Source organism: Silanimonas sp., assembly GCF_027530345.1.
Classification (GTDB): domain Bacteria; phylum Pseudomonadota; class Gammaproteobacteria; order Xanthomonadales; family Xanthomonadaceae; genus Silanimonas.
Window position 1 is genome coordinate 1 of sequence record NZ_JAPZQK010000016.1, and the last position, 55,437, is coordinate 55,437.

Consider the following 55,437-nt stretch of genomic DNA (forward strand, 5'->3'; position numbering starts at 1 on the left):
ATCCGCGAAGCGTCGAAGAGCTGGAAGATGATCCACCACTGGAAGCCAGCGCTGCAGAGCTTCCAGTTGATGTTCGGCGAAGAGCGCGTGCCGCTGGCCGCGCTGTGACAATCCCGGTTACACAGTTCGTTTGACAGACCCGTAGTGCTTAGCACGAGCAAGACGTACGGGGCTCGCCGAATCTCTAGGCTTGGGCACGATTTAGCTCGGTGCAGGATAACGGCGGGCTTTGGTGAGGCCTTCCAGCTACGTTCCCCAAATCAGTCATCGCCACCTCACCATCAACACCGCGATATCGTCGCTCTGCTCCGCGCCACCGGCATGCGTCCGGATCGCCGCGACCATCGCCTCATTCCTCGCCGCCATCGTTCCGTCTGAGTCCGCGAACGCCGCCTCCATCGCGGCCTGACCCCAAGGCTGCCCACGCGGGTCCATCGCTTCGTTCACGCCATCGGTGAACAGGAACAGCACGTCGCCGTGCTGCAGCGCGAGCTCGGCGCTGCGGTAGTCGAGGCCTTCCATCACGCCCAGCGCCACGCCGTCGGCGCCGTCGAGGGCGCTCAGGGTGTCGGCGCTCGCGCGCAGCGGTGGGTTGTGGCCGGCATTGCTGTAGCGCAGGCGGCCGTCGCGGGTGTCGAGGATGCCGAGGAACACAGTGACGAACATGCCGGCGTCGTTGTCGGCGGCCAGCTCCTCGTTGGCGCGGCGCAGGATCTCGTCGGGGCCGTCGATCAACAGCGCGGCGGCCTTCACCAGCGTCTTTGCCTTGGCCATGAACAGCGCGGCGGGCATGGCCTTGCCGGACACATCCGCCATCACCAGCGCGAGGCGGTGGGCGTCGAGCCAGAAGAAGTCGTAGAAGTCGCCGCCCACTTCCTTGGCCGGCAGCAGCTGTGCGTGCACCTCGACTGGCGTGGTGCCGGGCTTCGGGAACGCTTGCGGCACCATGCTCATCTGGATGGAGGCCGCGAGCTTCAGGGCTTCGTCGAGCTTCTGTTTCTCGACGTACACCTCGGTGAGCCGTGCGCGGTCGAAGGCCATCAGCACCAGGCCGCCGAGCGCTTCGAGCAGCACTTCATCATCGCGGTCGAAGCCCTCGTCGCCGAGCTTGTTCACCACTTCCAGCACGCCCACGGCTTGGCCGTCGCCGCGGCGGATAGGCAGGGCCAGCAGGTTGCGCGTTTGCAGGGCGGTGCCTTCGTCGGGGCGGCTGCTGAAGGCGGTGTCTTTCCTGCAATCCGGCACGTTCTGCAGCTGGCCCTCGCGCAGCGCGCGCTGGGCGATGCCTTCGCCGGGGGCGAACGCGGGCACGCTGCGGGCGTCGAGGCCCTGCGCCACGCTGTAGCGCAGCGCGCCGGTGGCGGGCTCGTGCAGCAGCAGGCCGCTGCGCTCCACGCCCATCACTTCGGTGGTCTGCGCCACGATCACCGGCAGGAGTTCGTCGAGGCGCACGCCGGTGGAGAGCGCGCGCGAGACGGCCAGCAGCGCGTTCACCGTGCGCAGCTGGCGCGCGAGTTCGCGCGCGGTGCGGTCGTTGCGGCGGCTGGCCCAGACGGCCAACCCCACGACGAAGGCCACCACCCAGCCCACGCCGAGGGCGAGCAGCGCGGCGCGTTGCACCGGGGCGAGCCGGGCTTCGTACTGGGTGAGGCGCAGGTCGATGCCGAGCGCGGCGACGGTGCGGCCTTCGCCATTCTTCAGCGGCTCGAAGGCGCTGATGAAACTGCCCCACTCGTCGGTGTAGGGCTGCGAGACCACGCTGCGGCCTTCGCGCAGGGCGGTGAAGAGATCGGCCGGCGGGTCCTCGAACACCTCCATGATCTGCACCCAGTCCGGCGCCACCGTGGTGTCGCCCGGGCGCGGGGTGGAGCCGTCGAGCACGAAATGCAGCACGCCCTCGCGCTCCACCACCGTCCAGGCGAAGGCCACTTCCGGGTCGGCGGCGAGCACGGCGCGCAGCGGCGCGATGGCCTGCTGGTACTCGGGTGACCGGTGCTGCGCGGGCGAGGTGAAATCGCCGTGCCCGCCCACATCGATGGATTGCACCGCGATGCGCGCGGTGCGCTGCAGGCCGGCGTGGATCTCGCCGATCATCGCGGCCTGCGTGCGCCAGAACAGCAGGGCCACCAGTGCGCTGAAACCAAGGCCCACCAGCAGGACGCCGAGGCTGCCCGCCGCCCAGGGCGGCAGGCGCTGCACCCCCCGCCCGCTGATGCGACGCGTGGCCTCGGCGTTCGCCATCAGCGCAGCTGCGCGAGCGCGGCGTCGCGGTCGGCGACGAGGGTGAGGATGCGGCTGAAGCCGGCGATGTCGAACACTTCGCGCACGGCCGGGGCGAGGCCGCAGAGCACGAGGGCACCGCCGCCCTTCTGCAGCTTCTTCGCCAGCATCAGGAACACGCGCAGCCCGGCCGAGCTGACGTAGTCGACGCCGGCGAGGTCGACGGCGACGCGGGCGTCCAGCCCGACGCGCTCGCTGCAGTGGCGGTCGAAGACCGTCGAGGTGTTGGTGTCGAGGCGGCCGCTGAGCTGCAGCAGGCGCACGCCGGCGTGGTCGGTGTCTTCGATGTCGAGCATGTCGTGGTCAGCCGGTGGTGGCGGGGGCGTCGGAAAGCGGGTGGGCGAGGCGCAGGTGGTTGCGCGTGCCGTCGTGGTGCCAATGCACTTCGTCGATGAGTTCACGCACCAGCAGCAGGCCGAGGCCGCCGGGTTCGCGTTCGTCGAGGGCGAGCGTGGTGTCGGGCGCGGCCTGCGCCAGCGGGTCGAAAGGCGGGCCCGCATCGACGATCTCGGCTTCCAGCCGGCCGGCGTCGGCGCGCAGTTGCACCAGCAGCAGCTCGGGCGAAGCGGCCCCGTGCGAGATCGCGTTGGTCAGCAGTTCGTCGAAAGCGATCTGGAAGCGTGTGGCCACCGCCGGCGGCACGTCCGCGGCCTCGCACCATGCGGCGAAGTCATCGGCAAAGCCGCTGAGGGCATCGCGCTGGCGGGGAAGGCGGAACGTGCTCACGCGGGGACGGAGGGCGCCGTGCGGGGACGGCGCAATGTGACACACCCCGGGCCCCGCGTCAGGGGCTTCAGTCCACGTAGCTGCGGACGATCGACAACAGGCCGTCCACCTGGTCGTCCAGCGAGCGGGCCGCGGCGGCGGCTTCCTCGACCAGCGCGGCGTTCTGCTGCGTGGCCTTGTCCATCTGCATGACGGTGATGCCCACTTGCTCGATGCCGCTGGCCTGCTCGGTGGTGGCCGAGGCGATGTCCTGCATCAGGGCGGAGACGGTCTGCACCTGGCGCACGATCCCCGCCATCACCTCGCCGGCGTGGCGGGCGCGGTTGGCGCCTTCATGCACCGAGGTGTTGGCCTTCTCGATGAGCCCCTTGATCTCCTTCGCCGCCACCGCGGAGCGCTGGGCGAGGGCGCGCACTTCGGTGGCCACCACCGCGAAGCCGCGGCCCTGCTCGCCGGCGCGGGCCGCCTCCACCGCGGCGTTGAGCGCGAGGATGTTGGTCTGGAAGGCGATGCCGTCGATCAACCCGATGATGTCGGCGATTTTGCGGCTGGAGGTCTCGATCTCGGCCATCGAGCCCATCACGTCGTGGACGACGTGGTCGGCGCCGTTGGCTTCGTTGGCCACGGCGATGGCCCGCTGCCTGGCCTCCGTGGCGGCAGCGGCGTTCGCCTTCACCGTGGAGGTGAGTTCCTCCATGGCCGCTGCGGTCTCCTCGAGGTTCGCGGCCTGCGCTTCGGTGCGCTTGGCCAAGTCCTCGTTGCCGGTGGCGATCTCGGAGGACGCTGCGTGGATCAGCATCGAGAACGCCTTGATCTCGCCCATCATGTCGTTGATGGCCGGGGTGATGTCGGTGGCGAACTTCACCACCTTGTAGGGCTTCCCGTCGGGCCCGGACAGCACGTTGTAGCTTGCCTCCAGCCAGAGCGAGCGGCCGCCGCGGCCAACCCGGCGGAAGCGTCCGACCTTGGCTTCGCCACGCGCGAGCGAAGGCCAGAAGTCGCGGTACGCGGCGCCGTCGCGCTCCGCGGGCCGCAGGAACATCCGATGGTGCTGGCCGACGATCTCGTCAAGCCGGTAGCCGGTGGCGGACAGGAAATTCGCGTTGGCCTTGAGGATGGTGCCGTCCAGGTCGAACTCGATGATGGCCTGGGCGCGGTCGACCGCCGCCATCTGGTTGCCGAACTCAACGTCCTGGCGCTTCTGGGCGGTGATGTCGGTGGCGAACTTCACCACCTTGAAGGGGCGGCCCGACGGGTCTTTCACCGTGTTGTACGTGGCCTCGAGCCACACCTCGCGGCCGCCTTTGCCGAACCGCCGGTACTGGCCCTGGTCGGCGTGGCCCTCGCGCAGGCGCGCCCAGAACGCCGCGTAGGACGACGAGGACACGTCGGCAGGCGCGACGAACAGCCGGTGATGCTGGCCGACGATCTCGGCGAGGGCGTAGCCGGTGGCCGCGAGGAACGCGGCGTTGGCATGGAGGATGCGGCCATCGAGGTCGAATTCGATCATCGCCATCGCGCGATCGATGGCGTCGAGCTTCGCCTTGGCCTCGGCCTCGGCGAGGCGCTGCGCGGTGATGTCGGTGGCGAACTTCACCACCTTGGCCGTGCGACCCTGCGCGTCGAGCACCGGGTTGTAGCTGGCTTGGATCCATACCGCCGTGCCGCATTTGTGGCGGCGCTGGTACTGCCCGGTGGAAAAGCGGCCCGATGCGAGGCCGCTCCAGAAGTCCTTGTAGGCCGGCGAGGTCGCCTCTTCCGGCTTCAGGAACATCCGGTGGTGCTGCCCGCGGATTTCGTCGAGGCGATAGCCGAGGGCATCGAGGAACAGATCGTTGGCGTCGAGGATGGTGCCGTCCGGCGTGAACTCGATGACCGCCGACGAGCGTCGCATCGCGGCGACCGTCGCTTCGAGTTGCTGCACCTTCGGATCAGGGTGGCCCAGCGTGTCGAGCAGGCGGTGCGGCCAATCGTGCGGTTTGCCAAGGGACATGGGTGCCTCCATCGGGACGTGATGTCGCTGGAAGTAGGCTAGGTGAGGCGTGGGCCGCGGATGTGCACGTCGCGTCGCAGTTGACCGGGTTCACCAATTCCACAAATCGGGAAAAACCCTCAGTCGCGCATCGCCCGCCACGCCGGGAGGATGTGCTCCGCACTCAGCGGTGCCACGGGCACGGGGAAGGGGGCCTGCGGCGCGACCCACGCCAGCTCGGCGATCTCGGCCGAAGCGACGGGGATGCCCTCGATGCGCACGGCGTAGGCCTCGCCGCGCACGCGCCGTCCGGGCTCGTTCACGGCATCGGCTTCGAATTCGCCAAGGCGCGCGGCGCTGCCTTCGACCAGCGTGACGCCGAGTTCTTCCTGCAGCTCGCGGGCGAGGGTGCTGAGTGCCGCTTCGCCGGCTTCGCGCTTGCCACCGGGCTGGATGAAGGTGGAGGAGCCCTGCTTGCGCACCAGCAGCACGCGGCCGGCGTCATCACTGATGACGGCGGCGACGGTGCGGATCAGGGGCGGTGTGGTGGGCATGGGCGGATGATCGTGCATCAGCACCCGGCCGTTCGCATCACGTTCCGGATGGCTTCGGTAAGGTGCTGATCGAGCGAGAAAAAAGGAGCGCCCATGCCACACGACGTGACCCTCATCATCATGCTGGCCGCGGCCTTCGGCGGCGCGCTGGTACTCGGGTGGCTGGCGCACCGCTTGCGGCTGCCGGCCATCGTCGGCTTCCTTGCCGCGGGCGTGCTGATCGGTCCGGCAACGCCGGGCTACGTGGCCGACATGGCGCTGGCCAGCCAGCTCGCCGAGATCGGCGTGATGCTGCTGATGTTCGGCGTCGGCCTGCATTTCTCGCTCGACGACCTGGTGAAGGTGCGCGGCATCGCGCTGCCGGGCGCGCTGCTGCAGATGGCGGCGGCGCTGGCGATGGGCTTCGGCTTGGCCCACTGGTGGGGCTGGCCCTGGGGCGCAGGCCTGGTGTTTGGCATGACGCTCTCGGTGGCCTCGACGGTGGTGCTGCTCAAGGCGCTGGAGGCGCGCGGCCTGCTCGAAAGCAGCGACGGCAAGATCGCCGTGGGCTGGCTGGTGGTCGAAGACCTCGTGATGGTGCTGGTGCTGGTGCTGCTGCCGGTGCTGGCCCCGCTGATGTTGCCCGAGGGTGCGGGTGCGGCCGTTTCCGGCAAGGCGCTGGGTGCGGCCATCGGCCTCACGCTGCTGAAGGTGACGGCGTTCTTCGTGGTGATGCTGGTGATCGGCCGGCGCATCTATCCGAAGCTGCTGTGGGCCGTCGCCAAGACCGGGAACCGCGAGCTGTTCACGCTGGCCGTCGTCAGCTCGGCCATCGGCATCGCCGTTGGTGCTGCGGCGCTGTTCGACGTCAGTTTCGCGCTCGGCGCGTTCTTCGCCGGGATGATGATGCGCGAGTCGGACTTCAGCCATCGCGCGGCGGAGGAATCGTTGCCGCTGCGCGACGCGTTCGCGGTGCTGTTCTTCGTTTCGGTGGGCATGCTGTTCGACCCCGCCGTGCTGGTGGAGGAGCCATTGCGCGTGCTGGCGGTGGTGGGCGTGGTGGTGGTGGGCAAGACGATCGCGGCGATCGCCGTGGTGCGCGCGCTGCGCTACCCGTGGCGCACGGCCTTGACGGTCGGCGGCAGCCTCGCGCAGATCGGCGAGTTCAGCTTCATCCTCGCTGGGCTCGGCTTGGCGCTGGGACTGCTCGGCCAGGAGGCGATGAGCCTCGTCGTCGCCGGCGCGGTGGTGTCGATCGCGATCAATCCGCTGCTCTTCGCAGCGGTCGAACCGCTGAAGAAGCGCCTCGAGGCGAAGGGCGCCGCACAGGCCGTGCCGCAGGACCTCTCCGACCCCTTGGCGGTGTTGCCCGATGCGGTCGACGCCGAGCGCTTGCGCGACCATGCGGTGCTGGTGGGCTACGGCCGCGTGGGCCGCGTGCTCGCCGAGCAGCTCACGGCGCGTGGCCTGCCGTTCGTGGTGGTGGAGACGCAGCGCGACCTCGTCGAGGGACTGCGTGGACGCGGCCAGCCTGCGGTACTGGGTGATGCGCAGCTTCCCGAGGTGCTGGTGCAGGCGCATCTCCACCATGCCCGCCTGCTGGTGGTCGCCGCGTCGGACCTGCTGGCGGTGCGCGGGATCGCGACCACGGCGAAGGCCCTGCGTCCGGGCATCCGCATCCTCCTCCGCACGCACAGCGCCGACGAAGCCGAGCTGTTGGCCGGCGCGAGTCTCGGCGAGGTGTTCTACGCCGAGCGTGAGCTGGCCATCGGTCTCGCGGACCGGGTCAGCGAAGTGTTCAAGGACGGCGCCGCGCCCTCAGCCGGGCACTGAGCCGGCGTCGCGCGGCGTCGCGGCCGCGAGGGCCTCCGCCAGCCGCACGTGGAGGCCGCCGGCACGACGCACCGGGCGGTCGAGGCAGGCGTCGATCACCGCGTCGTCGGCGTGCAGGGTGAGCATCCGCTTGGCGCGCGATGCGGCGGTGTAGAGCAGCTCGCGCGAGAGCACGCGGTGCTCGGGGTCCGGCGGCAGCAGCACGGCCACCTCGGCGTACTCCGAGCCCTGGCTCTTGTGCACGGTGAGCGCGAAGCCGAGATCGAAGGCAGGCAGGGCGCCGATCGGCAGGGCGCGCGCCGGCGCGATGCCGCCTTCGTCGATGCGTTCGAACCACACGCGCAGTCGCCCGTCGGCGTCGGCGAGGCAGAGGCCGACGTCGCCATTGAAGAGGCCGGTGTCGGTGTCGTTGCGGGTGACCAGCACGCGGCGGCCGGGATACCACTCGCCTTGCGCGTTCGCGCCCGCGTGGCGACGCAGCGCGGCATCGAGGCGCTGGTTGGCTTCGACACTGCCGAAGGCACCGTCGCGCACGGCGCACAGCCACTGCCGCGCCTTCAGCCCGCGTAGGGCTGCTGCGGCGAGCGTGGCCGCCTGCGCGGGATCGGCCGGCAGCACCGGCATGGCGCCATCGCCGAGCAGGGCCTCGGCCCAGTCCCGCAGGGCCGCCTGAACCGCCGCGGGCGTCGTGGTGTCGCGCACGCGCACCGCGCCTTCGCTGCGGTCGATGGCCTCCGCGAGCGCGCCGCCGTCGCCTTCGCGCAGCGCTGCGTTCACCGCCGCGAGCGCCGCTTCGGCACGGAAGCTGTGGCGCAGCCGCACGAGCGGTGAGGCGTCCCGCGCCTCGAAGGCCTGCACGAGGTCCTGCAGCGCCGAGCCCGGCCCCACGGGGCTGAGCTGGTCGGCATCGCCCACCAGCCACAGCGCCGCGTGCGGCGGCAGGGCGTCGAGCAGGGCGTGCAGGGTTTCGAGATCGAGCATCGAGGCTTCGTCGACGACCACGAGATCGGCCTCGATGGGGCGGCCGCGATGGCGGCCGAAAGCCTGCGCGTGCGGCTGGTAGTCGAGCAGGCGATGCACGGTGAGCGCCACCGGCGCCACCGGCAGGCCCTCGCCCTCGCGCAGGGATTCCGCCAGACGCTGCGCCGCCTTGCCGGTGGGCGCGGCCACGCGCACGGCGAGCGGCGTGTCCTGCAGGCGCTGTCGCGCCATCAACATGCGCCGCACGGTGGTGGTCTTGCCGGTGCCGGGCCCGCCGGTGAGCACGAACAGCCGCGTGCCGAGGCAGCGCCGCACCGCCTCGCGCTGCGGCGTGGTTTCGGGCGTCGCAGGGCCACCGAACAGCACGTCCAGCGTGGCCTCGTCGATCGCGGTGGCGAACGCGGGCAGCGTGGCCTGCACGGCCGGGGCGACGGCCGCAGCGATGGCGGTTTCCGCCTGCCAAAAGCGACGCAGGTAGACGCGGGCGTTCCCGTCGCGGACGAAGGGCGTGTCGGCCTCGGCCGGGCCCAACCACGCACCGAGCAGAGCGTCGAGGGCGTCGTGATCAAGCGTCGGGGCGCCCAGGCGCAGCGCATCCTCGACGGCGAGCGCGCTGTGGCCTTCGCCGGTCGCAGCGCTCAATGCGCCACCCAAGCGAGCGAGGTCTTCCGAGCCGCCGTGGCTGAGCACCCAGCGGTGCAGCAGGCGGTCGATGGGTCGCCACGCCTCGGGCAGGCCGGTGGCGGAGCGGGCCATCAGCGGATGCGGCTGCGTCGTCATGCCGCCGCTCCGGCGAAGAGGCGGTCGGCGCCGAGGACCAGCGGCTCCGCGAAGTGTTGCGACCACAGGCCGAGCCCGGGTGCGAGGCCGGCGGCGCGCACGAACAGGTAGATCGCCGGCCCCATGTGGGTGGCGTAGGCGTAGCGGTCGCGAAGGCGCTGGCGCATGTAGCGATGCACGGCGAGCGTGTAGAGGAAGGCCTGGAAGCGGTAGTGGTGCGCGTCCATCGCCGCCACGAGGGCGGTGGGCGTGTAGTCGGCGAGCGTGGGCAACGCGTTGGTCTTGTAGTCGAGCACGTGGAAGCGGCCGTCGTGTTCGAACACGAGGTCGATGGCGCCGACCATCGCGCCGCGCAACCGCTCGATCGGGCCCTCGGGAATCAGCGCGGTTTCGCCGTGCGCGACGGCGAGGCGACGCAGGTCCGCCATCGAGGCCTGGTCGATGTGGAACTGGAAGGCGAGCTCAAGCGCCTGCTGCATGGGCGTGAGCGCGCCAAGCGTGCAGGGCACGGCGCTGCCGGTGGGCAGCGGCACCGCGAGGCAGCGGTCGAGCATGGCGGCGACGCGCGGCACCGCCGTGCTGAGCGGGCTGCCGTCCGACGTGCGCACCGCGTGCTGCTCCAACGCGCGCTGCGCGCCGGCGAGGTCGGCGGCGAAGCCCCGGCCGGGCTCGCGGGCTTCGAACAGGTCGTGCACGGCTTGGCCGAAGCCGGTGCCGCGCACGGTCGCGAGGGCCTGCCAGGTGGCGAGGGCGTCGTCGTCGAAGGCGGGCGTCGGCGCGGGCGCGGTGTCGTGCGGCGTGTCGGTCTCGGGCACGGCGCTGCGCTCGTCGTCCGCGGCGCTCGCTTCGACGTGGCGCCGTTCACCGTGCCCGCTCAGGTTGGAGAAGCTGTAGCGGCCGGGCAGGGCGAAGCCGGCGGGTGCGGATGGTGTCGATTCGGCCGCCGTGCCGACCGCCTCGCGGGCGACGTAGGGTGAATCGGGCGGCAGCGGCCAATGCGGACGCCACGCGATGCCGGGGCCCTTGCGCTCGGCCTCGGGCCAACGCGACAGCAGCGCGTCCAGCGCGGAGCAGTCGGGGTCGACTTTCGCTGGCGGGGCGTTCTTCTTCTTGCCCTGCCGCTGCGACGGTCGATCCGGCGGCAGCGTGAACACGTGGCAGGCGTGCTCGGCGCGGGTGAGCGCGACGTACAGCAGGCGGAAGCGCTCGTCCTGCAGCGCCTCCCTCGCGTCGCGGAGCGCCGAGGCCTCGAACACCGCGGCGCGGCGGCCGTCAGCGTCCTGCGAGGCGATGGCCGGCCCTTTCGGCGGACGATGCTCATGTGCCCACAGCGTGGGCAGCAGCACTACCGGGAATTCGAGGCCCTTGCTGGCGTGCAGGGTCATTAGCCGCACGCGCTTCGCATCGGACTCGAGGCGCAGGCTGCGCTCGCCGCCCGCAATCGCTTCCTCGTCCTCGCGCTGCGCCCGCATCCAATCCAGCAGCGCATCGGGCGAATGGCCCGCTTCCGCTTCCTGCTGCAGCAATTCGCCCAGATGGCGAAGGTCGGTGAGGGCGCGCTCGCCGTCCTTCTCGTCGCGGTTCGCCAGCACGGGCAAGGCGAGTTCGATCAGCGCCTGCACCACGGCCAGCACGCCGGCGCGCGACCAGCGCTGCCGAAGCGCGATGAAGCGCTCGCGCCAGGCGTCGAGCCCGCCGCTCGCTTCGAGTACGGGCAACGCTGGCGGCGTCAGGCCGAACAGCGGCGTGAGCAGGGCGGCACGCAGGGCGCCGGCGTCGCCCGGATGGCGGACGGCATACAGGGCGAGCAACAGGTCGCGCGCCCACTCGGAATCGAACACCGTCTGCCGGCCTTGCCCCGCGCAGGGCACGCCGTGGCGCTGCAGCGCGCGGCGTAGGGCCGAGACCTCGGCGTTCGACACCAGCAGCACGGCGAGGTCGCCCGGCTGTAGCGGACGGTCGCCCAAGCGATGGCGGCCGGAGGCGAGCAGATCGACCACGAGTGCGGCGCAGGCGTCGATCGCCTTCGGGCGCATCACGCTGTTGGGCAGGGCGAGATCGAGACGGTGGAACACCAGCGGCGCCGCGATGGGCTGGCCGTTCTCGAGCAGCGGCTTGGCGTCGGCGCGGCCGGCGGCGCGCACCGGCGCGTAGGTGATCGGCGTCGCGCCGGTGCCGAGGCGCGCGCGTGCGCCGTCGAACAGCGTGTTGCAGGCGGTGACGTAGGTGGTGGACGAACGCTGGTTGGTGTCGAGCGTCAGCGTGGCATCGGCATCACGGCAGGCCGCGAGATAGGCGGCGATGTCGCCGCCGCGGAAGCTGTAGATGGCCTGCTTCGGGTCGCCCACCATCGCCAGCAGCCCGCGCTTCGCGCCAGTGCTATCGCGGTAGAGGCGGTCGAGCAGGGCGTACTGCGCGCCGTCGGTGTCCTGGAACTCGTCGACCAGCGCGATGGGCCAGCGCGCGAACACCGCGTCGGGCAGGGGCGAACCGTCCTCGCGCATCGCGCCGCTGACCTGCTCGATCAGGCGGTCGAAGCCCATCTCGCCGATCTCGAGGCTGCGGGCCTTCTGCATCGCGCGCAGCTCCGGCCACCACCACGCCCAGAACGCGCGCTCGGGGCTGGTGGCCTGCTCGATCGCGGTGGCGAAGGTGCGCATGGCCGCGCGGAAGTCGGGGTCGAGCAGGATCGCGCGTGCGGGTTCCAGTACGTTCTTCGCTGGTTCAACGAGACCTCGCAGAACCTCAGGCGCTTTCGGAAGCACAGGCGCGCCATCGATAAAGGCGAGCAGCGCACAAGCTTCGTCGTGCGGCACTGATTTGGCGCCCTTGTAGTTTCCCTCCCAGATCGCCAGTGCGCGCAACTGCGCGTCGAGCCACGGCGTCACACTAGCGCGCAGGGCCCCATGCGTCGGCGCCGGCGTCACCACCACGCCGGGCTGCAGCAGCGCGGCAATGGCTTTCGTCAGCCCGTCGAGGGTGCTGCAGCCCTTGGGCAGCGTGCGCGCAAGCCCCGGCGGCTCGCCCGCACCGATGCGGCGCAGCAGGTCGCGGGCCATCGCCTCGAGCACGCCTCGCCCATCGCCGAGCGCCAGTGGCTGGAAGCCCTGCCGGCTCTCCAGTGGATGCGTCGAGAGGATGCGGTGGCAGAGGCCGTGCAAGGTGCCGATCGGCGCGCGGTCGAGCTGCGCGAGCGCCGCCAGCAGGTGCGTGCGGTCGGCCTCGCGCTGGCTCGGCGCGCTGGCCCAGCGTTGGCGCACCCAGGCCCGCACTGGATCTTCTGCGCTGACGCCACCGGTGGGCGCGGCCAACGGCGCCCGCGACCAGCGCAGCGCTTCTTCGACACGCTGGCGCAGGCGCGCACCGAGCTCCTGCGCGGCGGCCTCGGTGAAGGTGCTCACCACGATCTGTTCGGGCAGGGGGCGCGGGCGGCCGTCGGCGTCGTCGAGCAGCAGGCGCAGGTAAAGCGCGGCCATGGTCCAGGTCTTGCCGGTGCCGGCGCTGGCGTCGATCTGCAGTCGGCCCTGCAAGGGCGCATTGGTCCAATCGAGGGCGACGCTCATTGGGCGTCCTCCTTAGCGCCGGTCGCGCCGGCGTCCTTGGGAAGGCACGCCACGAGCGCGCGGGCATCGTCGCGGAATCGGTCGAGGGACTCGCTGCCGGGATGCAGGCGCCAGTCGCGACCGAGCAGGCCGGCGTAGCCCGGCGCGTAATCGCGCTCACCGGTGCTGAAGTCGGCGCCTTCCCAGACCTTGACGATGGCTTCGTCGTCATCGGCGTCGGCGTTCGCTGCCGCCCAGCTGGTGCCCGGGCTGTAGCGACGCTCTCCGGCCAGCACGGCGGCGCGGTAATCGACGAGGGCCTGCACCTGCGAAGTGCGCTGGGTGGCGTCGCCGGCCGCCAAGGCCTCACCCCAAGGCGCGAGGCCTTTCGCCGTCACCAGCGCGACGCACACGGGGGCGTCGGTGCTGGCACGCAATGCGGCCCAGCGCAGGAAGGCGGGCACGCGCAGGCCGAAGTGCAGGTCGTTCGGGCCCTTGCCGGGCGCGGCATCAAGGAGCCAGAGCGTGCCGTCCGTGGCCTCGTGCACGGCCACCTGGCCGCGCAGCTCGCCGTTCTGCAGCGCGAGGCGCACGGGACGCGATTGCGCGGGCGGCAGCGGCCAGGGCAGGGGGCCTTCGCTGGGGCGCAAGGCGGCGAGGGCCTTCTGCGCCTTCTCGGCCTCCTTCTCCCACGCCGCTTCGCCCAGTGCGCCGGGCGGCAGGCGGCCGTCGAGCCGCCAGGCTTCCGGCGGCTGTTCGCCGATCGTGGTCGTGCCCTTCGCGAGCGCGTCCAGCAGCATCCGTTTCGCCCAAGCCTCGCGCGGGTCGCTGCGCGGCAGCAGGGGCTCGTTCTCGTCGAGACGCTCGTCGTCGAGGGCGTCGAGACGCACGCCATACACGTGTTGGAGCACCTGCTGGGCGGGTTGCTGGAAGAACCGGCAGAGCGTGTCGAGATCGGGCGCCGACGTCGGCAGCGTCGCGGCCGCGGGGGGTGCGTCATCCGTCGTCGATGGGGTCTCGCTCGCGAGCGCCGCGACCAGCGCCGCCGGCTGCAGCGGCGCGCGGCGCTGCCAGGGCCACAGTCCGCTGTCCGTGTCGAACAGGGTGTGCGCTTCGTCGTCGGTAGATGCATCCCCGAAGCGCGCCAAAGTGTCGAGCAGTTCGGCCAGCGGTGCGGCCGGGTTGCGCGGCCGACCGTCGTTCGCGCCGATGCCGACGTGGCTCAGGTGCAGGCGCTCGCGTGCCGCCATGACGGTTTCGAGGAAGAGGTAGCGGTCGTCGCTGGCGAGGTCGCGGTCGCCGCGCTGCGGCTTCAGGCGGCGCAGGTCGAGCCCGCCGTCCTCGACGTGGCGCGGCAGCGCGCCTTCGTCCAACCCCAGCACCGCAACCACGCGGAAGGGGATGGCGCGCTGCGGCACCATGCCGCAGAAGGTGATGCCGCCGATCAGGAAGCGCTGCCGTTCGGGCACCGCTTCCAGTTTCGCCAGCAGGGCCTCGCGCACCGCGGCCCAGCGCAGCGGCGCGACGAGTCCGGCATCGCGCCATTCCTCGCGCAAGGCGACGACGAGGCCCTTCGCGGTGTCGAGCGCTTCGCGGCCTTCGGCGTCGAGTGCGGGCGCGCCGAGCAGCGCCTCGAAGCGCCGTTGCAGCGCCGCCGCCCAGTCGTCGCCGCCCTGCGCGGTGCGCCCCAGCGCCACCCACTCGCGCAACTCCAGCAGCAGGGCGTGGGCCCGGCCCAGCGCCTCGGCCACGCCCGCGTCCACGCCGTCCACGGGTAGCACGGGCTGGTCGTCCGGCAGCGTGCGCACGCCGGGTTCGCGCCCGCCGTACACATGCCCGGCCATCGCGCGGTCGAGGCCCCAGGCGAGGCTGTGCGTGTCGTCGTCCGGCGCGCCGAAGCGCGCGCGATCGGCGCCGTCCAAGCCCCAGGCGACGCGGGCGCGTTCGAGCGCATGGCGCAGCGTGTCGCGGTGGCCGCCGTCGAGGCCGAAGCGCATCGCCATGGCATCGATGTCGAGCAGGTCGAGCACGCCCTGCGCCGTCATCCGGTGCGTGGGCAGGGCCAGGGCCATGTCGAGCGCGCGGTAGATCGGGTGCGTGGCCGAGAGCGGAATGTCGGCCAGGTGGTAGGGCCAGGGCCCGTCGCGACGGCCGGGCTCGCCGAACACCGCAGGAATCAGCGCGCGGTAGCGCTCGATGCGCGGCGAGACCACTACCACCTCGGCGGGCTGCAAGCCCTTGATGTCGGCGAACGCGGCGCACAGGGCGTCGTGCAGGACTTCCAGCTCGCGCAGCGGCGTGGCGCAGGCGTGGATGCGCAGGCTGGCGTCGGTGCGGGCCTCCTCGCGCGGCAGCCCCGGCGGGGGCGCGAGCGCCGCCATGTCGTTCAACAGCACGCTGCGCTGCAGACGCTGCAGCAGGGCACGCGGTGCGGGATCGTCGGCGCGCTCTTCCCAGTCATTCCCGCTGCGCTCTTCCAGCGCCAACTCGGCGCTTTCGAGCTCCAGCAGGAAGTGCTGGCCCAGCCGCCCCCACGCCGCCAGGAGCGGATGGTCGAGGGCGAGGAATTCACTTTCGCCGCGGTCGTCGCGGTTGAGCGCGCGCTGCATGGCCTCGCGGCCCGAGGGCAGGCCCACCCAGTGCTCGCGGCAGGGGTCGGCCACGTGGAAGACCACCGGACGGTGCCGCGCCAGGGCGCTCAGCACGTCCAACTCCAGCGGCGGCAGATGGTTGAGGCCGAACACGTGCAGCGGTCCGTCGTCGAGCCCCGCGGGCGGCGGGCCTTCGCGCAAGCGCCGGGCCAGCGCGACGAGGCGTTCGCCGCGATGGCGGGAGGCCGGGCCGCGGCGCAGCGCGCGCCACGCGCCCCGCAGCAGGGCATCGCCGGCGACGGCTTCGCGGGCTTCGTCCCAGCGGCGCAGCCAGCCTTCGCGGTAGACCATCAGCGGCGACAGCGCGGCGGCGAGACGATCAGCCAGCGCGAAGGCCTCGCGGCCGTCATCGTCGCCGGCCAGGGCGGCCACCACGCGCGGGTCGTCCAGCTGCGGCAACAGCGGCAGCAGGCGCCAGCGCAAGACCTCGCGCTGCCAGGCGCGGATGCCGAGCAGCGGCTCGCCGAGCACCCGCCGCGCGAGTCCATCCAGCCACGGGCTGGGCAGCACGATGTCGAGGTGGGCGACGATGCCGTCGCGGCGCTTTCGGGCCAGACCATCGCGCAGCCAATGGCGCAGGCCCGGATGCCCCACCAGCACGGTCTGCGGCGCCAGCAATGACGCGGGCGGCAGGTGCGAAAGCAGGGCCTCGAGGGGATCGAGCAGGGCTTCCAGCCGACTGGCCCGGAACAGCCAGAGGCCGCGTTCCGGGTCGATGGTCCATTCGTTGCGCATAGGGCCGAACGATACCCGATGGGATTCGCAGGGCCTGAGACGTCGGCGCGCCTACTTCACGTGGCCGAGGGCGAGATTGGCTTGCTGGAGCAGCAGCGCGAACAGCGTGCGCGCGTCGTGATCGATGGCATCGCCGCTGACGGCGCGGTCGGCATGCAGCAGGCCGAGCACGCGGCCGTCGACCACCAGCGGCCCGAGCAGGGCTTCGCGGGCACCGAGGCGAGGCAGCCAGCGGCCGGTGTCGGGGGCCGTTGCGGTGAGGTGCTGCACGCGCGGCCGGGTCAGCAGGTCGAGCAGGTGGCCGCAGTCGCGCAGGGCCACCGGGAACGGGGCGGCGAACGCTTGGCGCTGCGCGGCCAGCGCTGAGCGAAGGCGCAGCTCGCTGCGGTCCGGCGAGAGCAGGGCGAACAGCACGCGGTCGAAGCCGGCGGCGCGCTGCAGGCCTTCCATCACCATCGACAACGCGACGCCCGGGTCCGCGCGGCCACTGGCCTGCAGCTCGGCGAGGTCGCGCAGAACGTCCAGCCCGAGCGCGGCATCGGCGCGGGCCGGCGCGGCCGGCGCGTCGTGTCCGGGCTCGTCGAGGCGCCGCGGCACCGGCAACAGGGCGCGTACCGCGGGATCGAACAACTCGTCGACGAGGGTGTCGCCCTGTTTGGCCTGGGCGGCCACTTGATCGCGCAACACCGCGGCATCGAGGTCGAAGGCCTTGGCGGCCTCCGCGAGCGCGTGGTCGAAGTCCTCGCGGCGTCCGCCCGGCTCGAGGGCATCCACCCAGCGCCGCGCGAGGCCGGCGGCGAGCCGGCCCGGCGTGTCGGCATCGCCCACTAGCAGGGGCGAGAGGCGAAGCTCGGCGTTCAGCACCAGCGAGAGGTCGTCGAGATCGAGGTCGATGTCGGTCCGTACGCGCTGCGCGGCCTGGAGCGGCGACTGCGCCGCATCCTGCCGCCACTCGGGCAGCCACTGCGGCACGACGCTCCAGAAGGCGAGGTGGCCGATGTCCTGCAGCAGCGCGGCGATGAACACCTCCTCCGGCGCGTCGATGCCCGCCAACTCGGCGAGCGCGCGGGCCTGCACCGCGGTGCGCAGCGCGCGCGCCGCCTCGGCCGCGGCCTGCGCGCAGCCGGCGTGCCGGCCGCCGAGCACATCGAGCACGGCGATGCCGAGCGCGATCTCGCGCACCACGTCGAAGCCGAGCAGGGCGACCGCGCGGCTCACGGTGCGGATGCGCTGGCCGTGCGGGTTGTGCAGCCGGCTGGAGGCGAGCCGCAGCACGCGCGTGGTCATGCCGGCATCGCGAAGGATCAGCGCGGCGAGGTCGGTGCCCGAGGTGTCGTCATCGCGCGCGCACTCGCTGATGCCCTGCGCCGTGCGCGCGAGCGCGGGCAACTGCTGCGCGAGCAGCGCCTTGGCCCAGCCGGCCGTGCCCTGCGGGAGTCCGCTGCGTTCCGAACCGGCCATGGGGCCTCAGGGCGCCGGGGGCCGCGGGTGCTTGATCTCGAACGGCGGCACCGCGTCGTCCGGGGTGAAGCCGAACACCGCGCCGTAGAACGCCAGCTCGGCCTCCTGCGCGCGGATGATGTTCTCGGCCTTGCGGAAGCCGTGCTGCTCGCCCTCGAACTCGAAGTAGGCGTGCATCACGCCCTTGGCGTCGAGCGCCTCGACGATCTTGCGGCTCTGGTCGGGCGTGACGATGCGATCCTCGGAGCCTTGGAACGTGATCAGCGGTTCGCTGAAACCGTCGAGGTGGAAGATCGGCGAGCGCGCGCGGTACAGCGCCTCGTCCGGCGGGCCGACCAGCGACACGTCGTACTTGCTCTCGAACTTGTGGCTGGTGGCGGCGAGCCCGGCGATGTCGCTGACGCCGAAGTAGTTGGCGCCCGCCTTGAAGCGGTCGGTGAAGGCCAGTGCCGCGAGCGTGGTGAAGCCGCCGGCGCTGCCGCCGCGGATGGCCACCTTGTCCGCGTCGACCTTGCCCTGCGCCACGAGGAAATCCACGGCCGCCACGGCGTCCTGCACGTCGACCACGCCCCACTGCCCGTTGAGGCGCTTGCGGTAGTCGCGGCCGTAGCTGGTGGAGCCACCGTAGTTGACGTCGACGATGGCGAAGCCGCGGCTGGTCCAGTACTGGCGCGACATCGAGAACGTCGGCTTCGACACCGAGGTGGGGCCGCCGTGGATGGTGACGATCAGCGGCGGCTTCTCGCCGTCCGGCCCGCGGAAGCCCGGGTTGGTCGGCGGGTAGTAGGTGGCGTGCGCGGTGCGCGCCGCGCCGTCCGGGCCAGCGGCGGTGGGGAACTCGATGCGCTCGCCCACCGAGACGAGGTCGGTCGGGATGCCGAGTGCGTTCGGCTGGTGCAGGCGCTCGACCGCGCCGGTGGCCGGCGTCACCGCGAGGATGGCGCCTTCATCGGCGGCGGCCGCCGCGCTGGTGATGATCCGGCCTTGCGCATCGAGCGACACATCGCCGAAAGCGACGAAGGGCAGGTCGATCGCGCGGTAGGCGCCGCTGGCGAGGTCGAGTTCACCGAGTTCGTCGACGGCGTTGAGGCTGGTGCGCACATAGGCCTTGCCATCGCCGGCGAGCACGTAGGTCTGCATGCCGAGCGACCACAGCGCGCCGCCGAACTCGCGTTCCATCGGGGCCACGGCGCGCGCGGCGCTGCCGTCCCAGGCGTAGAGGTTCCACCAGCCGCTGGTCTCGTCGATGAAGTACAGCGTGCCGTCTGCGTCCCACTGCGGCTCGAGCACGGCGGTCTCGCCGCCGGCCACGCGCTGCGGTTCGCCCAGGGAGCCGTCGGCGGCCACCGCGGCCACGTGCAGCGTCGTGCGGTCCCACGGCATGTCCGGGTGGTTCCAGGCGATGAAGGCGAGCTTCGCGCCGTCGGCGGAGAGCCGCGGATAACCGACGAAATCGGTGCCGGTGAACAGCACGGTGCCGGCGGCCGCCGTCGAGGCGGCATCGTGTGCGGCCAGCGCGTCGGCATCGGGGACGGTCACGCGCACGATCTCGTTGCGCTCCTCGCCGTTGGCCTGCTTCGTGGCCTCGGTGTGGTCCTCGCGCACGCAGACGAGCGCGCCGCGCGCGGCATCGACCACGCAATCGCTGTACTGGTACTTCTCCGGCGTGATCGCCACCGGCGCGGCCTCGCCCTGCTGCACGTAGAGGCGCTGGTCGGCGAAGTTCGCGAAGACGATGCGCTCGCCCATCACCCAGTAGCTGCTGCCGCCGTACTCCTGCACGCGGGTGCGGACGCTGAAGCCTTCGGGCGTCAGCGTGGCGGGCTGGCCGTCGGCGCCGAGGGTGCGCAGCACCTGGCGGCCGCCCTCGTCCGGGCGACTTTCGCGCCAGAACACCTTGCCGTCGAAGACACGCACGTCGCTGGTGCCGACCGCGGCCTTGGCGAGGTCGCCGGCGGCGATCGGGCTGGCCCAGCTGCCGAAGGGCGCCGCGGTGACGGGCGCGGGGCTGCGGCCTGCGGCATCAGCGCCGCCCGCGCTGTCGCCACCCCCGCCCACGACACCGGTGCAGCCGGTGGCGAAGAGCCCGGTGCCCAGCGCCAAGGCGAGCGCGCGACGCGCGGGCAATGAACGCGGGAAGGACGAAGGCGAGGGGCGATGAGGTGACATGGAGGGTCCTCGGGAGTGAGGACCCCACTGTGCCAGAGCCGGGCCTCAGAGCCGCGTGCGCGAACGCAGCCAGCGCACCGCTTCCTCGCGGCAGCCCAACAGCTGCGCGGCCATGAACACCGACTCCACGCCGCCGCGGGCGCGCAGCCAGGTGTCGCGGTCCTCCCACACCCGGCGGGCCCAGATCAGGGCGTCCTCGCCATCGAGGCGCGGCGCGGTGTCGCGCTCGCCGTCGAGGCGGGGCAGGGGGTTGGCGGCGGAGGTCCGGAAGTTCATGGATCCAGACTGCGCGCCCTCGGCCGACCCCACAGTCAGCCGTCGTCCGACGCTCGTGTAGGAAAATGCTGACCCCGCCTCGCGACATCCACCGCTCATGGCCGCCCCGATCCACCCTTGCCAACGCTGCGGTGCCTGCTGCGCGGCGTTTCGCGTGGCCTTCCACTGGAGCGAGGCGGCGCCGCACACGCTGCACGGTCCGGACGAGGCGCTGACGGTGCAGGTGCGTCCTTTCGAGGTCGCCATGCGCGGCACCGAGGCCGGCACGGCCCTGCGCTGCGTGGCCTTGCAGGGCGAGTTGGGGCGCGACGTCACCTGCACGATCTACGACCGTCGCCCTTCGCCCTGCCGGGCGCTGCAGGCCGCCTGGGAACACGGCGAGCCCAGCCCGCAATGCGACCGGGCACGGGCCCGCCACGGACTGCCACCGCTGACGCCGGCCGACTTCACGACGGGCGCGGGCTGAGCGCACACTCCGGCGACGCCGCCCCGTCGTGTGGCCGAGGAGCTGTGATGGCCGAGACGCCGACCCGCCGCCCGCCCATCACGGGACTCGTCCTCACCGGCGGCGGCGCCCGCGCGGCCTACCAGGCCGGCGTGCTTCGCGGCATCGAGCGCATCCGCACCGAATGCGGCGCCTCCCACGGCCCGACCGGCAACCCCTTCGCGGTGATGACCGGCACCTCCGCGGGCGCGATCAACGCTGCCGCGTTGGCGAGTTACGCCGACGAGTACTCGAAGGCGGTCGAGCGCCTGCATCGCATCTGGCACGGCTTCCAAGCGCACCACGTGTACCGCGCCGACGCCTTCGGCGTGGTCCGCAGCGGCGCGCGCTGGCTGACGCTGTTCACCGTCGGCTGGGCGGTGGCGCGCTGGCGCCGCGCAAAGCCGAAGTCGCTGCTCGACAACACCCCGCTGGCCGAACTGCTGGCCGAACTGCTGCCACTGGAGCGCATCCCCTCGCTGGTGCAGCGCGGCGTGCTGCGCGCCTTCGGGGTCACTGCGTCGAGCTACACCGCCGGCACCCACGTCACCTTCTACGACGCGGCCGAGTCGCAGAAGCCGTGGGTGCGCTCGCAGCGTGTCGCCGTACCCGGCCGCATCACGCTCACCCACCTGTTGGCCTCCTCGGCGATCCCTTTCGTGTTTCCCGCGCAGGCCCTGCCCTTCGATGGCCAGGACCACTGGTTCGGTGATGGCTCGATGCGGCAGACGGCGCCGCTTTCGGCGGCCATCCACCTCGGCGCCGATCGTCTGCTGGTGATCGGCGCGGGTCGCCTGCACGAGCCGCCCGGCGAGAAGCGCGCGGCGGGCGGCTACCCCACGCTCGCGCAGATCGGTGGCCACGCGCTGTCGAACATCTTCCTCGACGCCCTCGCCGTGGACATCGAGCGCGCCCAGCGCATCAACGCCACGTTGTCGCTGCTGCCCGCCGAGCTGCGCGCGCATTCCATGCTGCGGCCGTTGGAGATGCTGGTCATCTCGCCCAGCCAGCGCATCGACGATATTGCGGTGCGGCATATCGCCGCGCTGCCGTCGCCGGTCCGCACGATGCTGCGCGCCGTCGGCGTCAGCCAGAGCATGGGCGAAGCGCGCGGCACCGGCGCGGGCGGCGGCGCGCTGGCCAGCTACCTGCTGTTCGAGTCCGACTTCACCCGCGAACTGATCGCCCTCGGCGAAGCCGACGCGATGGCCCGCGCCGACGAGGTGCGGGCGTTCTTCCACTGGCCGGCCAGCGGCATGGCGCTGCCCGGCGCCGCCTGAGGCCGTCTGCTCACGTCGAATTAACCCCCGGCGCTTTCCCCCGGCGCCCCGGAACCGCGACAATGCCGGTTCACGCGCTCACTGGAGGCCCCATGTCGCACACGCCCACGCCGCCCGCCGGCGGCGAGAAGATCACCATCCAAGGCGGGAAGCTCCACGTCCCGAACCATCCGATCGTTCCCTTCATCGAAGGTGACGGCATCGGCCCGGACATCTGGCGCGCCTCGGTGCGCGTGCTCGACGCGGCCGTGGCCAAGGCCTACGGCGGCGCGAAGAAGATCCACTGGATGGAAGTGCTGGCCGGCGAGAAGGCCTTCAACCTGACGCAGAACTGGCTGCCCGACGCCACCGTCGACGCCTGCCGCGACTACCTCGTGAGCATCAAGGGCCCGCTGACCACGCCGGTGGGCGGCGGCATCCGCTCGCTCAATGTCGCGCTGCGCCAGATGCTCGACCTCTACGTCTGCCTGCGCCCGGTGCGCTGGTTCGACGGCGTGCCCTCGCCGGTGAAGCGTCCGCAGGACACCGACATGACGATCTTCCGTGAGAACACGGAGGACATCTACGCCGGCATCGAGTTCGAGCCGGGCTCGCCCGACGCGCAGAAGGTGCTCGACTTCCTCGCCAAGGAATTCCCGAAGCCCTTCGACAAGATCCGTTTCGGCACGCAGGCCAAGAACGATGCGTGGACGAAGCAGCTCGAGTCGATCGGTTCGCCGGCGCGTTCGCTGCCGGTGCAGGTCGGTATCGGCATCAAGCCGGTCAGCTACCTCGGCACCGAGCGCCTCGTGCACAGCGCCATCGGCTACGCGATCCAGAACAAGCGCAAGTCGGTCACGTTGGTCCACAAGGGCAACATCATGAAGTTCTCGGAAGGCGCCTTCCGTGACTTCGGTTACCACGTGGCCCGCGAGTTCTTCGGTGCGGTGCCGCTGGACGGCGGCCCGTGGCACGTGATCCCGGAAGGCAAGCCGGGTGCCGGCCTCGTCATCAAGGACGCGATTGCGGATGCCTTCCTGCAGCAGATCCTGCTGCGCCCGAAGGACTACGACGTCGTCGCCACGCTGAACCTCAACGGCGACTACCTCTCCGACGCCCTCGCCGCGCAGGTCGGCGGCATCGGCATCGCGCCGGGCGCCAACATCAACTACGTCACCGGCCACGCGGTGTTCGAGGCCACGCACGGCACCGCGCCGAAGTACGCGGGCCAGGACAAGGTCAACCCGGGCTCGGTCATCCTCTCCGGCGAGATGATGCTGCGCTACATGGGCTGGACCGAAGCCGCCGACGCCATCATCAAGGCGATGGACGGCGCGATCGGCAGCAAGCGCGTCACCTACGACTTCGCCCGCCTCATGGAAGGTGCGACCGAAGTGAAGTGCAGCGAGTTCGCCGACGAGATCATCAAGCATCTCTGATCGGAAACGCCGACATCGCGACACCAGAACGGGGCGCTCCATGCGCCCCGTTTTTTTGCTGCGTGCGCCACCGCACCGTCATTCCGAAGGGCCCAGCGCATCCTCCATCGACCGCCGCGATGCCTCCATCGGGCGCACCGGAGCCGCCCCCATGCTCGAGACCGTCGCCATCCTGCTCATCCTTCTGTGGGCCTTGGGCTACTTCACGGCCTACACGATGGGCGGCTTGATCCACCTGCTGCTCGTCATCGCCGTGGTGATCATCGTCATCCGGCTGCTTCGCGGACAGCGCGTATGAACCTCGTTTCCTTCCCCCCAGGAGTCTCCCCATGAATCCCCTCGAAAAGACCCTCGACAAGTCCAATGCCATCGTCACCGACCGAAGCGCACCGTCGCTGTCGATGGAACCGCTGATCGCCGATGTCCGCACCGCGATGTCGGACGCCGAGGCGCTGCTGAAGGCCACCGCGCAGCACGGCGGTGAAGCCCTCGACGGCATCCGTGCCCGCACGCGCGAGTCGATGCGCACCGTGAACCTGCGGATCGCCGATGCCCAGCAGGCCGTCGCCACGCAGGCGCGTGACGCGGCCAAGGCCACAGACCGTTACGTGCACCAGAACCCATGGACCGCCATCGGCATCGGTGCCGGCGTCGGCCTTCTGATGGGCTTTCTGTTGCGGCGCCGGTGAGCGAGGTGGTCGCGGACGGCGCATCTCTACCCCGTCGGCGCGGCCTGATGGCCGCGCTGGCAGACCTCGCAGCCACGATGGTGGCGATCGCGAAAACGCGGCTCGCCTTGATGGAAGTCGACCTCGACCAGGCGCTCTTGCGCCTGGTCGTTTTGTTGTCGTGGTGCGCCGCTGCGTTGTTCGCGTTCGTGTTGGCCGTCGCGGCCGGCTTGGCTGCCGCCGTACTCGCTGTCGCCAGCGAGGACCGGGTCGCCGTGCTCGTCGGCGCGGCCTTTGTCCTTCTGCTCCTCGGGGCGGCCTCCGTGGCCGTGGCCCTGGAGCGCATTCGCCGCGCGCCGCGCTGGTTCGCGGCCACGCTCGAGGAACTGGGCAAAGACCAGGCCATCCTGCGCGCCTCGCCGCCATGACCTCGCGTTTGGCGGTTCGTCAGGGCGAGCTCGCGGCGCAGGCCCAAGCCCAGCGCATCCAACTGGCCGTGCAGTTCGTCCAGTGTTCGGGCCCGCTGCACGCGGCCGATCGCGTCATGGACGCCGTGGCCTTGGCCCGGCGCCATCCGATCGTAAGCCTGCTCGCCCTGCTGCTCGCGATCCGGCTGTGGGCGCCGGCCCGCAGGCTCGGGCTGTTTCCGCTGCTCGGCCTGATCGCAAGGCGCTGGGTCGGCGCGTGAGAGGGTGATGTGGACGGCATGGCGCGCACCGCCAATGAAGACGGGGCCCTGAGAGGGCCCCGTCTTGTGGCACCGGCAGCGGCCATCCGCCGCCAGTCTGTCCCTCAGTCCTGGCGTTTCGCCTCCGCCAGCGCGGCATCGCGGTCGGCAATGGCCCGTGTCTCCTCCACCGCACGCGTTGCATCGACCTCGCTCTTGCAGGCTGTCCGGTCGACGCCGCCGAGGGCCTCGCACTTCTCCATGGCCACACGCGCTCGGGCGTCCGCTTCCTTCGTCGCGAGGGTGAAGTTCGCTTCCGCCCTCTCGGCGAGGACATCCGCGGTCGCGGAGCCCATGTCGTCCTGCGCGTCGATCATGGCCTCGTCGCGCTTCTGTTCCGCATCGACGAGTTCCTCGTCCGCCTCTTCCATGGTGGCCTCGGCTTCGTCGCGGGCTTCGGCAATGTCATCGCTGGCTTCCGCGCGTTCGGTGGCGAGGTCTTCCGCGGCGTCCGAGCGCGATTTCTGGCATCCGGCCGAGAGCACGAGTGCCAAGCCGATGATCGGGATCAGGGTCGTTCTCACAGGGATTCTCCTTCGCGGCCGTCGTCTTTCTTTTCGTCGTCCATGTGCTCCTCGGCTTCGTCCTGGATCTTGTCGCCGACGGCTTCGGTGTCCTTGCCGACGCCGCGCATCGTGTTGCACGCGCCCAGCATCAGCGTGGCCGCCAGGGCCAGGCCGATCATCAGGACGTTCCGGGGGTGGGGGGATCGGGGGGTCATGGCAGGCTCCGCTGGTCGAGGGGAGGCCAGCATTGCCGCGATCCGGGCCCGCGTCGGTGCGGCGCCACACACACGCCTGTGTTCGATACCGCACATTGGCCGTGAAGGCGTCGGCGTATGCTCGATGGGCATGCCCAACGCCCCCCGCCCCGAACGCAACCACCTGCTCGATGCCTTGCCCGATGCGGTGCGGCAGCGCCTGTTTCCGAAACTCGAACGCGTGCCCCTCCCGCTCGGGAAAGTGCTCTACGAGTCCGGCGATGCGATGCGCTACGCCTACTTCCCCACGGACAGCATCGTCTCCTTGCTCTACGTGCTGGAAGACGGCGCCTCCGCGGAGATCTCGGTGGTCGGCAACGAAGGCATGGTCGGCGTCGCGCTGTTCATGGGCGGCGCCAGCACGCCGAGTCGCGCGGTGGTGCAGAGTGCGGGCTGGGCCTATCGCCTCGCCGGCCCAGTATTGATGGAGGAGTTCAATCGCCACGGCGATCTGCTCCTGTTGCTGCTGCGCTACACCCAGGCGCTGCTCACCCAGATGGCCCAGACCGCGGTCTGCAACCGCCACCATTCCATCGACCAGCAGCTCTGCCGTTGGCTGCTGCTCTCCGTTGATCGTCTCGACGGCCCTGTTCTCCAGATGACGCAGGAGCTGATCGCCAACATGCTGGGGGTGCGCCGCGAGGGCGTCACCGAAGCGGCGGGCAAGCTGCAGAAGCAGGGGCTGATCGAGTACAGCCGTGGCCACATCACCGTGGTGGATCGCCCGGGGCTCGAGGCGCGCTGCTGCGAGTGCTACGCCGTCGTCAAGCACGAGTACGACCGCTTGTTGCACTACGTGCCCTCAAGCGTTCCGCACACGCCCGCCCGCTAGGCGGGAGCGTCGTCGACCATCGCTGCGTGGCGTAGCGCACCGATGTTCTTCCACGGGAAGCGCAGTCTCGATGTCCGGCCCACGCCGGCCCGCCGCCTCCTGGCCCGGGAACCCCTATCGAGACCCCCCCATGACCACCGCAAAGAACACGCATGAAGTCCCCGCCAAGGGCGCAATGCCGCAGCCCACGCCGGCGTTCAATCTCCCCGATGGCGAGGCGCTCTCCCACGCCGCCGCCGCGGCCCCGACCGCTGCCAAGGGCGACGATGCCCTGATGGGCCAGCCGTCCGACATCACCGCGAAGTCGAAGGGCGGCCGCGGCCCGTGGAGCACCCAGGTGGGTGCGGCACGCGCGGAATGGACCAAGATCAGCGCCGACGAACTGCTGAAGACCAACGGCCAGGCGGCCGATCTCGCGTCGCTCGTCGAGAAGCGCTACGGCGTCAAGCGCTCGGAGGCCGACGGCCAGGTGGCGCGATTCCTCGCGCGCCACACCGTCTGACGCTGTGCCCTCCACGAACGCCCGGGTCGGTCGGATGAAGACCTATGGACATCGTCGGCGCGTTCCCGTGCGGAGCGCGCCCTGTCCCGGCGAACGGGAGGAGCGTCGCGCCACGAGTCCGGCGCTGCGCTGCGATCGAAAGACGCCGGGTGGCGTCTGCAGAAGCCGGTGGAGCAGCCTGGAGCCGATTCGATGACCGCCGAGCACGAGGGGGTCCATCCGCTGCCGCGGGTGGGCCCCGTACCGATGATTCACTGGGAAAACGGACGGGCGTGCGCCGGCCCTCGGCCGACGCGCCCCGTCGTGTTGCCCGAGAGGGCGATCGCCCCGATTGAAGAGGCGCTTTCCGCCCAGCCCCCACTGTCGCGAGGTTCCGGCGACGCCTGACGGAGGGCGTCCCTCCTCCGATGCCCACGAGGAAACGCCCTTGGCCATCCCGAAACCTTCGCGTCGTGGCAACGCCCTGCTGGGCCAATTGCCTCGCGCGCTCGGCGAGCGGTTCCTGGCGCAATGCGACGAGGTTGAACTGACCGTTGACGAGCCCTTGGTTTTCGCCGGTCGGCGCCATCCCCAGGTCCACTTCCCGCAGGGCGGCCTGATCGGCTTGCTGGCCCACGTGCACGGGCATGAGGCGCTGGAAGTCGCCGTGATCGGCCGCGAAGGCGTCGATGGCGCGATGCTCGCTCTGGGAGGTGCGCCGTCGGCGACGCGCTCCGTCGTCCTCGTCGGAGGTCGCGCATGGCGGATCGGCGTGCCGCGATTCCGCGCCGAACTCGACGCCAGTGCGACCCTGCGCCAGCTCGTGGACCAATCGGTGACCCGCCTGTTCGCGCAGGTCGCGCAGGCCGTTCCCTGCACGCGCTTCCATTCGCTGCCCTCGCGCCTCGCGCTATGGCTACTGCGCGCCCAGGACCGATTGGGAGGCTCGGAGCTCCGCTTCACCCACCTGCGCCTCGCCGGCTTGTTGGGCGTGCAGCGCAGCGCCGTCACGATCGCCGCGGGGCAACTGCATCGCGCCGGGATCATCCGGTACGCGCGCGGCGAACTGCAGATCCTCGACCGCGATCGCCTCGAGGCTGCCGCCTGCGCCTGCTATTCGATCGGCCGTCGCCACCGGGCGCGCGCCACGCCTTGAAGCGCCGTGCGGCGCCTCAGGGTGCGCGATCGCCAAGCACGTCCAGGGCCCAGGCGGCCGCCGCGGCCTCGTCGTCGAAGCCACGGAAGGGGACGTCGATGGCGGCGTAGATCGCCGTGATCTTCGGCAACATCAAGGCCCAGCCTTCGACGTCGCCGTCTTTCACCCAAGCCGCGCCGATCTGTCGGGAAGAACCCAGCCTGCGGCTGCGCACGCTGGCGTCGAGCGCCGCCCAGGCGTCGGGCGGGGCGAGGATGCTGCGGCTCATGCGCGCGATCACCACGAAGCGCCCGCCGGGTTCGACGCCCGCCACCAGTTGCGCCATGCGCCGCGCATAGGCGGCCACGGCCTCGACGTTGAATGGGCCTGCGCCAGCGGCGCGGATGATCGCGCCGTCCTTCACCACCTCGATATCGCCGTGGGCGGGGAACGGTCCCGTTCCGGGTTCGGAAGGCTCTGGCACGAAGGACTCGCCCGTGACGTGGGGAGGCCGAGACTAACGCGTCGGCTCAGCCTAGGGCGTCGTCGAGGTGTCGACGCGCCCACGTTTCCGCCGCCCGGCGTTCGCCGAAGACCTCGAAGCGGCGTCCGGCCGCGGCGAACAGGGCGCGTGCGCGCGGCAGCAGGAGGGCGGCGCCTTCCACGTCCGCAGCGACGATCCACACCGTGGCCAGCACGCGCATGCCGCTGGCGCTGGTGGCCCGGATCGTGGCCCCGAGCGCCTCCCAGGCTTCGGGCGTGTAGACGAGGGTGCCGCGCATCTCGCAGACGTTCACCACCGGCGTGCCCTCGGGCAAGCCGCGGTAGCCCTCGAGCATCGTGCGAGTGAGCACTTCGATCCCTTCGACGTTGAAGGGGCCGCTCACGACGACTTGCAGGAAACCGTCGTCCCAGCGGGCCGCGGTCTGCCCGTGCGGGGTGAAGCGCGGCGCGGGAGGGGGCTTCGCCATGGCGGTGTGGCCGGCCTTCACCAAGTCGGCCGTTGCCGGCCGGGGGCGCCACCGTAGCGCGCCTTGCCACGCCCGTAACGCGGCCCTGCGCAACCTTCACGCCTCTTCACGCTACGAGGTTCCGCCATGCGCCGCTCCCTGCTCTGCATCGCCCTGCTTGCCGCCGTTGCTGCTCCCACCGCCTTCGCGCACAACCATGGCGGCGACGCCAAGCCGGCCGACGCTGCCGCCCAAGACGCGCACGAGCAGGCCAAGGCCGCGCTGGATGCCGCGATCGCCGGCGAGTGGCGCACGCCCGCCAACGTCGCCCGCGACGGCTTCCGCCATCCCGGGCCGACCCTGGCCTTCTTCGGCCTGCAGCCCGGCATGAACGTCGTGGAAGTCAGCCCCGGCAGCGGCGCGTGGTGGACGGAGATCCTTGCCCCCTGGATCAAGCAGGGTGGTGGAACCTACGTCGCGGCGATCACCGATCCGGCGAAGACCACCTCGGACCGCGCCCGCGAGTACTTCACCGCCGACAACGCGAAGTTCCGCGAGCACCTCGCCAAGTCGCCGGGCCAATTCGATGGCGTGAAGTTCGTTGAAGTCGATCCGGCGGCGCCGGTCTATGGCACTCCCGGTTCGGCGGACGCCGTCCTCACGTTCCGCAACCTGCACGGCTGGATGCGCAATGGCCAGGCCGAAGCCCAGATGAAGGCCTTCTTCGAGGTGCTGAAGCCGGGCGGCGTGCTGGGCCTCGAGCAGCACCGCGCGAACGCCGACGTGCCGCGCGAGCAGATCAACGGTTACGTCAGCGAGGCCCAGGTGATCGCGCTCGCCCAAGGTGCCGGCTTCGTTCTCGAGGAGCGGAGCGAAATCAACGCCAATCCGAAGGACACGAAGGACCACCCGAACGGCGTGTGGACGCTGCCGCCGTCCCTCGACGTGCCGGAAGGCGAGGACAAGGCGAAGTACGAGGCCATCGGCGAGTCCGACCGCATGACGCTGCGCTTCCGCAAGCCGGCGGCCTGAACAAGAAACTGAACGCGAGGCGCCTTGCCCGGAAACCGCCCGATCCGCCCATGGTGGAAGCCGGGTGAAGGCGCCTAGACTCCTTTCACGCCGCCCCATCCGGGGCGGCGAGCCCCCAAGGAGACCCCCGATGCGTCGTTTCGCCCTTGCCCTCGCCACGCTCACCTTTGCCGGCCTCGCGGCTGCCGCCCCCGAAACCATCCGCGTCGGCCAGACCGTGCAGGGTGAGCTCACCGCCAACGACTCGCCGCGCGACGACGGTGGCGTGAGCCGCGACTACAAGGTCGAAGCCCGCACCGGCCAGTTCCTGATCGTGTCGGTGACCTCGGAAGACTTCGATGGCGTGGTGACGGTGTTCAACCCGGACCGCACCAAGGCGATCGAGAACGACGACCGCGCCGACGGCAACCTCAACCCGCTCGCCGTGGTCGAGACCGCGCAGGACGGCAACTACACGATCCGCGTCGGTTCGCTGGGCAGCGGCGACGAGTCGATGGGCAAGTTCACGCTGAAGGTGATGGCGTTCTCGGAGTGATCCGCGCGCCGCGCAGGTAATCCCCCGCCCGCTCCTCGCTGAGCGGGCGGCTGTAGAGGAAGCCCTGGAACAGGTCGCAGTCGAAGCCCGCGAGGCGCTTCGCCTGTGCCTCGTTCTCCACGCCCTCGGCGACCACGCCGAAACCCAGGCGATGGGCCAGGGCGATCACGCCGGCGCACAGGCTGGCGTCGCGACGATCGCGGTCGACGTGCTGCACGAACACGCGGTCGAGCTTGAGCTGGTGCACCGGCAGGTGGCGGAAGTGCGCCATCGACGACCAGCCGGTGCCGAAATCATCGATCGACAGCCGCGCCCCCGCATCACGCAGCGCGCGCAGCCGCGCGATCGCTTCGTCCGGCGCGTCCATCAGCATGGCCTCCGTCACCTCGAGCTCCAGCCGGCCGGGGCCGAGGCCGTGGTCGCGCAGCAGCTGGCGCAGGCGCTCGGGCAGCGCCGGGTCGCGCAGCTGGCCCGGCGAGAGGTTCACCGACACCGACACGGCACCGAGGCCTGCGGCCTCCCACGCCGCTATCTGCCGGCAGGCCTCCGTCATCACCCAACGCCCGAGCAGCGGCGCGAGCCCGAGTTCGCCGAGCCGCGGGATGAACTGGCCCGGCGGCACCAGGCCGCGCGTCGGATGGCGCCAGCGCACCAGTGCTTCGAAACCGGCGAAGCCGCCGTCGGGGCATCGCACCTTCGGCTGATAGTGCAGTTCGAAGTCGCCGGCCGACACCGCGGCGCGCAATTCGTGGTCGAAGGACTCGCCGCTGGGGGGCGCGGTGCTCGGTGCGGGGGCGGGCATGGCGTACTCGGGGGGAGGGGGGATCAGGCGTCGCCGGTCTGCAGGCGCCAGAGCGCAGCGTACGCCCCGTTGCGCGCCAGCAGCGCATCGTGCGTGCCGGACTCGATGATGCGGCCATGCTCCAGCACGTGGATGGCATCGGCGTGTCGCACCGTGCTCAGTCGATGCGCGACGACCAGCGTGCTGCGGCCTTTCGCGTGCGTCGCGAGCGAACGCTGGATCGCGGCCTCCGTTTCGTTGTCGATGGCCGACGTGGCTTCGTCGAGCACCAGCACCGCGGGGTCGCGGTACAGCGCACGGGCCAGCGCGATGCGCTGGCGCTGTCCGCCCGAGAGCCGCGCACCACGCTCGCCCACTTCAGCGGCGTAGCCACCGGGCAGTGCGGCGATGAAGTCGTGGGCTTCGGCGGCGCGGGCCGCGGCTTCGATGCGCGCGGCGTCGGGCGCGGCGTCGCCGTAGGCGATGTTCTCGGCCACCGTGCCGTCGGTGAGGAAGGGCTCCTGCGCGACGTAGGCGAGCTGGCGGCGCAGCGAGCGCGGATCGATGTCGGCGAGGTCGCGGCCATCGAGGGTGATTCGGCCCCGCTGTGCTTCCAGGAAGCCGAGCAGGCGCTTCAGCAGGGTGCTTTTGCCCGCACCGGTGGCGCCGACCAGCGCAACGGTTTGGCCAGCTTCGATGGCGAAGCCCACACCGTCCAGGGCGACGCGTCCGGCATAGGCGTGGCCGAGGTCCTCGAACGCCAGCGCGCCGCGCGCGCGGGTGTCCAAGCGGCCCGGCGGCGGCGCCGGCACCGGGCTGTCGAGCAGGTCCATCACCCGCTGCACCGAGGCCATCGAGCGGTTGTAGAGGTCGGTCATCTCGGCGAGGCGCGTGAGCGGCCACAGCAGGCGCTGTGTCAGGTACACCAGCGCGGCATAGCTGCCGGCGCCGAGTTGGCCCTGAAGCACGAGCCAGCCGCCGTAGAGCAGGGTGACGGCGAAGCCGGCGAGCACCGCCATGCGGATCACCGGCGTGATCGCCGCGGCGAAGCGGATGGCTTCCGCATTCGCTTGGCGATACGCATCGGAGGCGGCGCGAACGTGCGCCAGCTCGGCTTCTTCGGCGGTGTAAGCCTGGATCGTCGCCATGCCGGCGAGGTTGTTGTCGAGCCGCGCCGACACGGTGGCCGCCGCCTCGCGCGCGGCCGCGTAGCGCGGTTGCAGGCGACGCTGGAACCAGAAGGCGCCGATGAGGATCAGCGGCACCGGCAGCAAGGCCAGCGCGGCGAGGCTGGCCGTCATCGCGAAGAAGAACACGCCCACCATGAGCGAGCCGACGACCACCTGGATCAGCTCGTTCGCGCCGGTGTTGAGGAAGCGCTCGACCTGGTTCACGTCCTCGTTGAGCACCGCCATCAGGCGGCCGCTGCGCGCCTCGGAGATCGCCGCGGGCGGCTGCTTCTGCAGGTGCGCATAGGCGTCGAGGCGCAGCTCGTGCTGCAGGTCCTGCGCGAGGCCGCGCCATTTCAGCGCGAGCAGGTACTCGAACAGCGATTCCAGAACCCAGATGGCGATGGTGATGCCGGTGAGCGCCACCAGCTGGTCCATCGGATCGACGATGCCGAAGCGGGCGATGAAGCTGTCTTCGCGGTTCACCACCACGTCGATGGCCACGCCGATCAGCAGTTCGGGCAGCACGTCGAAGATCTTGTTGAGCACCGAATACACGGTGCCGAGCACGGCGTTGCGGCGGTACGCGCGGGCGTAGCCGTAGAGGCGGCGAAGAGGGTGCATCGTGGGCTCCGCGAAGGCAGCCCCGGAGTGTACGGCGGGGCCGCGGCGACGGCGCAGCCGCAGAATGCGTCGCGGCGTCTTGACGATGCGATGCGGCAGGCGCCCAATCCGCGCACGCCCCGGGGAGAGCGCCATGCTGTCGATTCGTCGTGGTGACGCGCTGTGCGTCGCGATCCTTACCGCCTTGGCCGTGGCCGCGCCGCCGGCACGGGCCCTGCCCGGTGCCACGGGCTAACTCCTCGCCGCGACCTTGGCCGCGGGTGCCCAGGAGGACGACGCCTTCGAAGACGACGAAGCGTTCGAGGACGACGAGCCCCTTGCCGACGAAGACGAGGACGCCGACGCGACCGACGAGGCGGCGATGGCCTTCGTCGAGGACTGCGAGGACGACTCGTGGGCGCCGGAACTGGTGGAGGACGAGTCGGACGACGCCATTCCCTTCGACGACCGCTACGGCGAGGACGCGTCGTTCGACGTTGAAGCGGTGGCCGGGCCCGATGGCGTGGTGGAGGACACCGGGCAGCGCGACGGCGAGGACGGCGTCTCGGCCGGGCAGATGCTGTCCCTGAGCCTCGGCGGGGCGCCTTCGGGCGGCCGGCCCTCGGCCGGGTCTTCGTCGCCGGGCCGGGATGTGCCCTACGCCTTTGGTGGTCGTCCGGTGGCGGCCAGTGCCGTCCCGTGGCAGGCGCAGATCTTCAATCCGAATCGCGCTCCGAATCCGCAGGCGCCCTATCCCGAATGGGTTCGGCAGCATTACTGCGGCGGTGTGCTGATCGCCGACGATTGGGTGCTGACGGCCGCCCATTGCATCGACCAGGCGAAAGTGGCGCTGGGCTTCAAGGTGCGACTCGGCGCGCAGGACATCTCGTCGGGCGACGGCATCGTTTATCGCATTGATCACATCGTTCGGCACTCGCAGTACGACGCCGGCAGCCAAGACCTTGCGCGTCCACCGAACATGTACGCGAACGACATTGCGTTGCTGCGCATCGCGCCCGAGGGGACGCCGCAGCGGCGCGATCCGGCCTTGATCCGTCCGATTCCGCTCAATCGCACGCCGCTCGACGACGGCGAGCCCGTCTCGGCCACGGGCTGGGGGGGCGTCGGCCAAGGCAACGCCAACATCAACAGCGCGGTGCTCCTGCGCGTCGACCTTCGGTTGATGGGGCAGCGCATCTGCGAGAGCCGGCCCGGTCGCGGCGGCGGCAAGGTGCATCCCAAAGTGTTCTGTGCCGCGAATCCGAAGCAGTCGACCTGCGGCGGCGACAGCGGTGGCCCGGTGGTGCGGACCAATGGCACGCCGGTGCTGGCGGGGCTGGTGAGCTGGGGCAGCGACCGCTGCGGTGGCGATGGGCGGCCGAGCGTCTACACGCGCATCGACCAGTACCTCGACTGGATCGACCAGGCCATGCGCCTGCCGCCGACGCGCAACAGCCTGCCTTGAGGCACTGCCGGGAGCGGCGACGGAACCTCCGCCGCCGCCCCCGTGTTCCGCAAAGGACGGATCAGACCTTGTCGCCGCCCGAGTGCGGCGTGTCCGTCTCTTCTTCCATCGTTTCGCCCTCGGCCGGCGGCGCGGCGTTCGGGTCGGTTCCGTCGGCGGCGGGCGCGGCCGGGTCGGTCATGGTGTCGGCCGGCGCGCTCGCATCGACGGCGGGTTCGGCCGGCGGCGGGGGCGGTTCGACTGCAGCGGGCTCGGCGACGGGTTCGGCCGCGGGAGCGGGGGCCGCGGGCTCTTCAGCCTTGCAGCCGGTGAGCAGGGCGGTTCCGAGGACAAGGGCGAGGCTGGCGACGACGATCGGCTTCACGGTGCACTCCTTGTGGATGGGGCTGAACGGCTTTCGGCCGGGACCGAGGCTAGCAGAAGGGTCCGGCAAACTCTGCTGCGCTGCGGCAGCGCGGCTCAGGCGACCGGCGCATCGAAGCCGAGGCGCTCGAGCAGGGCATTGAAGCGGGCATCGCCGCGCAGCGGATCGAGGAACGGGTCGTTGCGCGCGTAGATCAGCCCGGAGTCGCGCAGGGCATGCGCGCGTTCAAGGGCATCGAAAGCCTCGTCGATCGCACGGGCTTCCGCCAGCCCCTGCGCCTGCTGGTAGAGCACGCGGTCGCCGAGGGTGCGCAGCTCGCGCATGGCGGCGTCGGCCTCGTCGTTCCGCCCGGCGCGCCGATGCGCCACCGCCAGCCCGGCGAAACGCATGTCGGCGACCGGCTCCTTCGCATAGGCCGCGATGGCGCCGTCGATGTCGCCGAGGTTAAGGCGCGCATCGCCGATGGCAGCGTGCGCCCGCGTGAGTTTCGGGTTCATCGCCAGCGCCTTCTCCAGTGGCGGGATGGCGTCGGCGAAGTGCTTCCCGGCGTAGGCGATGCCGCCGGCGGCGCGGTGGATCAGCGGATTGAGCGGGTCGCGGACCAGCGCCGGCTCCAGCGCGTCGCGCGCTTCGTCATGGCGACCGCAGCGCGCGGCGTACTGGGCGAAGCGCGTCAGCACGGTGGCCTCGCCGGCGCCGAGCCGGCGCGATTCTTCGAAGGGCTCGCGTGCGCCGCGCGCGTCGAGCTGGCCCTGGAAGCGCGTGAAGCCCAGCGTCGAGTGGGCTTCGGCGAGCGCGGGCGCGAGAGCGATGGCGCGCTCGGCGGCGGTGACGGCCTCAGCGTACAGACGCACGTTCTCGTCGGGGCTGCCATACTGGTTGGCGATGGCGGTCAGCGAGCGTGCGCGCGCGGCGTGGGCGGCGGCGAAGTTCGCATCGGCCGCCAGCGCATCGTCGAAGGCCCGCAGCGCGGCGCGCTCCGAGGCTTCGTCGCTGCTGAGGTCGTAGAGCGTGCGGCCGCGCAGGTAGGCGTCGAGTGCCGTCGGGTTCGAGGTGCCGCCGACGGCGGCGAGGCCGTCGCGATCGTCGCGATCGCCACCGACGAAGGCGCTGAGCCTGTCGGCCACGGCGTAGGCGATGTCGCTCTGCACCTGGAAGGCGTCGCTCAGGCGGCCATCGAAGGTCTCCGACCAGCGGTCGAAGCCGGTGCGCCCTTCGACCAGGTTCACCGACACGCGCACCACGTCGTCCTGCCGGCGCACGCTGCCGCGGAGCAGGTAGGACACGCCGAGTTCGCCGGCGATCTCGGTGGCGTCGCGCCGGTCGGTCGCGAAGCGGCTGGAGGAACTCTTCGCCATCACGCGAAGCGCGAGGTTGCGCGTGAGCGTGCTGCGCACTTCCTCGGACAGCCCGTCGGAGAAATAGGCCTGCGCGGCGTCGCCGCTGAGGTTGTCGAAGGGCAGCACGGCGACGCTGTTGTCGATGACCACGGCACTGCCACCGGCGAAGTGCCGCCACGCGTAGAACCCGCCGCCAAGCGCCGGCACGGCGGCGAGGGCGCCAAGCATCAGGCGGCGCCGCGCGGCGTTGGTGGGTCCTTGCCCGTGTGGCGCAAGCGGGGCGTGGCCCGCCGACACCGCGCGCACGGGTTCGGGCTTCGCGCCACTGCCCATCGCGGCGACGGCGCGCACCAGTGCCTGCAGCGGGGCCTCGTCGTTGCCTTCGCGCCATCGCACCAGATCGACCGTCTGGTACTGCCGGAAGCCCAGCGGCGACGGCGTGCCGTCGAGCGAGGCCGGTACCAGCTTGCGCAGGTCGCGGCCGCGTGCGGCTTCGTCGAGCACCCAGTCCGATTCGATCGAGCGCGCGGACCACAGCACCACCACGGCGTCGGCACCTTCGAGCGCGCTCTCGATGCGCTTGGCGAAGGCCGCACCGCCTTCGATCAGGTGGTCCCACCACACGTCGAGCCCGGCCGCCGCCAGCGCGGCGGCGAGCCGCGCGGCGTCGGCCTGGTCGCTGCGGCAGTAGCTGAGGAAGACGGTGCTCATGCGCCCGACAGGGGTTGTTGTTCGAGGGGACGTTCGCGGTGCATCAGGATCCACTCGGCGTGCTCCTCCAGCGCGGCCTCCCCAAGGGCCTCCAGCACCTGCCGCTGCTTCGCGGGCGTCGGCTCGCGGGCGATGCGCTCGGCGGCGGCGCCGAAGACGCGGGCCATGAAGCGATATTGCTTGATGAGCTCCTTGTCGGCGAGCTTGTACGAGTACGCCTCGCGCACGCCGGCGAACAGCGCGGCGACGCCGGTGGTCACCAGCAGCAGTTTCACCGTCATCGGTTCGAACGACGAGCCGAACATGACGAGCACGATCGCGCCAGTGAGGCTGAGCAGCAGGCTGGCGCGACCGAGCAGGCGCGTGTGCCGGTACATGCGTTCGCGGTCGGTGGCGCGGCGGCGGAAGTACCCGAGCTGGCCGGTGGCGCCTCCGTCGCCCACCCAGTGCGTGATCACCCACTGCAGCCCGACATCGTTGGCGCGGCGCTCGCCGCCCAGCGCGACGGCGCGCATGGCGTGGCGGATCCAGCCGAGCTCGACGTCCTGCTTCTGCAGGAAGCTGTCGTAGGCGAAGCCGACCCGGTGCGAGGACGGCACGCTGGCGATGGCCCAGTAGGCCTGCACGCGCAGGCCCTCGGCCAGCACGCGGTAGTCGAGGTAGCGGCGATGCCACGAGCGCCGGTTGCCCAGCCAAGCCACCGCGGCACCGGTGGCGAACAGGCCGAGGATCGCGCCCATCAGCAGCAGATGGGCGACGAATTCGGCATAGGTCATCAGCAGCAGGCCGGTGAGCACGGCCAGTACGTGCAGCAGGGCCATGCTGTGGTGCACGCGCTGGCGGAAGTGCAGGGCCAGCCAGTCGGCGCGGCGGTAGAGCGCATCGATCCGTGGCAGCGATCCCCGCGCCGGCGCGATCTCGGGTGGCGGCAGCAGGCCGTGGCCCTCGCGTTCGATGTCCTCGGCATAGAGGCGCGAATCGGCGTTGAACTCGCCGAGCTGGTCGAACAGCCGCACGTAGCCGTCCGGCATCGGGCCGCTGCCGGCGCTGCGTGCGCCGCGCGTCAGCCAGTGGGTGCCGAGTGCACCGTCCGCGGTGGCGCCGCTGCGCGTGCGCGAACAGACGATGTGGAAGGCGAGGTCGCTGTCGTCGTCGGCCAGCAGGTTCGGCGGGGCATCCACCCGGCCGAGCCCCGGCATTTCGCCGTGCAGGTGGTAGCGCACCACGTCGCTGGTGCCGCCCGCGGCATCGCTGGAAGTGCCATCCCAGAGCGCGAGCAGCACCTGGCAATGCGAGGAGATGAACACGCCCAACTGCGCGTACTGGCGGTCGCGCGCGGGGCCGGGCACGCACACCGAGGCGGCGTCGTTGCCTTCGGCGAGCGGTAGATGGATGGCTTGTGCGGAAGCCAGCAAGGCGTCGAGCTCGGCCGCCGATTCGGGCGAGGTGCAGTCGCGCCGGTACTCCTCCAGCGGCAGCGGCAGCGGCGCCACCAGGGGCAGGCCGAGCGCCAGCGCGCGCCGCGCTACCAGCCGGTCGCCGCCCTCGGCCAGCCCCGACATCACGGCCACGGGGAGGTCGGCGTGCAGGCCCTGCATCCGCTTCAAGAAGGCGTCGACGGCGGCTTCGAGGGCCGGCACTTCCTCGGGCACGAGATCGCGATGCGCGGTGACGCCGACGATCAGGCAGGCCGCCATCGGCAGCACGGCGGCCTCGCCGGGGCCGGGTGCCGGCGTGGCGGAGCGGTCGCTGGCGCGCTGCATCGAGGTCGGCACGGCCATGCAGCCTTCACCGCGCCGATACACTGGAGGGCATGCTCGTGGCCTTCCACAAACCGATGAACGTGCTCTGCCAGTTCACGGACCGCAGCGTCCCGCCGCGGCCAACGCTGGCGGGGTTCGGCCTGCCCAAGGGCGTGTATGCCGCCGGCCGCCTCGACTTCGACAGCGAGGGCCTGCTGTTGCTCACCGACGATGGCGCCCTCGTGGCTGCGATCGGCTCGCCGAAGTTCGACTGGCCGAAGAGTTACCTCGTGCAGGTCGAGGGCACGCCGACCGACGAGGCGCTGCAGCGACTGCGCGACGGCCTCGAGCTCAACGACGGCCCCACGAAGCCGGCTGAGGTCGCGGTGATCGAAGCCCCCGCGTGGCTGCCGCCGCGCGATCCGCCGGTGCGCGTGCGCCAGACCGTGCCCGACGCGTGGCTGCGGCTGGTGATCCGCGAGGGGCGCAACCGCCAAGTGCGGCGCATGACCGCCGCGGTGGGCCTGCCCACCCTTCGGCTGGTGCGCGAGGCCATCGGCCCGTACACGCTGGATGGATTGGCGGCTGGGCAATGGCGCGAGGTGCGGGCCCCCGAGTTGCCGGCCCGCCTCCGTCGCAGCGGGGCGCCGCGCGTGGCGACGCACAGCGCGCGCGGTTCGTCCCTCGAAGCAGACTCCGGTCCTTCGCGGCCCGCGGCTCGGCCTGGCCTCATCCGGCCCTGGAAGCGCGACGGGCGCTGAGCCGCGTCGCGCCGTTCCTCAGGGCGTCGTCGCCGCGTCGGCTGGACGCTGGTACACCGGCTCGCCGTCCACCCAGGTGGAGCGCACGACGAGCGTCGGCACGGCCGCCGCATCGATGGCCGCCGGGTCGGCGTCGAGCACGACGAAGTCGGCGCGATAGCCCTCCGCGAGACGTCCGAGCTCGCCCTCGCGCCGGTTGGCGAACGCGGCGTCGGCGGTGAAGCCGGCGAGGGCGTCCACCATCGTCAGGCGTTCCTGCGGCTGCCAGCCGCCGAGCGGCAGGCCTTCGAGGTCCTGGCGCGTCACCGCCGAATGCAGGCCGAGGCGCGGATCGACCGATTCCACGGGGAAATCGGAACCCAGCGCGAGGCGGGCACCGCCGTCCTTCAGCGTCTTCCACGCGTAGGCGCCGCGGATGCGTTCGGCGCCGATCCGTGCTTCGGCCCACGGCATGTCCGAGGTGGCGTGCGTGGGCTGCATCGACGCGATCACGCCCAGTTCGGCGAAGCGCGGCAGGTCCTTCGGCGACACCACCTGCGCATGCTCGATGCGCCAGCGGTGGTCGCTCGCGCCGGCGTCCGGGCCGAGCACCTTGGCGTAGCCGTCGAGCACGAGGCGGTTGGCGAGGTCGCCGATGGCGTGCGTGGCGGCCTGCAGCCCGCAGCCCTTGATCTTCGACAGCAGCGATTCGAGCGCCTCCTGGCGCATCAGCAACAGGCCGCGATGGCCGGGCTCGTCGCTGTAGTCGGCGATCAGCGCCGCGCCACGGCTGCCCAGCGCGCCATCCATGTAGACCTTCACGCCGCGCATCGCGAGGCGTCCGCCGTCGTGCACGTAGGCGCCCTGCGCGCAGCGGTCGGCGAGCGCGTCACGATCACCGTCGGCGTAGGCCTCGACGCGCAGGGTCAGGCGATCGGCATCAGCGAAGCGCGTGTACAGGGCGAGGTCGGCGCGCGAGACGCCCATGTCGTGCACGCCCGTCAGCCCACTGGCGGCTGCGGCGCCCAGCGCGCGCTCGAAGGCTTCCTCGCGCAGGGCCTCGGACGGTGCTGGCACCGCCCCATCGATAAAGGTCGCCGCCGCATCGATGAAGACGCCGGTCGCTTTGTCGCCCTCGCGCAGGATGCGGCCGCCATCCACCTGCCAATCGCCGTCGAAGGTTTTTCCGTGCTTCGCCTCGGCGGCGCGCATCGCCGCGCTGTTGCCCCAGCCGGCGTGGCCGTCGACGCGCTCCAGCCACACCGGGCGGTCCGGGAAGGCGGCATCGAGGTCGGCGGCGGTCGGGAAGTCTTTTTCGGGCCAGTCGTTCTGGTCCCAGCCGCGGCCGATGATCCAGGCGTCGGCGGGCACGGTCGCGGCATAGGCCTGCAGGCGTTCGATGATCTCCGCCTTGCTCGTCGCACCGACGAGGTCGGCGCGCAGCAGGGCGAAGCCGAGGTTCATCAGGTGGCCGTGCGCGTCGATCAGGCCGGGCATCACCACGCCGTCGCCGGCGTCGTGGCGCGTCGCCGCCGGGAAGCGGGCGGCGAGGTCATCGGCACCGCCGATCGCGATGATGCGGCCCGTGTCGTCCCAAACCATCGCGTTGGCGCCGGGCGCCTCGCTGCCGGCGATGCGTGCCGCGACGAGCAGGTGCATGGAGGGCGCCGCCACGGCCGGCGACGCATCGGGCGCTGGCGCCTCGTTCGAGGGGCGGGTGCACGCGGGCAACGCGAGCGCGATGAGGATCAGCGAACCCAGGGCGAGTCGACGCATGGGGAGCTCCGGCCGAAGAAGGCCGAAGCATGCCGCAACTCAGTGCGTGTCGCGCCACCAGCGCGTTAGGCGTGCCAGGCCTTCGGCCACCGTCACTTGCGGCACGTAGCCGAAGTCGCGCTTCGCTGCGGAGAGGTCGTACCAGTGCGGCGTCGCCAGCTGCTCGGCGACGAAGCGCGTCATCGGCGGTTCGCCCTTCAGCGGCAGCGCGTGCCACAGCACTTCGCACAGCGTACCGGCGGCATAGGCCACGCCGAAGGGCACGCTGGCCTCGACGCGCGGCTCGCCGGCGGCGACCAGCAGGCCGTTGACGATCTCGCGCACCGGCTGCGGCTCGCCATTCGAGATGAAGTACGCCTTGCCGGCGCAGGCCGAACCGGGGCCCAGCGCGGCGAAGGCCAACAGGTGTGCGTCGGCGGCGTTGTCGACGTAGCTGGTGTCCATCCGGTTGTGGCCGCCGGCGATGAAGCGCAGGCGGCCGGCGCGCGCGCGCTCGACGAGGCGCGGCAGCAGGTTGGTGTCGCCGGGGCCCCAGATCAGCCGCGGGCGGAGCGCGACGGTGCTCAAGGTGCCGCCACCAGTGACGGGCGTGCCGTTCGCGGCCAGCACCGCTTTCTCGGCGATCTGCTTGGTGCGCGGGTAGGGCGCCTTGAACGCCGGGGCGTAGGGAGTGTTGCTTTCGTTGCCGCCCTCGCAAGGCACGCGGCCGTTGTGCGCCACGCTCGGTGTGGAGGTGTAGACGAGACGGGTGATGCCATGGGCGCGGCAGGCGCCGAGCACATTCGTCGTGCCGGTCACGTTCGCGTCGATGTAGCTTTGCTCGCTGCCCCAGTGCCCGGCTTTCGCCGCGTTGTGGAACACGGCCTCGACGCCCTCGAGGGCCCGCATCACGTGGTCCGCGTCGGCGAGGTCGCCGAGGCGCTGTTCGACGCCCATCGCGTCGAGCTCCGCGGAGTGGCGGCGCTGCGTGCTGACGACGGTGTGGCCCTGGGCCTGCAGGCCGCGGCAGATCGCCTGGCCGAGGAAACCGGCGCCGCCGGTGACGAGGATCTTCATGGGTCGAGGGTCGCGCGCGCCGTGTCGCGGCTCAGTGGAGGACGCCGCGCAGCCGGGCCTTCGCCCACTCGGCGAGCTTCTCGCGGCCGATCTTGGCGTTGTGGCGGATGTCCACCGGGAAGCCCGGATGGCGCAGGAAATGGTGGATGCGCGCGGTCTTCGGATTGCGCATGGCCATGCGCTCGAGTTCGGCCTGCACATGCACCCACTCGCTGTCGGGCACGCCGTCCTTCAGCTCGACGCACAGCACCGGCGCCTGCATGCCGCGCACGCCGACCCCGACCAGCGCCGTGCGCGCGACGCGGCGGTGCGTGTTGAAGATCGGTTCGATCTGTTCCGTCGTCATCAGGCCGCCGGCGGTCTCCACGCGGTGGCTCTTGCGGCCGCAGAACCACAGTCGGCCTTCGGCGTCGAAATAGCCGAGGTCGCCCATGCGGTGGACGACACGCTCCTCGCGGGCGGAGACGCGTTCGCGGATCTTCGCCATGCGCGTCGCCTCGGGGCGCGCGAAGTACTCGTCGGTGGCGCTCGGGCCGGCGACGGTGATCTCGCCGATCACGCCCGGGCCCACGACGTAGTCGTCGCGCCAGAACGAAATCGCGTCGTCGAGGATGCGGATGATGCGGACGGTATTGGCCGCGACCGGGCGGCCCACGCAGGTGCCGGCCCCGCCCTCGGTGGCCTCGCGCGTGGTTTCCAGTTCACGCGCTTCGATCACCGCCACCGGCAGGCACTCCGTCGCGCCGTAAGGCGTCCAGAACTGCGCGTCCTCCGGCAGCAGCCTGCGCATGGTCGAAACAACGTCGGGCGGCACGGGCGCGCCCGCGGAGGTCACGCGCTGCAGGGTCGGCAGGGCTTCGCCGTGTTGGGCGAGCACGCGCATCAGCGCCGGCGAACCGAACAGCTGGGTGACGCCGAAGCGGCGGATGGCGTCGTGCAGCTTGCGCGGGTCGGCCTTCGCCGGCCGCGTCGGGTCCATGTCCGGGATGATCGACGTCAGGCCCAGCGCCGGATCGAACAAAGCGAAGGGCGGGAAGGTCGGCAGGTCGACGCCGCCCGGCGCGATGCCGAAGGCGTCGCGCAGCAGGTCGATCTGCGCGATGAAGTGGCGGTGGCGGTAGACCACGCCCTTGGGCACGCCGGTCGAGCCGGAAGTGAAGAGGATGCCGGCCACTTCGTCGCCGTGGGTGTCGGCGAGCATCGCCGTCGCTTCGCCACGCGCGGCCTTCGCCGCCAGCAGGGCGGCGCCCTTGCGCTCGAGGCGGGCGAGCGTCTCGCCGGCCCACAGCGGCCAGGCCCGCGTGCCCACCGTCACCACCCGACGGATCGTCCTCAGGCCCCAGCGGAACACGCGGCGCGCGAACTGTGCCAGCGGAATGCCGATGAAGGCCTCGGGTGCGGCTTCGTCGAGGCACTGCTTCAGCGCCGAGCGGTCGATGCCGGGATCGACCAGCACCGGCACCGCGCCGAGCTTGAACAGCGCGAACATCAGCAGGAAGAACTCCGGCGAGGGCCGCACCATCACCACGGTGCGCATGCCGCGGCGGATGCCGTAGGCCTGCAGGCCGGCGGCGATCGCATCCGAACGACGATCAAGCTCGCCGTAGGTCAGCACGACGTCGTAACGGGCGAAGCCGTCGGCGCCTTGGCCACCCGGGCAGCGCATCGCCGGCTGCTCGGGGCGTTCGGCCGCGATGCGCGGCAGCACGGCGGCGATGTTGGCGGTCGCCGTCATGGTCGCGGGGTCAGAGCGGGTTGGCGTCGAGGAAGCGGCGGATCGCCGGCACCAGCACCGCGTGCTTGTCTTCCAGCACGTAGTGGTGGGCGTCCTCGAAGGCCATCACTTCGGCCTTCGGCAGCGCGTCGGTGAAGCCCTTCAGGAAGTGCTTGTCGAACACGAAGTCCTGCAGGCCCCAGCCGATGAAGGCCGGGCGGTCGGCGTATTCGTGCAGCGTCCGGCCGGACTCCTCGACGAAGGCCCAGGCCTTGTCGCGCGGCGACAGCGGGATGTCCTGCACGAAGCGCAGCGTGCTGATGCGGTTCTTCCACGAGTTGTAGGGCGCGACGTAGGCCGCGCGCACCTCGGGCGACACCTTGGTCGACACGCACTGGTCGATGGTGCCGGCGGCGAAGGCATTGAAGCCGCGGATCATCACCGCGCCGATGTTGTAGTTGCGGCCGAGCTGCAGCTGCCAAGGCAGCGGCTTCTCGGTCGGCAGCGGGAAGGCCGCGGTGTTGGTGATCACCAGGCGCTTCACGAGGCCCCGGCGCTTCAGCGCCCAGCCGAAGCCGATCATGCCGCCCCAGTCGTGCACCGCGAGGGTGATCGGACCGGTGATGCCGAGGTGCTCGAGCAGCTTCTCGAGGTCCTCGATGCGCGACTGCAGCGTGTAGCGGTAGTGCTTGTCGTCCGGCTTGTCCGAGAGCCCCATGCCGACGTGGTCGGGCACGATGCAGCGGTAGCGGTTGCTCAGGCCCCGCACCAGGTGGCGCCAGTAGAAGCTCCACGACGGGTTGCCGTGCAGCATCAGCACCACCTCGCCGTCGCGCGGGCCCTCGTCGAGGTAGCTCATCGCGATGCCGGCGCCGCGGTCGAAGCGCTGCGGGGTGAAGGGGTAGTCGGGGAGCGTGATGTCGAGGAGCGGCATCGGAATCCTTCGGTCTTGCGCGGCGATCGGGTCGTGCCCGGGCGGGCGCTTCAATGACAAGGGCCGGTCGCCCGGCCCTCGCGTCGCATCAGGGGGCGGCGGGCCTTACCAGACCACTTCCGCCATCGAGCAGTTCAAGCCCGAACCGATGCCGAGCAGGGCAATGCGCTTGCCCTTCTTCAGGCGGCCCATCTCCTTGAGCTTCGACAGCACGATCGGCACCGAAGCCGGACCGATGTTGCCGTGCTCGTGGAAGATGGTGAGCACTTTCTGCGGGTCGATGCCGAAGGTCTTCAGGAAGGCTTCGGTGTGGGCGCGCGAGATCTGGTGGATGACGAACTCGTCCATTTCTTCCACGGCCCAACCCAGCGCCTGCTTGGCGGCGCCGAAGGTGAGCTGGGCCAGCTTGATGCCCTCGATCAGCAGCATCTTGGTGTCGGTCACCATGCGGTCGAGGTTGCCGCGGCAGAGGTGGCTCCACTGCGTGGCCGCGCGGGTGACGCCGCCGCGGTACTGCGGGCCGTCCGGCACCAGCTCGCGGCGGGCCAGCACCATGGCGGCGGCACCACAGCCGAGCGTGAGGCTGGCGAACTCGTTGCGGAACTCGTCGTGCGTGATGCCTTCGCGGTTCAGGCGCTCGATCGTCTTCTGGTAGACGACGTTGGCGTTCTCGGCGTTGACGATCAGGGCGTAGTCGATCTCGCCGCGCTCGATCATCCGGCCGGCGATGTCCATGCCGTTGATGAAGGCGAGGCAGGCGTTCGCCACGTCGAAGTTCTGGCAGGTGTCCGGCAGGCCCAGCTGGCCCGAGACGATCGAGGCGACCGAGGGCTCGAGGAAATCACGCGAGACCGAGGTGTTGATCAGGATGCCGATCTTGGCCGGGTCGATGCCGGCTTCGGCGATCGCCTTGCGGGCCACGTCGGTGGCGGCGTCGGCCGTGGGCTTGCCCTCGTCCCACAAGCGGCGCGAATTGATGCCGGCGACATCGCGCAGCACGTCGGTCTTGATGCCCAGGCGATCGAGCGTGGGCTTCAGGCGCAGGTTGATCTCATCGGACGACAGCGCGTGGGGCGCGTCGATATGGGCGAGACCGGCGATGGAGACGTGCTGGAACAGCATGGGCAGGGACCCGGAGTAAACGAACTCCGGAGTTTAGCGCAGCCCCGGGCGCCCCGCTCCCGGGGCGCGTATGGACCCCCCCGATGGGGAGGGGCCCCCACGGCCCGGCTCAGTCTTCGCGGAGCGGCGTGACCTCGGCCTCGTCCTCGGGGAGGGCCTCCACCCGGGTGCCGGTGCTGGCCGGGGCGTTGCCGACCGCGCCGCCGCAGCGGAAGGCGGCCCAGCGCTGCTCGCCGTCCATCGGCTCGCTGATCGGCTGCACGGTGTCGGCGCCGAGGCCCGGGGCCTCGTTGCGGGCCAGCACTTCCAGCTCGTCACGCACCTTCAGGTCGTTGCGCTCCAGCGGGCCGAGGCGGTCCTTCACGGAAACGCCGATCTCGCCGCGCTTCTCACAGGTCAGGGTCTGGCCGGGGGCGACGACGCGGATGGTCTGCCCGCCGGGCTGGATCTGCACGAAAGTGCAGGCCGACAGGCCGGTGGCGAGGGTGGCGACCAGCAGCAGGGCGGGGGTGAGGCGCATCGGGGCTCTCCAAGGTGTTCAGGAATGCGAACGCCCGGATTGTGCCGGGCGTTCGATAAATCGGCGATGAGCCCGGAGGGCGCGAAAGCGCCCGCCGGGACCGCGACGGGTCAGCGGGCCGCCGTCGCGTCGCCCACCGGGTTGCCGTCGGCGTCGATGATGCGCACCTCACCCAGGCCGAGGGCCCGGACTTCGGCTTCGATCTTCGACAGGTCGCCGACCACCACCCACGTCAGGGCCTTCGGGTCGAGCGTCTTGGCCGCTACGTTCACGCCGGTCGGGTCGAGGGCCTCGATGCGGCCGCGGCGCACTTCCACCCAGTTGTCCGGGCGGTTGTAGCGCACGATGCCGCCGATCTGGCCGAGCACCGCATTCGCCGTCTCGAACGAGCCCGGCAGGCTGCGGATCTCCGTGGCCTGGATCTTCGCCACTTCTTCGGCGGTGGCCGGCTCGCTGCCGTCGGCGTAGGCGGCGATCTCGCGCTGCATTTCCTTCAGCGCGTCGGCGGTCTTGTCGATCTGCACCGGCGCGAAGGCGATCCACGGGCGCTGGCCCTTGGCGCCCGAGCTGAAGCTGTAGGCCCCGTAGGCCCAGCTCTTGTCCTCGCGCAGGTTCATGTTGAGGCGCGAGCTGAACTCGCCACCGAGCACCGAGTTGGCGATGTCGAACTCCACCGAGCCGTCATCGGTCGTCGAGGGCGCGAGCTGGCCGGCGAGGATCGTGGCCTGGATGGCCCCCGGCTGGTCGACGAGGTGGACGCGCGGCGCGGTCGGCAGAGCGACCTCGGCGATCGTCGGCTGCGGCACCGGCGTGGCCGGGGCCTTCCAGTCGCCGAAGTGCTTCTCGAGGATCGGCGTGATCGCCTCGATCGTGGTGTCGCCGACGACGATCAGGGTGGCGTTGTCCGGGCGCACGAAATCGGCGTGGTAGGCCTTCAGGTCGTCGACCGTCAGCGAGGCGATGGAGGCCTCGGTGCCCGAGCCGGAGAACGGGATCGCGTAGGGATGGCCGGCCCCGTACATCAGCGGCGGCAGCAGGCGGTTGGCCAGCGCGTTCGGGCGGGCTTTCTCCTGCTTGATGCTGGCCAGCCACTGGGCGCGGACGCGCTCGATGTCGGCCTCGTCAAAGCGCGGGCGGCGCAGCATGTCGGCGTACAGCGCGACCGACGCGTCGAGGTTCTCGGTGAGCGCCGAGAGGAAGGCGCTGCTGTCATCCAGCGCGGCCGAGCTGCCGAGCTGGGCGCCCAGCGACTCGACGCGATCACCGAACTGCAGGGCGTCGTAGTCACCGGCGCCCTCGTCGAGCATGCCCATGGCGAAGCTCGAGGTGCCGAGCTTGCGGCCTTGGTCGGCCGCGAAACCGCCGCCGAACAGCATGTTCATCTGCACCACCGGCAGGCCGGGGCGCTCGGCGACGACGAGCTTGATGCCGTTCGACAGCGTGGCGCGCTGCAGGGCCGGGAAGCTCAAGCCCGGGAACCTGGCCGGCATCGGCGGGCCGGCGCTGCGATCAACGCTGCTGGCGACGGTGGTGAACGTCGGATCGACGGCCGGGATCGGCGGCGAGACGTAGCCTTCGCGGGCCGTGCTCTCGTCGACCACCAGGGCCGGGCGGTCGCCCGGCGTGACCAGCAGGGTCAGGTCGCCCTGCGCCAGCCAGGCCTTGCCGGCGGCCTGGACGCTGGCCGGCGTGGCGGCATCGAGCGTGTCGAGGTCGTTGCGATAGCAGCCCGGGTCGCCGGTGAACACGGTGCACTCGGCGAGTACGTCGGCCTTGCCGCCGAAGCCACCGATGCGCTCGACGCCACGGATGAAGCCGGCCTTGAACACGGTGCGGGCCTGGTCGATCTCGGCCGCGGTCGGGCCCTCGGCGAGCAGCTTGGCCATCTCCTCGTTGACGATGGCTTCGACGCGCGCCGGGTCGACGCCCTGCTTGATGTCGACCTGCAGCATGAACATGCCGCTGAGCTGGCTGCCCCACGAAAAGGCGCTGACGCTGTCGGCCAGCTGCTCGCCGAACACCAGGCGCTTGTCGAGCCGCGAGCTGCGCGAGCCGGCCAGAACCTGCGCGAGCAGCGAGAGCTTCTGGGCCTCGGCGGTGCCGAACTGCGGCGTGTTCCAGGTGCGGTACAGGCGCGCCTGCGGCACGCGGTCGCTCATCTCGAAGCGCGTGCTTTCGGTGCGGGCGGCCACGTTGAGGGCCGGCTGCGGCATGGTCGGGCCGGCCGGGATGTGGCCGAAGAACTGCTCGGCCTTGGCCTTCGCCGTCTCGACGTCGATGTCGCCGGCCAGAACGAGCACGGCGTTGTTCGGGCCGTACCAGGCCGAGAACCAGCGCTTCACGTCTTCGATGGATGCGGCGTTGAGGTCGGCCATCGAGCCGATCACGCCCCAGCTGTAGGGGTGGCCTTCCGGGTAGCGCTTCTCGGCGAGGAAATCCCGGACGCGGCCATAGGGCTGGTTCTCGCCCTGGCGCTTCTCGTTCTGCACCACGCCGCGCTGCTCGTCGAGCAGGTCTTCCGAAATCGCGCCGGCGAAGTGGCCCATGCGGTCCGACTCCATCCACAGCGCGAGGTCGAGCGCGGTGGTGGGCACGTTCTGGAAGTAGTTGGTGCGGTCGTTGTTGGTCGTGCCGTTCTGGTCGGTGGCGCCGACCTGCTCGAAGGGCTCGAAGAACTCGCCCTTCCAGTTCTCCGAGCCCTGGAACATCAGGTGCTCGAACAAGTGCGCGAAGCCCGTGCGGCCCGGCTCCTCGTCCTTGCTGCCCACGTGGTACCAGACGTTGACCGCGACGATCGGCGCCTTGCGGTCGGTGTGCACGACCACGCGCAGCCCGTTCGGCAGGGTGAAGGTTTCGTACGGGATCTGGACATTGGTCTCGGCCGGCGCGGCGGGGGCGCTGCCGGCGTCGGAGGCGGGCTGGCAGCCGGCCAGCGCGAGCGAGGCCGCGAGGGCGATGGCGAGGGGGCGAAGCAGGGGCATGGGCGAGCGTCCGCGGTGGATGATCCTTGGAGCGTAACCGGCCACCGCGGCGCCCACCCCTGCCGGATGGCATGGCCTCACGCCGTCCTTCGCTTTTGTTGACACTCGCGCCACCGCCAGAATGCCCAAGATGGCGCCATGAGCCTCTCCTCGCCCGCACCACCCGCCCGCCGCCGTGTCCTCGTGACCGGGGCCTCCCGCGGCCTCGGCCTCGAATTCGTGCGGCAACTGCTGGCCCGCGGCGACGCCGTGCTCGCCGCCTGCCGCCGCCCCGGGGAGGCCGCGACCCTCGCTGCCCTGGCTGGCGAGCACCCGGAGCGCCTGCAGGTGCGGGCACTCGAGCTGACCGATCCGGCCTCCCGCGCCGCCCTGCTCGACGACATTGCTGCCAACTGGGGCGCCATCGACCTGTTGATCAACAACGCCGGCGTGCTGGCTTCGGGGGAGCGCTTCGGCCAGCTCGACGCCGCCACCTTTCGCACCGCCTTCGAGACCAACACGCTGGCACCGCTGCTGCTCGCCGAGGCGGCGACGCCGCTGCTGGCCAAGGGCCGCGCCCCCGCGGTCGCCTGGCTGAGCTCGGTGCTGGGCTCGATCGGCGCGACGCAAAGCTTCTACACCCCGAGCTACGCGGTCTCGAAAGCCGCGTTGAACATGGCGGTGCGGTTGGCGGCGATCCCGATGGCGGAGCAGGGCATCCGCAGCGTCGCCCTGCACCCGGGGTGGGTGAAGACCGGCATGGGTGGCCCTGCTGCACCGCTGGAGGCACCGGAATCGGTGAGCGGGATGCTGCGGGTGATCGACACGCTGCCGGCCGATGTCCGCGGCGACTTCATCGACTATTCCGGGGAGACCTTGCCATGGTGATGCGCCCATCCAAACTGCGTCGCGCTCGCCCCATCGGCATGCTGGCCGCGGGTCTTTTCTTCGCCGCGCTGCCGGCGTCGGCCGCCTATCGCGAGGAGGTCGGCCTCGCCGCCGACCTCGACAGCGGCGAGGCCCTCTACCGGGAGCAGCACCTGATGCGCGCCGCGCCGGATGGCGGGTTGTTGGAGCGGCTGGTCGTCTACCGCTGCGTTGACGGCACGCCGTTCGCGCGCAAGCGCGTCGACTATCGCGGTGCCGCGGCCGCGCCGTCCTTCCAGTTCGAGGACGTGCGCAGCGGCTACCGCGAAGGCGTGTCGCGCACCGGTGGCGCCCCTCGCGTCTTCGTCGATCGTCCCGACGCCGAACCACAGCAGGCGCCGCTCCCCGAGGGCAATCTCGTCGCCGATGCCGGCTTCGACCAGTGGGTGCGCCGTGAATGGCCGCGCCTCACGGCTGGCGAGAGCGTGCCGATGGCCTTCCTCGTGCCGTCGCGCCTGACCAGCTACGACTTCAAGGTGTACGAGGTCGAGGGTGACGAGGTTGATGCTGCCGGTGATCGGCGCTTCCGCCTGCGCTTGGGCGGCCTGCTGGGCTGGATCGCCCCGCACATCGACGTGGTCTACGCCGAGCGCGACCAGCGCCTGCTGCGTTTCGAGGGGCTGTCGAACCTGCGCGACGACGCCGGCGACGATCCGCTGAAGGTGCGCATCGAGTTCCCCGAGCCCCCGAAGGCGGCCGATGCCGAGGCGTTCTCGCGCCTCGCCGCCGAACCGCTTCGCGCTTGTCGCGTCGGCGCCTGACAGCGCGCGTCGACGCGGCGATACTCGCGGCCTTCGCGGCCGCCTGATCGCCATGTTCCACGTCGTGCTGTTCCAACCCGAGATCCCGCCCAACACCGGCAACGCGATCCGCCTGTGCGCGAACACCGGCGCGACCCTGCACCTGGTGCGCCCGCTGGGCTTCGACGTCGACGACGCCCGCCTGCGCCGCGCCGGGCTCGACTACCGCGAGTTCGCGACGATGCGCGTGCACGACGACCTCGATGCCTGCATCGCAGCGATCGGTCCGACGCGCTGGTGGGTGGTGGAGACCGGGGAAGCGACACGCTTCGACCGCGTCACCTATCGCGAAGGCGATGCCTTCCTGTTCGGTCGCGAGACGAGCGGCCTGCCCGACGAGGTGCTCGCGCGATTCGTTGTCGGCGCGCGCATCGCGCTGCCGATGCGCGAAGGCAATCGCTCGCTCAATCTCTCCAACGCCGTTGCCGTTACCGTGTTCGAAGCGTGGCGGCAGTGCGGTTATGCCGGAAGTCACGGCGCGGCGGACGCTTGAGAAAACGCAGGGTCGCATCTTCCGCAACCGCAAGTCCCCGTGGTCAGCAACGCGCGGATTCAATGCCAATGCTGCGCTGAATGTTCACTCTTCGTTGGGTTGTCGCTGCGCTGCGCGGCTGTTTTTCTGTAGCCGTCGCCCAGCCCCGGCTTCGCGACTCCCCACACAAGAACGAGAAACGCCATGAAGAAGACCCTGATTGCCCTCGCCCTCGTCGCCATGCTGCCGCTGTCGGCCAACGCCGCCGAGCGCAGCTACACCTACGTCGAAGGCACCTACAACAACATCGACAGCGATATCGATGGCTTCGGCGTGCGCGGCTCGGTCGAGTTCGCCGACACCGGCTTCTACGCCCTCGGCAACTACCAGAACTTCTCGGAGCGCGGCGCCGACGCCGACTTCTGGGAGCTCGGCCTTGGCTACGCCCTGAACCTCTCCGACAACGTCGACCTGGTCGCCGAAGCGGCGCACACCGACCTCGACATCGTCGACGGCTATCGCGTGTCTGCGGGCGTCCGCGGCAACTTCACCGAGAACTTCGAGTACCTCGGCAAGGTGAACTACCGCGACGTCGACGCGTTCGGCGACGACTTCACCTACACGGCCGGCCTGCAGTACAAGTTCAGCCCGACCTGGGGCGTGACCGGCGAAGTCGAGTTCGACAACGACGACGGCGAGATCTACACCGTCGGCCTGCGCGCCAGCTTCTGATCCACCCGCGAGGACGCTGTCGTTTCCCGGCAGCGTTTCCGTCACCCGCAACGCCCGGCTTCGGCCGGGCGTTGTCGTTTCCGAGCGGCGCTCAGCGGTCGCGGAACAGGCTTTCCGGGTATTCCGGCTTCTGCTCGCGCGCCAGCAGTTCCTTGAGGCCTTCCACCGGCGTGATCTCGCCATGCAGCACGCGCTGCACCTGGTGGCTGATCGGCAGCTCGATGCCGTGGGCATCGGCTTGGCGCATCACTTCGTCGGCCGTCTGCACCGACTCGACGACCTGGCCGATGGCGGCCACGGCTTCGGCGAGGGTCTGGCCCTTGCCCAGCGCGAGTCCGAGGCGGCGGTTGCGCGAGAGGTCGCCGGTGCAGGTGAGCACCAGGTCGCCGACGCCGGCGAGGCCCATCAGCGTTTCCGGGCGTGCGCCGAGCGCGGCGCCGAGGCGCAGCATCTCGTTCATGCCGCGGGTGATCAGGCCGGCGCGGGCGTTGAGCCCGAGGCCCATGCCATCGGCGACGCCGGTGGCCACGGCCAGCACGTTCTTCATCGCGCCGCCGAGTTCGGCGCCGAGCATGTCGGTGCCGGTGTAGGCGCGGAACGCCGGGCCGTGCAGCTTCTCCGCCACGAGCTGGGCGAAGTCGGCGTCATCGGAATGCGCGGTGACGGCGGTCGGCAGGCCTTGCGCGACCTCCTTGGCGAACGACGGGCCGGTGACCACGGCCAGCGGCACGCCGCGGCCGAGCAGTTCGCCAGCGACTTCGTGCAGGAAGCGCCCGGTGCCGGGTTCGAAGCCCTTCGTCGCCCAGGCCACGCCGCAGCCTTCCGGGCGCAACGGGGCCAGGCGGCGGATCGTCTCGGTAAAGGCGTGGCTGGGGGTCACCACCAGCAGCATCGACGCGGCGCGCACGGCCGCCTCGAAATCGGTGGTGGCGCGCAGGCTCGGCGGCAGCGCCACGCCCGGCAGGTAGCGGGTGTTCTCGTGGCGGGCGTTGATGCCCTCGACCTGGGCCGCGTCGCGGCCCCAGATCAGGGTGTCGTGGCCCTGCCGCGCCATCTGCGCGGCGAGGGCGGTGCCCCAAGAGCCGGAGCCCAGCACGGTGACGGTGGTCGTCGCGGTCATGGGGGCGTCCTCTCGAAGCGGGGCGGTGCATCGCCCGGCGGGTGGGCCGGGCGGACGATCCAGTGGCGGATCAGGCGTTGCCGACGGCCGGGGCGCTGGCCGACTTCAGCTGTTCGGCGCGGCGGCGCAGGCTCTCGGCGTAGATCGCCTCGAAGTTGATCGGCTGCAGGTAGAAGGGCGGGAAGCCACCGGCCTGGATCAGCTCCGACGCCATCTGGCGGGCGTACGGGAACAGCACGTTCGGGCAGTAGGTGCCGAGCATGAAGTCGAGGTTGCGCTCGTCGAAGCCGTTCAGGCCGAAGATGCCCGCCTGCTCGAGTTCGACGATGTAGACCGTCTTTTCGCCGAGCTTGCAGGTGAGATTGATGCCGAGGATGACTTCGTAGACGTCGTCCGCCAGCTTGCCGACCTTCTGGTTCAGATTGAGGTTCAGGTCGGGATTGCCCTGCTCGTTGAACACCATCGGGGTGCCCGGGGCCTCGAACGAGATGTCCTTGACGTAGATCTTCTGGATCGCGAACTGGGCCTGCTGGTCGGCGCCGGCGGCGCCCTGGATGTTTTCGTCAGCCACGGGTGGAACTCCGAATCAGAGAAAGGAATGGGTCAGCGCGCCAGTATCGCATGCGCCGGATTTCCGGATGGGGGCGCCGGAAGGGGAGGGCAAGGGGGCGGAAGCCCCGGTGGCTCAACGACCCTTGCCGACCGGCATCTCGGCCTGGCGCCAGCCGGCCAGCCCGCCGTCCAGCACGCTGACCTTGGTGAAGCCGGCCTTCTTGAGCTTCGCGGCGGCCCCGTGGGCGCTCATGCCGGTGCGGCAGGTGACGATGACCGGGCGCTCCTTGGCCTTCGACAGCTGCTTGTGCTTGTCCGGATCGAGGTCGGCCAGCGGCGCGGAGACCGAGCCGGGGATATGGGCCTTGGCGAAATCGGCGGCCGGCGAGACGTCGACGACGAGGGCGTCCTCGCGGTTCATCAGCAGGGTGGCCTGCGCCGGCGACAGCCCGGCGATGCCGGACAGGCGGTGCTTCACCTCGGTGAAGATCACGGCCACCGTCAGGCCGGCGAACGCCAGGCTGAGCAGCGGAGAGGATTGGGCGAAGGCGGTGAGCTGGTCCCAGGACATCGGGGCCTCAGGGGAACGGAAGGGCCGGCATTATCCGTCGGCCCGGGGCCGGCCACCAGCGCGGCGGCGGCCCGGCCAGGGAATCAGCGGTCCTGCGCGAGGACCGGCAGGCCCTCGGTCTGCCACCAGCGCTCCGCCTCCTCGTCGTAGCGCCAGATCTCGCGGACGCGCACCACGCGCTCGGCCTGGGTGTGGCGGTTGACCACCCCGAGTTCGACTTCGCGGGCGATCCGGCCGTCCGGCAGCGTGACGCTGGCGACGAGGTTGTAGTTCGTGATCTGCACCTGCTTGAGGCGCTCGAGCTCGAAATCGCTGAGCGGCTTGGCCTCGCGCACCTTCGGGTCGACCATGTCCCAGGCGACCTCGAAGTTGTTCCAGCGGATGGCGCCGGAATAGTCGTAGAGCGTGCGGTCGAGGGCGTCGGGCTTGCTGCCCGCACCGCTGCTGCAGGCGGCGAGCAGCGCGACGAGGAGGGCGAGGGCGATGCGGGGGAGTCGGCTCATGAGGCGAGTATGTCAGTGGGAGGCGACGGCGGCATAACGGGCGCTGAGCGTGGTGATCGGTTGGCCCGTGGCATCGCGTACCGACGCTTCCAGCACGATGCCGCCGCGCCCGCGCTGGGCCAGCTTGCTCAGCAGGGCGTCGAGTGCTTCGGCGCCGGGCACCTCGGCCACCGCAATGAGGTCGGCATAGAGCGGCGCGTGGTACTTCAACGTGCTGTCCGCGACATAGACCTCGGCCTTGACGCCGCGGGCGTGGAGCGCCGACTCCAATGCGCCCCAGCCGGCCAGGGTCAGCAGGCTGGCAAGGCTGCCGCCGAAGGCGCAGGCCTTGTCGTTGACGTTGAGCCCCAGCGGCGCTTCCAGCACCACGCGCTCGGCGTCGCAGCGGGTCACGCGCACGCCGAGCGCGGCCACGGGCGGCATCGCGTCGAGCAGGGACTGGAGGCGGGAAACGGCGTCGTCGGCCATGGCGCTGTGCGAGAGTTCGGGAATGGACACGCCAACGACATCGACGCTGTGGTC

Annotated in this window: 51 protein-coding genes and 1 pseudogene (1 of these 52 only partly in view); 20 read left to right on the forward strand and 32 right to left on the reverse strand. The window is 71.0% G+C overall.

Annotation, left to right across the window (positions count from 1 at the left end; all coding sequences use genetic code 11):
* Positions 1–264: 264 nt before the first annotated feature.
* The 5 genes from O9255_RS08770 to O9255_RS08790 all read right to left on the reverse strand — a co-directional run bounded on the left by O9255_RS08770 (position 265) and on the right by O9255_RS08790 (position 5,532).
* A complete protein-coding gene (locus O9255_RS08770; protein ID WP_297866478.1) occupies positions 265–2,241 on the reverse strand; it encodes a SpoIIE family protein phosphatase in 1,977 nt (658 codons plus the stop codon).
* Positions 2,241–2,576 carry an STAS domain-containing protein gene (locus O9255_RS08775; protein ID WP_297866479.1) on the reverse strand — a complete coding sequence of 112 codons (336 nt, stop codon included), beginning with the start codon at positions 2,574–2,576 and terminating at the stop codon, positions 2,241–2,243. Before O9255_RS08775 ends, O9255_RS08770 begins: the two co-directional genes overlap by 1 nt.
* Before the next feature lie 7 nt (positions 2,577–2,583).
* A complete protein-coding gene (locus tag O9255_RS08780) occupies positions 2,584–3,006 on the reverse strand; it encodes an ATP-binding protein (RefSeq protein ID WP_297866480.1) in 423 nt (140 codons plus the stop codon).
* A gap of 67 nt (positions 3,007–3,073) precedes the next feature.
* Positions 3,074–4,999, reverse strand: coding sequence for a methyl-accepting chemotaxis protein (locus O9255_RS08785; RefSeq protein WP_297866481.1), 1,926 nt, complete (start codon positions 4,997–4,999; stop codon positions 3,074–3,076).
* Between the two features lie 119 nt (positions 5,000–5,118).
* The gene (locus tag O9255_RS08790; protein ID WP_297866482.1) at positions 5,119–5,532 is read right to left on the reverse strand and encodes an NUDIX domain-containing protein; all 414 of its coding nucleotides are present in this window, start codon (positions 5,530–5,532) and stop codon (positions 5,119–5,121) included.
* A gap of 93 nt (positions 5,533–5,625) precedes the next feature.
* Between O9255_RS08790 and O9255_RS08795 the strand changes: the two genes are divergently transcribed.
* Entirely contained in the window at positions 5,626–7,344 is a 1,719-nt protein-coding gene (locus O9255_RS08795) for a cation:proton antiporter (RefSeq protein ID WP_297866483.1), read from the forward strand.
* Here O9255_RS08795 and recD read toward each other — a convergent pair.
* From recD to O9255_RS08825, 6 genes are read right to left on the reverse strand one after another with little or no spacing between them, the layout of a single operon-like run.
* Positions 7,330–9,105 carry an exodeoxyribonuclease V subunit alpha gene (gene recD, locus O9255_RS08800; RefSeq protein WP_297866484.1) on the reverse strand — a complete coding sequence of 592 codons (1,776 nt, stop codon included), beginning with the start codon at positions 9,103–9,105 and terminating at the stop codon, positions 7,330–7,332. The genes O9255_RS08795 and recD overlap by 15 nt on opposite strands.
* Complete coding sequence (locus O9255_RS08805; RefSeq protein WP_297866485.1) at positions 9,102–12,668, reverse strand: UvrD-helicase domain-containing protein; 3,567 nt, start codon at positions 12,666–12,668, stop codon at positions 9,102–9,104. The genes recD and O9255_RS08805 overlap by 4 nt, the downstream gene beginning before the upstream one ends.
* Positions 12,665–16,033 (reverse strand): exodeoxyribonuclease V subunit gamma, encoded by a 3,369-nt coding sequence (locus O9255_RS08810; RefSeq protein ID WP_297866486.1) that lies wholly within the window; start codon positions 16,031–16,033, stop codon positions 12,665–12,667. The genes O9255_RS08805 and O9255_RS08810 overlap by 4 nt, the downstream gene beginning before the upstream one ends.
* A 51-nt stretch (positions 16,034–16,084) precedes the next feature.
* Complete coding sequence (locus O9255_RS08815) at positions 16,085–17,494, reverse strand: HDOD domain-containing protein (RefSeq protein ID WP_297866487.1); 1,410 nt, start codon at positions 17,492–17,494, stop codon at positions 16,085–16,087.
* A 6-nt stretch (positions 17,495–17,500) separates the two neighbouring features.
* Positions 17,501–19,663, reverse strand: a complete 2,163-nt coding sequence (locus O9255_RS08820; protein ID WP_297866488.1) for a prolyl oligopeptidase family serine peptidase — start codon at positions 19,661–19,663, stop codon at positions 17,501–17,503.
* Between the two features lie 45 nt (positions 19,664–19,708).
* Entirely contained in the window at positions 19,709–19,939 is a 231-nt protein-coding gene (locus tag O9255_RS08825; protein ID WP_297866489.1) for a hypothetical protein, read from the reverse strand.
* Between the two features lie 97 nt (positions 19,940–20,036).
* Between O9255_RS08825 and O9255_RS08830 the strand changes: the two genes are divergently transcribed.
* From O9255_RS08830 to O9255_RS08860, 7 genes are all read left to right on the forward strand, one after another.
* The gene (locus tag O9255_RS08830) at positions 20,037–20,405 is read left to right on the forward strand and encodes a YkgJ family cysteine cluster protein (protein WP_297866490.1); all 369 of its coding nucleotides are present in this window, start codon (positions 20,037–20,039) and stop codon (positions 20,403–20,405) included.
* 47 nt (positions 20,406–20,452) lie between these two features.
* The gene (locus tag O9255_RS08835; protein ID WP_297866491.1) at positions 20,453–21,703 is read left to right on the forward strand and encodes a patatin-like phospholipase family protein; all 1,251 of its coding nucleotides are present in this window, start codon (positions 20,453–20,455) and stop codon (positions 21,701–21,703) included.
* Between the two features lie 92 nt (positions 21,704–21,795).
* Positions 21,796–23,121 (forward strand): isocitrate dehydrogenase (NADP(+)), encoded by a 1,326-nt coding sequence (icd, locus tag O9255_RS08840; RefSeq protein ID WP_297866492.1) that lies wholly within the window; start codon positions 21,796–21,798, stop codon positions 23,119–23,121.
* Positions 23,122–23,272: 151 nt separating this feature from the next.
* Entirely contained in the window at positions 23,273–23,419 is a 147-nt protein-coding gene (locus O9255_RS08845) for a lmo0937 family membrane protein (protein ID WP_297866493.1), read from the forward strand.
* 31 nt (positions 23,420–23,450) lie between these two features.
* A complete protein-coding gene (locus O9255_RS08850) occupies positions 23,451–23,810 on the forward strand; it encodes a DUF883 family protein (RefSeq protein ID WP_297866494.1) in 360 nt (119 codons plus the stop codon).
* A 47-nt stretch (positions 23,811–23,857) separates the two neighbouring features.
* Complete coding sequence (locus O9255_RS08855; RefSeq protein ID WP_297866495.1) at positions 23,858–24,217, forward strand: phage holin family protein; 360 nt, start codon at positions 23,858–23,860, stop codon at positions 24,215–24,217.
* Positions 24,214–24,477, forward strand: a complete 264-nt coding sequence (locus O9255_RS08860; protein ID WP_297866496.1) for a YqjK family protein — start codon at positions 24,214–24,216, stop codon at positions 24,475–24,477. The genes O9255_RS08855 and O9255_RS08860 overlap by 4 nt, the downstream gene beginning before the upstream one ends.
* A gap of 104 nt (positions 24,478–24,581) precedes the next feature.
* Here O9255_RS08860 and O9255_RS08865 read toward each other — a convergent pair whose 3' ends face one another.
* Positions 24,582–25,040, reverse strand: a complete 459-nt coding sequence (locus O9255_RS08865; RefSeq protein ID WP_297866497.1) for a hypothetical protein — start codon at positions 25,038–25,040, stop codon at positions 24,582–24,584.
* Complete coding sequence (locus O9255_RS08870) at positions 25,037–25,237, reverse strand: entericidin A/B family lipoprotein (RefSeq protein WP_297866498.1); 201 nt, start codon at positions 25,235–25,237, stop codon at positions 25,037–25,039. The genes O9255_RS08865 and O9255_RS08870 overlap by 4 nt, the downstream gene beginning before the upstream one ends.
* Positions 25,238–25,367: 130 nt before the next feature.
* Here O9255_RS08870 and O9255_RS08875 point away from each other — a divergent pair, with 130 nt between their 5' ends.
* From O9255_RS08875 to O9255_RS08885, 3 genes are all read left to right on the forward strand, one after another.
* Positions 25,368–26,108 (forward strand): Crp/Fnr family transcriptional regulator, encoded by a 741-nt coding sequence (locus O9255_RS08875; protein ID WP_297866499.1) that lies wholly within the window; start codon positions 25,368–25,370, stop codon positions 26,106–26,108.
* Between the two features lie 130 nt (positions 26,109–26,238).
* A complete protein-coding gene (locus O9255_RS08880) occupies positions 26,239–26,610 on the forward strand; it encodes a hypothetical protein (RefSeq protein ID WP_297866500.1) in 372 nt (123 codons plus the stop codon).
* Between the two features lie 427 nt (positions 26,611–27,037).
* Complete coding sequence (locus tag O9255_RS08885; RefSeq protein WP_297866501.1) at positions 27,038–27,745, forward strand: Crp/Fnr family transcriptional regulator; 708 nt, start codon at positions 27,038–27,040, stop codon at positions 27,743–27,745.
* Between the two features lie 16 nt (positions 27,746–27,761).
* Here O9255_RS08885 and O9255_RS08890 read toward each other — a convergent pair whose 3' ends face one another.
* Complete coding sequence (locus tag O9255_RS08890; protein WP_297866502.1) at positions 27,762–28,208, reverse strand: hypothetical protein; 447 nt, start codon at positions 28,206–28,208, stop codon at positions 27,762–27,764.
* A gap of 46 nt (positions 28,209–28,254) precedes the next feature.
* Positions 28,255–28,695 (reverse strand): hypothetical protein, encoded by a 441-nt coding sequence (locus tag O9255_RS08895; RefSeq protein ID WP_297866503.1) that lies wholly within the window; start codon positions 28,693–28,695, stop codon positions 28,255–28,257.
* Between the two features lie 126 nt (positions 28,696–28,821).
* On the opposite strand from O9255_RS08895, the gene O9255_RS08900 reads away from it, so the two are divergent.
* Both O9255_RS08900 and O9255_RS08905 read left to right on the forward strand, forming a co-directional pair.
* Positions 28,822–29,706, forward strand: coding sequence for a methyltransferase (locus tag O9255_RS08900; RefSeq protein WP_297866504.1), 885 nt, complete (start codon positions 28,822–28,824; stop codon positions 29,704–29,706).
* Positions 29,707–29,836: 130 nt separating this feature from the next.
* Positions 29,837–30,241 (forward strand): PPC domain-containing protein, encoded by a 405-nt coding sequence (locus tag O9255_RS08905; protein ID WP_297866505.1) that lies wholly within the window; start codon positions 29,837–29,839, stop codon positions 30,239–30,241.
* Here O9255_RS08905 and O9255_RS08910 read toward each other — a convergent pair.
* Together O9255_RS08910 and O9255_RS08915 are read right to left on the reverse strand one after the other, a co-directional pair.
* Positions 30,210–31,043 (reverse strand): EAL domain-containing protein, encoded by an 834-nt coding sequence (locus O9255_RS08910; RefSeq protein WP_297866506.1) that lies wholly within the window; start codon positions 31,041–31,043, stop codon positions 30,210–30,212. The genes O9255_RS08905 and O9255_RS08910 overlap by 32 nt on opposite strands.
* Positions 31,044–31,066: 23 nt before the next feature.
* Positions 31,067–32,815, reverse strand: a complete 1,749-nt coding sequence (locus O9255_RS08915) for an ABC transporter ATP-binding protein (RefSeq protein ID WP_297866507.1) — start codon at positions 32,813–32,815, stop codon at positions 31,067–31,069.
* Positions 32,816–33,065: 250 nt separating this feature from the next.
* Between O9255_RS08915 and O9255_RS08920 the strand changes: the two genes are divergently transcribed.
* Positions 33,066–34,259: a serine protease gene (locus O9255_RS08920; RefSeq protein ID WP_297866508.1), complete on the forward strand. Its 1,194-nt coding sequence runs from the start codon at positions 33,066–33,068 to the stop codon at positions 34,257–34,259.
* A gap of 61 nt (positions 34,260–34,320) precedes the next feature.
* Here the strand turns inward: O9255_RS08920 and O9255_RS08925 are convergent, their stop codons facing one another.
* From O9255_RS08925 to O9255_RS08935, 3 genes are all read right to left on the reverse strand, one after another.
* Positions 34,321–34,623 carry a hypothetical protein gene (locus O9255_RS08925; RefSeq protein ID WP_297866509.1) on the reverse strand — a complete coding sequence of 101 codons (303 nt, stop codon included), beginning with the start codon at positions 34,621–34,623 and terminating at the stop codon, positions 34,321–34,323.
* A gap of 95 nt (positions 34,624–34,718) precedes the next feature.
* Entirely contained in the window at positions 34,719–36,674 is a 1,956-nt protein-coding gene (locus tag O9255_RS08930) for a TIR domain-containing protein (RefSeq protein ID WP_297866510.1), read from the reverse strand.
* Positions 36,671–38,455, reverse strand: a complete 1,785-nt coding sequence (locus O9255_RS08935) for a hypothetical protein (protein WP_297866511.1) — start codon at positions 38,453–38,455, stop codon at positions 36,671–36,673. The genes O9255_RS08930 and O9255_RS08935 overlap by 4 nt, the downstream gene beginning before the upstream one ends.
* Positions 38,456–38,487: 32 nt before the next feature.
* On the opposite strand from O9255_RS08935, the pseudogene O9255_RS08940 reads away from it, so the two are divergent.
* A pseudogene (locus O9255_RS08940) lies at positions 38,488–39,021 on the forward strand (pseudouridine synthase); the annotation flags it as partial.
* A gap of 174 nt (positions 39,022–39,195) precedes the next feature.
* On the opposite strand, the gene O9255_RS08945 reads toward O9255_RS08940, so the two are convergent.
* The 7 genes from O9255_RS08945 to O9255_RS08975 all read right to left on the reverse strand — a co-directional run bounded on the left by O9255_RS08945 (position 39,196) and on the right by O9255_RS08975 (position 49,259).
* On the reverse strand, positions 39,196–40,932 hold the full coding sequence (locus O9255_RS08945; protein WP_297866512.1) for an amidohydrolase: 1,737 nt from the start codon (positions 40,930–40,932) through the stop codon (positions 39,196–39,198).
* A 39-nt stretch (positions 40,933–40,971) separates the two neighbouring features.
* Positions 40,972–41,988: an NAD-dependent epimerase/dehydratase family protein gene (locus O9255_RS08950; RefSeq protein ID WP_297866513.1), complete on the reverse strand. Its 1,017-nt coding sequence runs from the start codon at positions 41,986–41,988 to the stop codon at positions 40,972–40,974.
* A gap of 31 nt (positions 41,989–42,019) precedes the next feature.
* Positions 42,020–43,723: an olefin beta-lactone synthetase gene (gene oleC / locus O9255_RS08955; RefSeq protein ID WP_297866514.1), complete on the reverse strand. Its 1,704-nt coding sequence runs from the start codon at positions 43,721–43,723 to the stop codon at positions 42,020–42,022.
* Positions 43,724–43,733: 10 nt separating this feature from the next.
* Positions 43,734–44,621 (reverse strand): alpha/beta fold hydrolase, encoded by an 888-nt coding sequence (locus O9255_RS08960; protein ID WP_297866541.1) that lies wholly within the window; start codon positions 44,619–44,621, stop codon positions 43,734–43,736.
* A gap of 120 nt (positions 44,622–44,741) precedes the next feature.
* Positions 44,742–45,758 carry a 3-oxoacyl-ACP synthase III gene (locus tag O9255_RS08965; protein ID WP_297866515.1) on the reverse strand — a complete coding sequence of 339 codons (1,017 nt, stop codon included), beginning with the start codon at positions 45,756–45,758 and terminating at the stop codon, positions 44,742–44,744.
* A gap of 109 nt (positions 45,759–45,867) precedes the next feature.
* Positions 45,868–46,278 carry a DUF4156 domain-containing protein gene (locus O9255_RS08970; protein WP_297866516.1) on the reverse strand — a complete coding sequence of 137 codons (411 nt, stop codon included), beginning with the start codon at positions 46,276–46,278 and terminating at the stop codon, positions 45,868–45,870.
* A 110-nt stretch (positions 46,279–46,388) separates the two neighbouring features.
* Positions 46,389–49,259, reverse strand: coding sequence for a pitrilysin family protein (locus tag O9255_RS08975; RefSeq protein WP_297866517.1), 2,871 nt, complete (start codon positions 49,257–49,259; stop codon positions 46,389–46,391).
* 138 nt (positions 49,260–49,397) lie between these two features.
* Here O9255_RS08975 and O9255_RS08980 point away from each other — a divergent pair, with 138 nt between their 5' ends.
* The 4 genes from O9255_RS08980 to O9255_RS08995 all read left to right on the forward strand — a co-directional run bounded on the left by O9255_RS08980 (position 49,398) and on the right by O9255_RS08995 (position 52,169).
* On the forward strand, positions 49,398–50,126 hold the full coding sequence (locus O9255_RS08980; protein ID WP_297866518.1) for an SDR family oxidoreductase: 729 nt from the start codon (positions 49,398–49,400) through the stop codon (positions 50,124–50,126).
* Complete coding sequence (locus O9255_RS08985) at positions 50,126–50,926, forward strand: hypothetical protein (protein ID WP_297866519.1); 801 nt, start codon at positions 50,126–50,128, stop codon at positions 50,924–50,926. Before O9255_RS08980 ends, O9255_RS08985 begins: the two co-directional genes overlap by 1 nt.
* A gap of 52 nt (positions 50,927–50,978) precedes the next feature.
* Positions 50,979–51,458, forward strand: coding sequence for a tRNA (cytidine(34)-2'-O)-methyltransferase (locus O9255_RS08990; protein ID WP_297866520.1), 480 nt, complete (start codon positions 50,979–50,981; stop codon positions 51,456–51,458).
* A gap of 183 nt (positions 51,459–51,641) precedes the next feature.
* The gene (locus tag O9255_RS08995; RefSeq protein WP_297866521.1) at positions 51,642–52,169 is read left to right on the forward strand and encodes an outer membrane beta-barrel protein; all 528 of its coding nucleotides are present in this window, start codon (positions 51,642–51,644) and stop codon (positions 52,167–52,169) included.
* A 91-nt stretch (positions 52,170–52,260) separates the two neighbouring features.
* Here the strand turns inward: O9255_RS08995 and O9255_RS09000 are convergent, their stop codons facing one another.
* The 5 genes from O9255_RS09000 to O9255_RS09020 all read right to left on the reverse strand — a co-directional run bounded on the left by O9255_RS09000 (position 52,261) and on the right by O9255_RS09020 (position 55,413).
* Positions 52,261–53,289, reverse strand: a complete 1,029-nt coding sequence (locus O9255_RS09000; protein ID WP_297866522.1) for an NAD(P)H-dependent glycerol-3-phosphate dehydrogenase — start codon at positions 53,287–53,289, stop codon at positions 52,261–52,263.
* A 70-nt stretch (positions 53,290–53,359) separates the two neighbouring features.
* Positions 53,360–53,860, reverse strand: coding sequence for a protein-export chaperone SecB (secB, locus tag O9255_RS09005; RefSeq protein WP_297866523.1), 501 nt, complete (start codon positions 53,858–53,860; stop codon positions 53,360–53,362).
* Between the two features lie 114 nt (positions 53,861–53,974).
* Positions 53,975–54,412, reverse strand: a complete 438-nt coding sequence (locus O9255_RS09010; protein ID WP_297866524.1) for a rhodanese-like domain-containing protein — start codon at positions 54,410–54,412, stop codon at positions 53,975–53,977.
* 83 nt (positions 54,413–54,495) lie between these two features.
* Complete coding sequence (locus tag O9255_RS09015) at positions 54,496–54,915, reverse strand: hypothetical protein (RefSeq protein ID WP_297866525.1); 420 nt, start codon at positions 54,913–54,915, stop codon at positions 54,496–54,498.
* A gap of 12 nt (positions 54,916–54,927) precedes the next feature.
* Positions 54,928–55,413 (reverse strand): YiiD C-terminal domain-containing protein, encoded by a 486-nt coding sequence (locus tag O9255_RS09020; RefSeq protein WP_297866526.1) that lies wholly within the window; start codon positions 55,411–55,413, stop codon positions 54,928–54,930.
* On the opposite strand from O9255_RS09020, the gene O9255_RS09025 reads away from it, so the two are divergent.
* Positions 55,406–55,437, forward strand: partial view of a uroporphyrinogen-III synthase gene (locus O9255_RS09025; protein ID WP_297866527.1) — the start only. 724 nt of this gene lie beyond the right edge of the window; the window shows 32 of its 756 coding nt (coding positions 1–32); the start codon lies at positions 55,406–55,408; the stop codon falls past the right edge of the window. The genes O9255_RS09020 and O9255_RS09025 overlap by 8 nt on opposite strands.

What these genes read in the sequence shown, in the direction of transcription:
- O9255_RS08975 (WP_297866517.1), bottom strand. Translation starts at nt 49,259, where the DNA reads ATGCCCCTGCTTCGCCCCCTCGCCATCGCCCTCGCGGCCTCGCTCGCG.
- O9255_RS09010 (WP_297866524.1), bottom strand. Translation starts at nt 54,412, where the DNA reads ATGTCCTGGGACCAGCTCACCGCCTTCGCCCAATCCTCTCCGCTGCTC.
- O9255_RS08985 (WP_297866519.1), top strand. Translation starts at nt 50,126, where the DNA reads ATGCGCCCATCCAAACTGCGTCGCGCTCGCCCCATCGGCATGCTGGCC.
- recD (WP_297866484.1), bottom strand. Translation starts at nt 9,105, where the DNA reads ATGACGACGCAGCCGCATCCGCTGATGGCCCGCTCCGCCACCGGCCTG.
- O9255_RS08870 (WP_297866498.1), bottom strand. Translation starts at nt 25,237, where the DNA reads ATGACCCCCCGATCCCCCCACCCCCGGAACGTCCTGATGATCGGCCTG.
- O9255_RS08980 (WP_297866518.1), top strand. Translation starts at nt 49,398, where the DNA reads ATGAGCCTCTCCTCGCCCGCACCACCCGCCCGCCGCCGTGTCCTCGTG.
- O9255_RS09000 (WP_297866522.1), bottom strand. Translation starts at nt 53,289, where the DNA reads ATGACCGCGACGACCACCGTCACCGTGCTGGGCTCCGGCTCTTGGGGC.
- O9255_RS08860 (WP_297866496.1), top strand. Translation starts at nt 24,214, where the DNA reads ATGACCTCGCGTTTGGCGGTTCGTCAGGGCGAGCTCGCGGCGCAGGCC.
- O9255_RS08935 (WP_297866511.1), bottom strand. Translation starts at nt 38,455, where the DNA reads ATGGCCGTGCCGACCTCGATGCAGCGCGCCAGCGACCGCTCCGCCACG.
- O9255_RS08945 (WP_297866512.1), bottom strand. Translation starts at nt 40,932, where the DNA reads ATGCGTCGACTCGCCCTGGGTTCGCTGATCCTCATCGCGCTCGCGTTG.
- O9255_RS08950 (WP_297866513.1), bottom strand. Translation starts at nt 41,988, where the DNA reads ATGAAGATCCTCGTCACCGGCGGCGCCGGTTTCCTCGGCCAGGCGATC.
- O9255_RS08910 (WP_297866506.1), bottom strand. Translation starts at nt 31,043, where the DNA reads ATGCCCGCCCCCGCACCGAGCACCGCGCCCCCCAGCGGCGAGTCCTTC.
- O9255_RS08795 (WP_297866483.1), top strand. Translation starts at nt 5,626, where the DNA reads ATGCCACACGACGTGACCCTCATCATCATGCTGGCCGCGGCCTTCGGC.
- O9255_RS08905 (WP_297866505.1), top strand. Translation starts at nt 29,837, where the DNA reads ATGCGTCGTTTCGCCCTTGCCCTCGCCACGCTCACCTTTGCCGGCCTC.
- O9255_RS08770 (WP_297866478.1), bottom strand. Translation starts at nt 2,241, where the DNA reads ATGGCGAACGCCGAGGCCACGCGTCGCATCAGCGGGCGGGGGGTGCAG.
- O9255_RS08810 (WP_297866486.1), bottom strand. Translation starts at nt 16,033, where the DNA reads ATGCGCAACGAATGGACCATCGACCCGGAACGCGGCCTCTGGCTGTTC.
- O9255_RS08900 (WP_297866504.1), top strand. Translation starts at nt 28,822, where the DNA reads ATGCGCCGCTCCCTGCTCTGCATCGCCCTGCTTGCCGCCGTTGCTGCT.
- O9255_RS08790 (WP_297866482.1), bottom strand. Translation starts at nt 5,532, where the DNA reads ATGCCCACCACACCGCCCCTGATCCGCACCGTCGCCGCCGTCATCAGT.
- O9255_RS08875 (WP_297866499.1), top strand. Translation starts at nt 25,368, where the DNA reads ATGCCCAACGCCCCCCGCCCCGAACGCAACCACCTGCTCGATGCCTTG.
- O9255_RS08830 (WP_297866490.1), top strand. Translation starts at nt 20,037, where the DNA reads ATGGCCGCCCCGATCCACCCTTGCCAACGCTGCGGTGCCTGCTGCGCG.
- O9255_RS08775 (WP_297866479.1), bottom strand. Translation starts at nt 2,576, where the DNA reads ATGCTCGACATCGAAGACACCGACCACGCCGGCGTGCGCCTGCTGCAG.
- O9255_RS08895 (WP_297866503.1), bottom strand. Translation starts at nt 28,695, where the DNA reads ATGGCGAAGCCCCCTCCCGCGCCGCGCTTCACCCCGCACGGGCAGACC.
- O9255_RS08815 (WP_297866487.1), bottom strand. Translation starts at nt 17,494, where the DNA reads ATGGCCGGTTCGGAACGCAGCGGACTCCCGCAGGGCACGGCCGGCTGG.
- oleC (WP_297866514.1), bottom strand. Translation starts at nt 43,723, where the DNA reads ATGACGGCGACCGCCAACATCGCCGCCGTGCTGCCGCGCATCGCGGCC.
- O9255_RS08850 (WP_297866494.1), top strand. Translation starts at nt 23,451, where the DNA reads ATGAATCCCCTCGAAAAGACCCTCGACAAGTCCAATGCCATCGTCACC.
- O9255_RS08805 (WP_297866485.1), bottom strand. Translation starts at nt 12,668, where the DNA reads ATGAGCGTCGCCCTCGATTGGACCAATGCGCCCTTGCAGGGCCGACTG.
- O9255_RS08930 (WP_297866510.1), bottom strand. Translation starts at nt 36,674, where the DNA reads ATGAGCACCGTCTTCCTCAGCTACTGCCGCAGCGACCAGGCCGACGCC.
- O9255_RS08825 (WP_297866489.1), bottom strand. Translation starts at nt 19,939, where the DNA reads ATGAACTTCCGGACCTCCGCCGCCAACCCCCTGCCCCGCCTCGACGGC.
- O9255_RS08785 (WP_297866481.1), bottom strand. Translation starts at nt 4,999, where the DNA reads ATGTCCCTTGGCAAACCGCACGATTGGCCGCACCGCCTGCTCGACACG.
- O9255_RS08835 (WP_297866491.1), top strand. Translation starts at nt 20,453, where the DNA reads ATGGCCGAGACGCCGACCCGCCGCCCGCCCATCACGGGACTCGTCCTC.
- O9255_RS08970 (WP_297866516.1), bottom strand. Translation starts at nt 46,278, where the DNA reads ATGCGCCTCACCCCCGCCCTGCTGCTGGTCGCCACCCTCGCCACCGGC.
- O9255_RS08880 (WP_297866500.1), top strand. Translation starts at nt 26,239, where the DNA reads ATGACCACCGCAAAGAACACGCATGAAGTCCCCGCCAAGGGCGCAATG.
- O9255_RS08915 (WP_297866507.1), bottom strand. Translation starts at nt 32,815, where the DNA reads ATGCACCCTCTTCGCCGCCTCTACGGCTACGCCCGCGCGTACCGCCGC.
- O9255_RS08845 (WP_297866493.1), top strand. Translation starts at nt 23,273, where the DNA reads ATGCTCGAGACCGTCGCCATCCTGCTCATCCTTCTGTGGGCCTTGGGC.
- O9255_RS08995 (WP_297866521.1), top strand. Translation starts at nt 51,642, where the DNA reads ATGAAGAAGACCCTGATTGCCCTCGCCCTCGTCGCCATGCTGCCGCTG.
- O9255_RS09015 (WP_297866525.1), bottom strand. Translation starts at nt 54,915, where the DNA reads ATGAGCCGACTCCCCCGCATCGCCCTCGCCCTCCTCGTCGCGCTGCTC.
- O9255_RS08820 (WP_297866488.1), bottom strand. Translation starts at nt 19,663, where the DNA reads ATGTCACCTCATCGCCCCTCGCCTTCGTCCTTCCCGCGTTCATTGCCC.
- O9255_RS08855 (WP_297866495.1), top strand. Translation starts at nt 23,858, where the DNA reads ATGGCCGCGCTGGCAGACCTCGCAGCCACGATGGTGGCGATCGCGAAA.
- icd (WP_297866492.1), top strand. Translation starts at nt 21,796, where the DNA reads ATGTCGCACACGCCCACGCCGCCCGCCGGCGGCGAGAAGATCACCATC.
- O9255_RS08965 (WP_297866515.1), bottom strand. Translation starts at nt 45,758, where the DNA reads ATGCTGTTCCAGCACGTCTCCATCGCCGGTCTCGCCCATATCGACGCG.
- O9255_RS08990 (WP_297866520.1), top strand. Translation starts at nt 50,979, where the DNA reads ATGTTCCACGTCGTGCTGTTCCAACCCGAGATCCCGCCCAACACCGGC.